A 56829-nucleotide genomic window follows, 5' to 3' on the forward strand; every position below is an offset into this window, starting at 1 on the left:
CTTTTTGAGTTTGGCCAGGACGTTGTTGCTGACTGTGGTGGGTCCGCCGAGAATGATGATTCTTTGTGGTTTTAGTCGGGTGAGTTCTGCTCTGATGGCATCTGGCAGGACGTTGGTGGCTGTGAGGAGAACGGGGCTGCCGTTGGCGCCTGCTGCGGCTGATCCGGAGAGGGCATCGGTGTAGATGGCGCCGCTGGCGATGTAGGCGGTCTTCGTGCCGGGTGTGAATGTTGATTTTGAAACTGCGGCGGAGACAGCGTAGCGGTCCTTGCCATCAATCCTGGCCACTGCTGGTCGGGGAACGACAGCATTGCTTGCTTTCGATGCGGGTGACGCTCCAGCCGGGTTGAAGGCCACGGCTTTCATGATGTACGAGGTTCCGTTGGTCAACCTTGTCAGTGCGCATGAGCCCTTGGCCGCAGCTATAACGCAACTTGCTGCACCGGGGCTTGCTGTCACCTTGATGGATGTGGCCTGGGAACTTCCAACTGGAGCCGAAACTGTCACTTTAGCTCGACGGTCGCCGGCGACAGCCTTCGGAGCAGGAGGGGACAAGGGTTTCTGGAGCAGGTTGATGTTCTCGCCACCGGCAATCAGGTAGCTGCTCCAACCGGTGCCGATGTTCTGGGCGCTGCCGAAGTTTGATTTGCCGGGAACCGGAAGGTAGCTGAGTGCGCCGGACTTCGTTCGGCGGATGAGACCGGCGGAGCCGGAATGGGTAAAGTCACTGTAAACGGAGATGCTGGTGAAGGCGTTCCATCCGGAGCCGATTTTTTTGCGCGGCTCGTTGACAAGCGACCCAGACCCGTTTGAGCGGGAGAGCCGCAGTGCGCCATCCGGGTACTGCCCCAGAACGTCCTGCTTGCCGTCGCCGTCAAAGTCGACCATGGTCAAGTTGATGCCGTTCCATCCCCGGGCGATCAACGCAGGCGACCCGAGACCCTTGCCGGAGGCGTTGGACCATCGGTGCAGATCTCCCGTGGAGCTGCGCGTGAGAATCTGCGGGTACCGGCTGGTGTTGAGCCAGTACCCAAGAGTGACGTGCTTGTTGTCCCATCCGGATGCAGCAAGGGTCGTGGGGGAATTGAACCCGCCGTTTGCCTTGCCCAAGTAGACGGACAGGCTCCCCGACTTTCGCTGAGCCACAAGGTCGAGAACGCCATCGGCATTCCAATCGATAGCCTGAATGGAGCGCATGCCAAGCCAGCCCTGTCCTATCTGTTTTCTGGCACCGAAGGAGCCCGTTCTGGAGGCTGGGTAGTTCCATAGTGCCCCCGCGCTGTCTGCGGCCACCAGATCTGCAGGCGAAGTGATTGAAGGAGTCGGAAGCGGTACAGGATTGCTGCCGGAGCCGGATTTCGCGAACGTCTTCAGGCTTGCCAGGGTGCCGTTCCAAACGTTCGAATCACCGGCAAACGGGCCGTTGTCGCTGTATTGCCAGAAATTCCAGTCTTTCCATCCACCCGGAACCCACGGCGAGGAGGCGCCGTACGCTGCAATGTGGAGTGCTTGGTTGCTGAATTCCTTGGAGTCGGCAGTGCATTCCTGCCACCAGTAGTAATTGGTGTAGATCATGGGCACGCGCCCTGTTTTCGCCATAACCCTGTTGGAGAAGTCCCTGATCCACGTCACCATGGCTGCAGGAGTCTTGTTGTAGCAATTGGCGCCGTAGGGGTTGTTTTCAATGTCCAGCAGCGGCGGCAGTGTTGAGCCGTTGGCTGTCCACTTCCCGCCGTTGTCAACGAAGTGATCTGCTTGGGAAACGGCGGAGGATTGGTCCGGCCGGGCGAAGTGGTAGGCACCATGGAGCATCCCCACAGCCTTGGCTCCGGCCAAGTGCGAGGTGCGGGAGGCATCGACAAAGTTATTGCCCTCGGTAGCCTTGGCATAGACGAAACGGGCACCCTTTGACCATTGGGTGCTCCAGTTGACTTGGCTCTTCGAATGGGTTGCGGCATCTGCCTGCCATCCGCTGACATCCATGCCCTGCACCCCGGCCGGAGAGGCAAGTGGACTAGCAATCTTGGAGCTGCCGGACTTGTCAATGAGTTCGGACATGGCAATCGGTCCACTGGATTCGATGCCAAGCGCCTCTTTTGCGGCGCCCTGGCCCATGAAGGCGCCGGCGCCCACAATGTCCGGGATGATCTCTGATTCCTCGGTTGGCGGTGTTGATTCAGTGGCGGCAATTTCCGGCGCCGGGACAGATGGATCTGCGGCCATTGATGGCGACGTTGCCGGATCTGCGGGACCGGCAGGATCGGCAGGATCCACATCCACTGGCTCGAGCGGCTCAAATTCCTCGGCCGCTGGCACTGGTGCCGGTTCAAGCCCCTCGGCTGTCGGAGCTGTTGTCTGCAGCGGATCTGCCGTCTGCAACTTGGTTTCCGCATGCCCGGGCGCAATGCCCAAGGATGCAACCAAGGACAACGCCAGTACGCCGGCTGCCATCAACTTTCCCGAATATCCAAGCAGAGTACTGGATTGACCATGGGAAAGCGTGGACCGAGACAGTGACATATAGGGACTCCGGGCGTTGGGATAATGGGAAGTTGTTGTCCGCCGTAAGCAACCCAGGACTACAAATTGTGAAAGGCGCGAACTGCAACAGCATACTATCGCTTTGTCTAGTGTGATGAGAGCGACCCGATCGAGGAAATCGCAGGGGAGCTGCAATTCCGGGCCTTGGCCGTGGCCCTATAAGGTGGATTGCATGAAGGTTTTGGTGACCGGCGGCGCCGGCTATATAGGTTCACATACTGTGCTTTGCCTGCTGGAAGCCGGGCACGACGTCGTCGTGCTTGACAATCTGGCGAACTCCTCGGCGGAATCGCTGCAGCGGGTTGAAGAACTTGCCGGCAAGCACCCAACGTTCATCAAGCTTGACTTGCTTGACGCCGCCGGTGTCGACGCCCTGTTTGCACGAGAAGACATTGACGCTGTCATTCACTTTGCCGGTCTCAAGGCTGTTGGCGAATCGGTGGCGGAGCCCCTGCGCTACTACCAAAACAACATCATTGGCACACTGAATCTGCTCGCCTCCATGGACAAGCACGGCGTGCGCACTATCGTGTTCAGTTCTTCCGCGACCGTCTACGGCGCCAGCGAGGAAGTGCCGCTGATTGAAAAGATGCCGTTGGATGCAACCAATCCGTATGGCCGCACCAAGGAGCAGGTCGAGGACATCCTGACCGACTTGGGTGCGGCGGACCCGACGTGGCGCGTTGCGCTGCTGCGGTACTTCAACCCTGTCGGTGCCCACGAATCCGGCCGTATCGGCGAGGACCCCACAGGTGTGCCCAACAACCTGTTGCCTTTCGTGGCCCAAGTTGCCGTTGGCCGCCGTGACAAGGTCATGGTGTTCGGCAACGACTATCCCACTCCCGACGGCACGGGCGTTCGGGACTACATCCACGTGATGGACCTGGCAGCCGGCCACCTGGCTGCACTGGACTACCTGCCCGAGCACCAGGGAGTGTTTCGCTGGAACCTTGGCACAGGCAACGGATCGTCCGTTTTGGAAGTCATCCAGGCCTTTGGCGAAGCCGCAGGCAAGCCTGTGCCATTCGAATTTGCGCCGCGCCGGGCGGGCGATGCAGCCGTGAGCTATGCCGATGCTTCGGCGGCCCTGGCCGACCTTGGCTGGTCTGCCCACCGCAATCTCGCGCAGATGTGTGAAGACCACTGGCGCTGGCAGCGTGAAAACCCCAAGGGCTACACTGCCTGATATTGGAGACGGCTTGATAGTGGGCAAGTTGTGCCATGGGGCAGCAGTGGGCGGCCCCCAACTTTGGTGTTGGGGGCCGTTTTTTTAAGGGCTGGTCACGGCTGCCCAGTCAGGAACTGATGCGGCGCTTAACCGAGCGCAGCAGGCTCTGACCCAGGGTGCTGCTGCCCTCGGCCCATGATGGCACCGGGTAGAGCATGTTTGCTTCGGCCAGTTTGCGCTCCACCAAGGAATCAAGATTCTGGTTCAACGTGTTGGCGGCGGGAGCTGAGGCCTCCCCGCCCACTGACACATGGCTCCAACCCGAGCCCAGATCCTGTACGGACTTGTGCTTGATGTCGTAGTACCCGGCCTTGGCGCCAATCACAGTACCTGTTGCCCCTGCTGCAGCGGCGAGCAGATGAAAATGAAAACGGGTGGTCAGCCATTCCTGGTTGGGAGACAGGGGAAGCCCGTTGGCCCAAATCACTGAGAAAGGGATGAAATTTGCTTCCGGGATCAGGTCTTCGAGTTGGTCGAATGCTGCTCGGTCGACGCCGGGAATGGCTTCGAAATAGTAGACACTTTTACCGGCGTCGACGGCCTTCTGGATATGTTCGCGGGCAAAAGCCACTGCCTTGTCAAAATAGCCATCGTCGACGGTGTCGCTTTGGATGCAAACACAGAGGCTGTTTGCAGCCAGCGAATTCCGGCCAATTTCAGCTGGTGCACCGAGGAATGCATCATCGATTCCTTGCGTCATGCCAAAGGCACTGGTGCTTTCCGCATCCCTGGCGCTGGCATAGTCGAACTTGTGGAACAACGAATCAGCGGCTGTGGTTCCGTCATCCAAAAACGGCATGAGTCCCAAGCCGGTGGCCAACAGTCGGGCCCCCGTCAACTCCCGCACGGCTTGCATGCCGGCAATGAGGCCATAGTGCTGGGGCCACAGGCTGTTCACATATCCACCGCCCAAAAGGTGCAACGAGCCAGCTTGGCGGAGCTGCAGCAGTCCCAGATCGTATCTGGGAGAGCCCAAGTTCTTGACCAGATCGGCGACATGGGTGGACATCTCGGCAGTGGGAAATGCTGCAGCATCGCGCACTGCCCGCCAGAGCGTGTCGGTGACGCGCAATTTGGGATGGAGCTCGGCGAAGAGTGACTGGGCTATTCCGGGCTCGGGACAGTCCAAATAGACTTCTGTTTCGGGGTGGGCCTTGGCGAGGTGCTTTAGCCATGATGCAGCAATAAACTCATCACCAAAATTCGGATTTCCTGATGGGGCAATGAGATATATTGGGCGCATAGTCATCCGAAAAGACTAGCCCACGGCATGTCTTATGTTCGGATGTTTCAACGGGTAGACCAGCCGATATTGTGAGGTTGGGAACATGTCTTGGTGAATTATTCCGAACGCCACGTCCACCGTCAGTCACTGAGTTATCCACAGATGGCATATTGCCTCTGGCGCGTCACGCCCTACCCGGTCTAAGCTCCTGAACACATGGAAGACGAACACCGCAAAGGGGCGGAAGTGGTCTGATTGGATGCATTTGCACTGCTCGAGGATGAAGTCCGGGAACTCATCCGCCGTAAAGGCCTTGACCCGCTCAGGCAGGGTGCCGAAGTGCGGGCACTGGTCGAGGACGCCGTCAATGACTACGGTGAGCGCTCATTGCTGGGCGCAGTGCCAACCCTCGCGGCAGGGGAGGACATCAAGCGGCACGTGTTCAACACGGTGGCCGGTTTCGGTGCACTTCAGCCGCTCCTGGACGACCCCGACATTGAGGAAATCTGGCTCAACGCCCCGAACCAGGTATTTGTGGCCCGACACGGGGAATCGGAGCTGACCGACCTGGTTTTCACGGAACAGCAGGTCCGCGACCTCGTCGAGCGCATGCTCAAGAGTTCGGGTCGCAGGCTCGATTTGAGCAGCCCTTTCGTGGACGCCGCGCTTCCGGACGGCAGTCGACTGCATGTGGTGATCCCGGACATCACCCAAAGTCACTGGGCCGTGAATATCCGCAAGTTCACGGCCCGTGCCAGCCGCCTGGACCACTTGGTCGAGTTGGGTTCGCTCACCCCGCAGGCCGCAAGGTTCCTCGGTGCAGCCGTCAGCAGCGGGCTGAACATCTTGGTTTCAGGCGCCACCCAGGCAGGGAAAACCACGCTGCTCAATTGCTTGGCCGCAGGCATCGGTTCCCGCGAACGTGTGGTGACCGTGGAGGAGATATTTGAGCTCAAGCTGCCGCTGCGCGACGTTGTGGGGCTGCAGTGCCGCCAGCCCAACCTCGAGGGGGCGGGTGAAATTCCCTTGCGGCGCCTTGTCAAGGAGGCACTGAGGATGCGCCCGGACCGCCTCATCGTGGGCGAGGTGCGCGAAGCTGAGAGCCTTGACATGCTCATAGCGCTCAACAGTGGTTTGCCGGGCATGGCGAGCGTCCATGCCAACTCGGCGCATGATGCCGTCGTGAAGATTTGCACGCTGCCGCTGCTGGCCGGCGAAAACATCACCGCAGCGTTCGTCGTGCCCACAGTCGCAGCGTGCATCGACCTGGTGGTCCACTGTGTCAGGTCTCCCAACGGAAAACGCAGCATCGGTCAGATTCTGGGGCTGGGCAGCCGCGTGGAAAACGGCATCATAGAATCGGGATTGGTTTTCAGCACCATCGGCGGACAGTTGACAGCCTCTGAAACGGCCATGCCCGCGCCGGACAAGTTCGCCGCAGCAGGCTACAACGTGGCCTCACTCATGGCGGACTCCTGATGTCGGCCGCAGTGGGACTGCTTGCCGGCATGGGCCTGTTCCTGATCTGGAACGCATGTTGGAGCGAGCCCGCCCGCCGGTCTTCGGGCGGTAAGAGCAGCAGAATTGAACGGCTGTTGCAGCGGGCGGGCGTCCCCCACGTCACCCCGGTCTCCCTGGTGTTCAGCGCTGCCGGGCTGGCCCTGCTCGTGGCCGTTGCGACCCTTGTCGTCACGGGTGCGCCCGCCATTGCACTGTGCTTTGGCTTGTTCAGCGGCTACGTCCCCTTTGCCCTTCTGAACATGCGTGCACGACGCCGGACCGCCGCCATGCGTGAACTCTGGCCTGACGTGGTGGACCACTTGCGCTCAGCCATTCGGGCCGGGCTGTCCCTGCCCGAGGCCCTCGCACAGCTGGGGACCAAGGGGCCGGTGCAGCTGCGGGACCAGTTCCGTGCCTTCGGCGCCGACTACCGGGCCAGCGGCCACTTTGAGGGCGCCTTGCAAAAGCTTAAGGCCGCTTTGGCCGACCCCGTGTCCGACAGGATCGTTGAAGCGCTGCGACTCACCAGGGACGTGGGTGGCTCCGATCTTGGCAAACTGCTCGGCACGCTTTCGGAGTTCCTGCGGGACCACGCCCGTACCCGCAGCGAGCTTGAGGCGCGGCAGTCCTGGACGGTGAACGCTGCACGGCTTGCTGTGGCTGCGCCCTGGATTGTGCTGTTGCTCATGGCCACTCGGCCCGAAGCGATCGGTGCCTACAATTCTCCCGCCGGATGGGCTGTGCTGGGCGGCGGGCTGCTGATCTCCGTTGTTTGCTACCGGATCATGTTGCGCATAGGTGCCCTGCCTGAAGAGATGCGGGTGCTGCAATGATGGGGAACCTTGTTGCTGTGGCCGCCGTCGGACTTGTCCTGGGGACGGGCTTGTGGCTGGTCTTCACAGGGTTGCCGGTGATGCGCAGGCCCAGCTTTGCCCAGCGCGTTGAGCCGCAGCTGCGCTCGGCAGCCAGCCGTTCCAAACTTCTGGATCAGGATGAAACCCCCGCATTGTTCGGGCCGTTGGAAAGGATCTTCCGGCTGGTCCTCTCCGACGCCGTCCACTGGTTGGGCCGGTTCAACATCAGCGTCCACGGCCTGACCGCCCGGCTCGAACAGGCAGGGCGCAGTGAGACCGCCCTGGAATTTCGCGCTGTCCAGCTTCTGTGCGCCGGCGCCGGGCTATTGGCAGGGTTGTTGTTCGCACTGTTCATGCTGTGGCAGGGAAACATCAACGTCATGGGGGCAGTGGCACTCACCTTGGCTCCCATGCTGGGCGGCTACCTGCTGTACGACCACCAGCTTGGGGCCAGGATCCGGCGCAGGCAGAGGCTCATGCTGGCTGAGTTTCCGGCGCTAGCGGAGCTCATGGCCTTGGCCGTGGGGGCAGGGGAGAGTGCTGCCAGCGCGCTGGACAGGGTGGCACGTTCCTCCAACGGGGTGCTATCGGCTGAATTTGGCAAGGTTCTGGCCCAAACCCGCACGGGCACCCCGCTGGTGGAGGCACTGAACGATTTTTCAGTACGGGTCAACGTGGCGGCACTGTCACGTTTCGTCGACGGGATCAGCGTCGCCGTCAATCGGGGCACGCCCTTGGCAGAGGTGCTCCGGGCACAGGCGCAGGACGTGCGCGACGTGGCCAAGCGGGAACTGATGGAGTCCGCAGGCCGCAAGGAAATCGCCATGATGGTCCCGCTGATTTTTGGCGTCCTGCCGCTCACCGTTATTTTTGCCGTCTTCCCCGGCCTGGCCCTGCTGCAGTTTGGCTTTTAGATGCACGCACCCGGGGGTATGAAAACAGATCATCACAGAAACACGCACACCACCACTTGGAGGGAAAGCACCATGGACATCACAAACAAAATGTTGGCACTGGCATTGGGGCTACACATTGCGTTCAAACAACGGTTGGGACAGCTGTGCCAAAGCGCGGAGACACGGTGGCGGGGAAATCTTCCGGGCCTGTTTCCCGGGGTGGCGCTGCGCCCGGCCACGGACAGGAGCAGGGGAGACGTGCCGGGTTGGGTCCTCATTACTTTGATGAGTGCCGTGCTCGTGGCCGGGCTGCTGGCCATAGCCGGCCCCGCCTTGGAGCGGCTGTTCAACCAGGCCATGGAACAAGTCCAACCGTAGGCATCGTGGCAACCATAAAAGGCATTTTGCCCAGGTTCGGTGCCGGTCGACTGCCCGGGCCTGGGTGGGATCGCCGCCTTCCCGGCCGCCTTGCTCGGCACCGTCCCCGCCACCGAGCGGTGCCCGCAGCGGGTGTCCGGGACGCGGGCGCCGCGGTGGTGGATTTTGTTCTGGTTGGAGCGTTGGTGACGGTGATCTTTGTGGCGCTGATCCAGTTGGCATTGGCGCTGCACGTGCGCAATACGGTTGCTGATGCTGCCTCCTCCGCCGCTCGCTACGGGGCGCTGGGGGACAGGACTGCGGCTGACGCCCAAGCCCGAGCCACGATGCTGGTGGCCACGGCACTGGGACCGAACTATGTCCAGGATGTCGCGGCGAGCGTGCAAACGCAGGACGGGTTGGCCGTTATCACGGTGTCCATCCGGGCGCCCCTGCCTGTCCTTGGACTTCTTGGCCCGGCGCGCACCTTGGAGATGACGGGCCATGCTGTCATCACCAAGTAGGAAAAAGTTCGTTGAGTGCGTTCAGGGCCCCGGACTGCGCGGGGAGCCACCGGGGACTGATGCGATCCACGGGGAAGATTTGGATCATGGGCCGGACAACGGGCTGGAGCGAGGCAGCGCCATAGTCGAATTTATCTTCCTTGCAGTGCTGCTCATGGTTCCCGTGGCGTACCTGATCCTGACGGTTGGCCAAGTCCAGGGTGGAGCCTATGCAGTGGTGGGTGCCGCAGACCAAGCGGCCAAGGTGTTCGTTCTGCACAAGGACCTGCCCGCCGCCCAGCAAGCCGCCGAACAAGCTGTCCAGTTGGCTGTTGAAGACATGGGATTTGACGCGGCCAACGCGGAACTCAGCATCAGCTGCGATGGCGGCTGCTTCACCGCCGGTGCCACGGTCAAGGCTCGCGTGGAGCTCCGCGTAGAACTGCCCCTGGTGGCAGCGCTGCCGGGCATCAACGCCACGGCAGCCACTGTCGACGCCACGGCGGCGCAAAAAGTGGGCCGCTTCAAATGAGGATCCACGCTGTGCCGCGACACCGGGCTCCAACTCGCCAAAAGGACCAAGCACGCCAAGAGGACGGCCATGTCATGGTGCTGCTCATCGGCTATGTCCTGCTGGCACTGTTGGTGGTGACGGTGGTGGCCGCAGCAGGAAGCCTTTACCTGGGCCAAAAACGGCTGTTCTCCATCGCCGACAGTGCTGCGCTCGCAGCCGCAGACACCTTTGAGCTCAACGGCGGCAGCACCGGCAGCGACCCTGGAACGTTGCTCACCCGCCACGGTGTCCTTGCCGCAGCCCAGGTCTACTTGGCCGGCATTGAAACCCCCGACTCACTGAGCAACGTTGTCCTTGACCCGTCCACCGGGACGGGGGACGGAAGAACAGCGCATGTGGGCGTGAGCGCCGTCGTGCATCCGGTGTTCATCAACTTTCTCGTGCCCGAAGGGATCCCCATCAGCGTGACAAGCACGGCGCGCGCCAACCTCGTGTTGTGAGGGAACCGAGCCGTTCCGCCGTCATTATGCCCGCGCATGCCGTAGGCTTGAATATCATGGCAGAGATCGACTTTCCCGCAGAACTTCGGGCGCTACGCGCCACCTACACCTCGATTGAGCAAGTATCCGAGGTGGCCAAACTCATGGAAGACATCGAGGACTTGTCGGAACAGGCCGGCTCGCCCAACCTGTGGGATGACCCCGCCGCCGCCCAAAAGGTCACCTCCAAGCTCAGCCATGCCCAGTCCAAACTGGAGAAGCTGCGTACTTTGGAGTCCCGGATCGACGACCTCGAGGTCCTCGTGGAGCTGGCGCAGGAAGAGGGCGACGCCGACTCCCTCGCCGAAGCTGCCAAGGAGCTTCCCGGGCTGCAAAAGTCCTTGGAGGACCTGGAGATCGTGACACTGCTGGCGGGGGAGTACGACGAGCGAGAGGCCGTCATCACCATCCGTTCCGGTGCCGGCGGAGTGGATGCTGCCGACTTCGCCCAGATGCTGCTGCGCATGTACCTGCGCTGGGCCGAACGCAACGGCTACCCGACGTCCGTGCTGGACACGTCCTACGCCGAAGAGGCGGGGCTGAAGTCCGCAACGTTTGAAGTCAAGGCGCCGTACGCTTTTGGCACGCTGAGCGTGGAGGCAGGCACCCACCGCCTGGTGCGCATCAGCCCCTTCGACAACCAGGGCCGCCGCCAGACGTCCTTTGCCGCAGTGGAGGTCATCCCGCTCATCGAGTCCACCGACAGCATTGACATCCCGGACAACGACATCCGGGTTGACGTGTTCCGGTCCTCCGGCCCCGGCGGCCAGTCGGTGAACACCACCGACTCCGCCGTGCGCCTGACCCACCTGCCCACCGGCACGGTGGTGTCGATGCAGAACGAAAAATCGCAGATCCAGAACCGTGCCGCGGCCATGCGCGTGCTGCAGTCGCGGCTGCTGCTTTTGAAAAAGGCCGAGGAAGACGCCACCAAGAAGGCCATGGCCGGGGATGTGAAGGCGTCGTGGGGCGACCAGATGCGTTCCTACGTGCTAAACCCGTATCAAATGGTCAAGGACTTGCGCACCGAGCACGAGGTGGGCAACGCCGCGTCCGTGCTTGACGGGGAGATCGACGACTTTATTGACGCCGGCATTCGCTGGCGTGCAGACCAGCGCAACGCCGCCAAGGAGTAACCACCGGGTTCCCCGGCAGCCAAGGTTGCCGTACACCTGACCATGATTCGTAGTTGGGGGCCCATGTTGTCGCTCCAAATGAAGGGTCACAGGCCGTGCAATGGACCACATTGTGCGGCGATTCGACACAATTGTGCGGCGATTCGACACAATTGTGCTGGAGCCGTTGACAAGCCACGATGGAATGTAGTGTGTTTTGCACGGCAAACGCAGTCCCAGCGCTGATGGGGACTTTCTGCTGGGGGCCGCAGAGGAAGGACACCACTTGGGGCGGAAACTATTTGGGGACATTTCCCCGCTGACATATGCCATTGCGGTAAAACGTCAAGTCCTCCAGCGCACGCTTAACGATTTTTTGAAGCGGACAAGGCTTTCGACAACGCGCGACACACACGATCTCCCTGTCGTTGTGTACAGGCACAATTCCCTGATTCGCCGGAAGCTTGGGGACGTGAACCTCGCCTTGCAGGAAAACAAGGCCGTGAGCTTGGGGTTGGCCGCGCCACACATTGACGGGATCCTGATCCGCCCAGGCGAGACCTTCTCATTCTGGAAGATGGTGGGGCCGTGCACCGTGGCGAAGGGGTATCGGACAGGGCTGACCATCAACAACAACGGACCTGCCTCAGGGGTCGGGGGCGGGCTGTGCCAGTTCACGAATCTGCTGCACTGGATGGTGTTGCACAGTCCGATGGAAATAGTGGAACATCACCATCACGGAGAAATTGACCTGTTTCCCGATTTCAACAGGCAAATCCCTTTTGGCACGGGAACCTCCGTTGTGTACAACTATTTGGACTACCGTGTGCACAATCCCACGGAGAACACTTTCCAGTTCCGCATTGCCGTCACCGATGACCACTTGCGCGGAGAGTTGCGGGCAGTGGAGGCATTGGGCGTCAAGTACCATGTCAAGGAACGCGAGTCGTACTTCCAGGAAGTGGGCAATGAGGTCTACCGGCGGAACACGGTTTATCGCAGCGTCCGGGACAAACGGACCGGGAATGAGACTGCCAATGAACTCGTTGTCCGCAACAACGCCAAGGTTTTGTATGACAGGGCACTGATCAATGCCCCGATTCGCAAGGATCAAGGCACGTTCCCGGCTGTTGACTGACGGTGGTCCGCCCAGGGGAGGGGACTCAGGGGTCCACTGCGTGCCAAACAGGCGGCTTGATTCGTGCGGAAGTGGCCACCCCCGGCCGCAAAGAGACGCCGCACTGGCCAGTTGGCCCCGGTAACACGGATTTTCGGCTTGGTTGCTGCGAGTTGGCCCCGTTCCCAACGCCAGTGCCCGGGGACCGACTCGAGGTGCCCCCGTTCCCGCCGGCCATGGACGGCAGTGGCACCGGCACGGCCACGCAAATGCCAACGCGTGGGGGAAATCCGCGGATTCACAGGAAACCCGGCCCGTCGACACACCGGCACGGAAGCAGCAATCACCGGTCGCTGCGCCTATAGTCGTTAAGCTGGTGGTTTCTTCCCCCGAGCCCCTGCCCGGCCGTCAGCTTCCCGGCGTGATCCGCCGGACGGGCAATGAAAAAGTCATGATTCGTTTTGAAAATGTGAGCATTGCTTACGATCGCAAGTCCCAGCCTGCGCTCGATGACGTTTCCATCGATGTCCAGCGCGGCGAGTTCGTGTTCCTTGTCGGCTCCTCGGGATCAGGGAAGTCAACCATGCTTCGCCTGGTGCTGCGCGAGTACAAGACCCCGCACGGGCAGATTTACGTTGCGGGACAGAATGTGGCCAATGTGCCCAGCTGGCGAGTGCCCAAGTTCCGCCGCGGCATTGGCGTGGTTTTCCAGGACTTCCGCCTCATCCAAACCAAGACTGTTTTTGCCAACGTCGCCTACGCCATGCAGGTCCTGGGCAAGTCCCGTGCCGCCATTCGTGCCGAGGTTCCGCGCGTGCTTGAGCTCGTTGGCCTGGCCGACAAGGGGCGCCGCTTGCCCACCGAGCTCTCCGGCGGTGAGCAGCAGCGCGTCGCCATTGCCCGCGCGATCGTCAACCAGCCGGGCATTCTGTTGGCCGACGAGCCCACCGGAAACCTTGACCCGATCACCAGCGCCGGCATCATGGACATCTTGGACAAGATCAATCAAAACGGCACCACCGTGGTGATGGCCACCCACGACGACGACATCGTCAACACCATGCGCAAGCGTGTCATTGAGCTCCAGCACGGCAAGGTTGTGCGCGACGAGGCCATGGCCCAGTACACCTCCATGATTCCGATCGTTCCGACGGCCGGAGGGCAGTCCGCCGTCGGCCCTGCAGAGAAGCCCGACGCCGAACCCCAGACCCGCCGCCAGCGCGCCGTCAGTGTGGCGGAAGCTGGCGACGGTGCAGCGAGCGAGGGGGAAGCCGGCAACGTGGAGCCAAGCGAGCGGGCAGCAAGCGAGGCCGCGGAAGAGTCCATGCCGCCGCGGCTGGAACGCAGGCGGGCCCGTGAAGCGCCGCTGGGCGGGGAATCGAACACAAGCACCGAGAATTTGATGAATGAGGACCAAAAGTGAGACTTGCTTTCATTATGAGCGAGTTGGGCAGCGGCCTGCGCCGCAACCTGACAATGGTCATTTCGGTGATCCTGGTGACCTTTGTGTCGTTGACGTTTGTTGGTGCCGCCGGGCTGTTGCAGATGCAGATTGGCCAACTCAAGGGTTTTTGGTACGACAAGGTCCAGGTCACCATTTACCTGTGCAACGATGTTCCGGCCAACACCAACTGCATTGCAGGCCCGGTGAACGCGGAGCAAAAGAAGACCATCGAAGGACTCCTGGAATCCGAAGCCGTCAAGCCCTACATCGAGGCGTGGAGCTTTGAAAGCCAGGATGAGGCGTTGGCCCACTTCCAGGAGCAGTTCACCAACTCGGCGATGGTGGATTCCGTCGAAGCCGCCAACCTGCCCTCCTCCTTCCGCATCAAGCTGACGGATCCGGAGAAGTACCAGATCATCAACGAGACGTTCTCGGCCACCCCGGGGGTCGATTCGGTGGTGGATCAACGCACCGTCCTTGAAAAGCTGTTCTCGTGGATGAACATTGCCACGTATGTTGCCGTAAGTGTGGCCGGGCTGATGATCGTCTGCGCAGCCCTGTTGATCGCCACAACCATCAGGCTCTCGGCCCAGTCAAGAACCCGGGAAATTGAAATCATGCGCTTGGTGGGCGCCTCCCGAACAGTGATCCAGCTGCCCTTTGTGCTCGAAGGCGTCATTGCCGCCACCATCGGGGCGCTGCTGGCCTCCGGCGCGGTGTGGGCCATTGTGCAGTTCTTCATGGGCGGGTATTTGGCTGAATCCAATTCCGGAACTCCATTTATTTCCACCTCCGACGCCTTCGTCATTTACCCCGTGTTGGTCTTGTTGGGCGTGGTGCTCGCGGGGGTTGCTTCGGCAGTTTCTTTGCGAAAAAACCTGAAAGTGTAAGCTTGGTAAGGGCCGTGTTGCGCATGGGGCCTCTGTGACTGGTGTTCTCAAGCCGCCTTGGCGGCAAACTTTGAAGGAGTTCTACGGCATGAATTCGAAATCAAGCGGGGGAATTGGATCCGTGAAATCCCCCCGGCTTGGGCAAACCATGCCCGCCGTTCCATCAGCGGCACCGCCCCAGGCGCTCCGTGGGGCCCGTCCGTTGGGCCGCCGCATGACGGCAGTTGTGGCTGCCGCTCTGGCCTTCGGGCTGTTGGGCATTGTGCCGGCCGCCCAGGCAGACGATTTGAACGACAAGGCCACCGCCCTTGAGCAGCAGGCCAACGAGGTGGAGTCATCGCTGGAGTTTGTCGATGCCGGCATCGCCAAGTCGGCCGCCGACCTTGTCATGTTCCAAGGCCAGCTGCCAGGCGCCCAAGCAGCCCTGGTCGATGCCCAAAATCGGGTTAGTTCAGCCACCGGTGAAGTGAATGCCCTTGGTGCCAGGATTGACCTGGCCCAGCAGAGTAAAGACAAGATCACAACCCAAATTGCCGACGACGCCGAGCAGGCCACAGAAACCAAGGCCTTGATCGGACAGATTGCCGCCCAGTCCTACAAAGCCGGCGGGCTGCCGGTAAACCTGACGCTGATTCTCGGTGCCGAATCCACCGGCGACCTTGCCGACTCCATCGACCTGGCCGAACAGGCGCTGCGCAGCCAAACCGCAGCACTGGACAAGTTGACTGCACAGAAGGCCACGAATCAAAATGCGCAAGCGCGCTTGGTCGCCGTGGAAGCGGAGATCAAAGACCTGAAGCAGCAGGCGGATGCTGCGCTTGTCGCCGAACAGGTGGCCCGCGACGCGGCTGCCACGCAAAAAGCCGCGGTGGACAAGCTCGTCAGCGACTCTGCCGCGCTGAACGCGAAGCTTGAGGCTGACAAGCCGAAGATTCAGAAGAAGCTCAAGGCAGTCCAGGTCCAGCAGGATTCCGTGGCCGCACAGATCGCCGAGATCCAGCGCAAGGAACGTGCTGCTGCTGCAGCAGCTGCCAAGGCTGAAGCCGAGCGCGTCGCCCGCGAACAGGCGGCTGCCCAAGCTGCCGCGGATGCTGCCGCCAAAAACAATGCGAACAACAACGGCGGTGGCGGCGGTTACGTTCCCCCTGCGTATGTGCCGCCGCCGTACGTGCCGCCGGCTCCCGGGAACGTTTCCGGCTTTGGTTTGCAGCACCCGTTTGCCGCCAACATTCCTATCACCTCCCCGTTTGTGCGCAATCGCCCCGTGCCTGCCGGAACAGCCGACTTCAACGGCACCGGCTTCTACGACCACACCGGCGTTGACTTTGGTGCCCCCTGCGGCACTCCCGTCTACGCCCCGGCCGATGGCACCGTGACCCTCGCCGGACAGACCAATGTTGTGTTTGGCGGAGGCAATGTGTTGTGGATCAGTCATGGAGTGGTCCAGGGCAATGCGTTGTTGACCGTTTTCTACCACAACTCCTCAGTGTTGGTTTCACAAGGACAGAGCGTCAAGCGCGGACAGCTTGTCGCGTACTCCGGCAGCACCGGAAACTCCACCGGCTGCCACGCCCACTTTGAAACCTGGCTCAACGGCACCCCCGTGGACCCCATGGGCCTGCTCTAATCCCTTGCTAAACTAAGGGCTTGTGTCGTGGAATTTCCCCGGCACAAGCCCTCAGTTTTTCCAGCATCCCGGCAGCAATCATTTTGCTGCCGCGGCAAACAAAAAAGGAGTCGTACCGTGCCCAAAGAAAGTGGCCGGAAAGTGGTGGCCACCAATCGCAAGGCCCGGCATGATTACCACATCATGGACACCTACGAGGCCGGCCTGGTGTTGATGGGCACGGAAGTAAAGTCGCTGCGTGAAGGCCGGGCCTCAGTAGTGGATGGCTTTGCCACCTTCTACAACGACGAGCTTTGGCTTGAAGCCGTCTACATCCCCGAATATCTCAATGGCAGCTGGACGAACCACACCGCACGCCGCCGTCGCAAACTGCTGCTCCACCGCGAAGAGCTGGAGAAGATTGCCAGCAAGACGCGTGAATCGGGGTTCACCATTGTGCCGCTGCAGCTGTACTTCCTGGATGGCCGGGCCAAAGTTGAGATCGCCATTGCCCGAGGCAAGAAGGACTACGACAAGCGCCAGTCCCTCCGCGAGAAGCAAGACAACCGCGAGGCACTGCGCGCCATGCGAGAGAAGAACCGCGGCGGCTAGGACTATTAGGCATAGACAAGGCGCCCTGGCCAGTGGCGAGGCCCGGGCTGGCAGTTGGGTTGGCAAAGGAGGCAGGCTGTGATGGTGCAGAAACGCAGACGCTGGGGGGTGCTCGTGGCCGCCGTTGCGGCAGCCGCCTTGGTGGCCGTGTTCATGGTGGTGCTCGGCAACAACCGCGGCCCGTCGCCCGCGGCAGGACCCGGCAGCTCCGCCCCCGCCACGTCCGGTGCCACCACAGCCTCCCCTTCCCCACCGGCTTCCTCTCCAAGCACGACGTCGGCCCAGCCTCCCAGCGCAAGCCCGGCTCCGGCGTCGTCCGCACCGGGCGGAGGAAAAGGCAGCGACTCGGTGGCAAAGGCCAAGCTGGCAGCGATGACGTTGGAGCAAAAAGTGGGCCAGGTGCTGATGGTGTCCTCGCCGGTGACAGGGGCTGATGCCAACTCGCTGTACGCCCTTGACACCCTGCAAGTGGGCAATGTGTTCATGAAGGGGCGCAGCGAAGCCGGTGTGGCGGGTATTTCCGCCGAGGTGGGCTCGGTTGCCGGACACGTCTCCGTGGCCCGCACAGCCGGGGTGCGGCCGTTTGTGGCAACCGACCAAGAGGGCGGCTTCGTGCAGATCATGCGAGGACCGGGCTTTTCCGAGCTGCCCCAGGCCATTGTGCAGGGACAACTTCCGGTGCCTGCGCTGCTGGCGGATGCCACGGACTGGGGCCAACAATTGGCCGACGCTGGTGTCAACGTCAACCTGGCACCTGTCCTGGACACTGTGCCGAGTGCTGAATTTGCACCGCAGAACGCACCGATCGGCGCCTTTGGCCGGGAGTACGGGTACACACCCGCAGCCGTGTCCAGCCATGGCATCGCCTTTGCCGAAGGAATGGCGGCGGCCGGTGTTGGCGCCACTGTGAAGCACTTCCCGGGGTTGGGGCGCGTTACGGGGAACACGGACGTCTCAGCCGGGGTGGTCGATGACACCACTGTCCGCAACGACCCCTACATTGCACCGTTCCGCGATGCCGTGAAGGCGGGAGTGCCGTGGCTGATGATCTCCAATGCTTCTTACCCGCTGATCGACCCCAACGCCATGGCCCCGTTTTCCCCCGTGATTGTGCACGACATGGTGCGCGGGGACCTCGGCTTCAAGGGCATTGTTGTCAGCGATGACATTTGCGACGCCGTGCAGGTTTCGGCGGTGCCCGTGTCCAAACGCGGTGTGGAGTTCATCGCCGCCGGCGGAACCATGGCGCTGTGCACCAATCAAGCGTTGCTGCCGCAGCTGTATCAGGGGATGGTGGAAGCCGCGCAGAATGACACCGCCTTTGCCAAGCAGGTGGATGCTGCGGCGCTGTTGGTGCTGGTGTCCAAGGCTGCCGGCGGGCTCATCGACTAGGATCCGCCGTCGGGTTTTCCTACGGTGGGGAATAATTACTGCCGCGGATGCGCTAGAATGGACAGACCACGAACAGTTTTCCAACAGGTGGCTGGGCGTGGGTTTGAAAAAACAATAGGGGATGATCGGTTTCGACGGTGTTAGTCGAGACAGGTGAAGCGGGTCGAGGATACAGGGTTATCTCGTTAACGATCTCTGTAAAACAATAAGTGCTGAATCAAATCGCACTGACTTCGCTCTTGCTGCCTAAGCAGTAAGACAGTCCGTCAGCCCGGGAATGCTCTCGTCCCGGATCCTGGCGTCATTTAGAGGGCCACTGCTCTAAGTTCTTGTTGTAGGCGCTTAGGGGACTCTTATACAACTGGGCCTGGCAGCTACTTGTTTGCGAGATAGCTGGGGCCGAGAAAAACCGCTGCAAACTGCACCCGGAGAAGACCTGACAACACAACATCGGACGGGAGTTCAATTCTCCCCATCTCCACATCCCTATTGGGACCCGTTCCCCGCCCTGGCGGCGGGGAACCGGTCCTTTTTTATGCCGTTTTCAGCACTCCACGACGTTGACGGCGAGCCCGCCCATGGCTGTTTCCTTGTACTTGGAACTCATGTCGCGTCCGGTTTCGCGCATCGTGACGATGACTTGATCGAGGGAGACCCTGTGCTGCCCGTCGCCCCACAACGCCATTTTTGCGGCGTTGATGGCCTTGGCCGCGGCAATGGCGTTGCGTTCGATGCACGGAATCTGCACGAGTCCGCCGATGGGATCGCACGTCAGGCCCAGATTGTGCTCCATGGCAATCTCCGCCGCATTTTCCACCTGTTCCGGAGTGCCTCCCATAACCTCCGCAAGTCCGGCAGCCGCCATCGACGACGCCGAACCCACCTCGCCCTGGCACCCCACTTCCGCGCCGGAAATGGAGGCTTGCTCCTTGTACAGCACGCCCACGGCGCCGGCAGCGAGCAGGAACTTGACCACGACGTCGTCCTTTTCCTGCTGCGATGCCGTCGCCATGCCGTCGGTGTAGTGGGTGGCGTAAAACATGACCGCCGGGATGATGCCTGCCGCCCCGTTGGTGGGGGCGGTGACCACCCTGCCGCCGGAGGCATTTTCCTCATTCACGGCCAGGGCCACCAGATTGACCCATTCCTGCCAGAACCGGGGATCCCTGTCGGGGTCCTCTTGCTGCAGGCGTGCATGCCAGCCCGGGGCTCTGCGCCGAACCAACAAGCCCCCGGGCAGCAATCCCGAGCGCTGCAGGCTGGAGTTTTTGCACTCTGCCATGACGTCGCGCAGGTGCAGCAGTCCGCTGCGGATCTCCGCGCTGTTGCGCTGAAGCAGTTCATTGGACAGCATGACCCCGCTGAAATTCTGGCCCGTCGCAGCGCAGTGGGCGAGCAATTCGGCGGACGTGGTGAAGGGGTGGGGAAGGGTGGTCTTGGACGTTTCCAGTTCGGCAACAGCGCTTTCCTCCTCGCCCTCGCGCACAATGAAGCCGCCACCCACGGAAAAGTAGGTGTCCGCGTGGACCGGATTGCCGGCGTCGTCGAGAGCCGTGAACTTCATGCCGTTGCTGTGGCGGGGCAGAATGGTCAGGGGGTGCAGGACGATGTCGTCGACGCCGTAGTCCAGCGCCATGACGCCGCCGAGCAGCAACGGTGAGCCAGCGGAAAAAGCGGCCAGCCTCGATTCCACGTCGACCGGGAGAACTGCCTCGGGTTCCCTGCCTTCCAGCCCCAGCAGGACAGCTGTCATGGTGCCGTGGCCGCGCCCCGTGGCCGCGAGCGAGCCGTAGAGGTCCACCTGTAGCGTTGCCACGCGATCCAACGCTCCGACATCGCCAAGCGCGCGCACGAACGCGGCCGCCGCGCGCATGGGCCCCACTGTGTGCGAACTGGATGGGCCGATCCCCACGGTGAACAGATCAAATACGCCGACACTCATGGCAGGGCCCTTCCAGACAATTACGGTGCAGGATTCTTCGGCGCTTGCCTGCTTCCCCATGTTACCGCGCCACCCGTGGCATCAAGATGCCGAAAGGAGGGTTAAACACTTGAGTGGTGGGTCGGTCACCAGGACCGAACCACCACTCACCCCCAAAGCTCGTGCAAAAACACGTAACAAACTTTGTTCACACAATCATTAGTATGTCAGAAGCTAATGGAATTGTGTACAGATATCGATGCTGGTGCCCGATTGTGACCTACGGGGGCCGGATTGCGTCGGGGATCGGCCTGCGGAAAAAGGACACCCAGACGATGGCAAAGCCTGCAGCGATGAACAAGATCGACCCGAACGAGGCTAGCTTCAGTACGAAGCCATCCGGGGCGGAAAGCAACCTCAGGGGCACGGTGCTGACGACCAGACAGAAACCAACGCAAAGGCTGGCTGCTGCTGCCCGGTCGATGGCCGGTCTGGTGGACAGGGCCGCCGCGGCTGTTGGCAGCACGAGACAAGCAGAGGCATATGCCGGGTAAACACTACCAAACCACATGAAAGCAGCTACCGAGGCCTGCCCACCGAATCCGCTCAATCCTGTACTTGAACCGTTCACATCCGAGAGGAAATAAGTGATTAAAATGCCCAACGAACAAGCCGTGAGGACGCTCAGTCCAATGGGGCCCCGGATGAGCTTGATGGGCAGAGGGGAGCTGTAGGCTGCTGCCACCTTGACAGACACAAGGTAGAACACCGCAAACAGACTCAAACGCAGGACGACGTTGGCAAGGTTCGCCCCGCCCAGGAGAGCGTCAATGGGCAGGTACAGCGCGGGGATGCTCAGCGCAACGCTGATTGAGGTCATTGCGAAAGCCCAAAACAAGCCCCGGTTGCGTCCCTTGAGCAACGAGGGAAAGCGCCAGGCCGTGCAGGCGATGCACGCAGCGAGCGCTATCCACTGCAAATCTGTGATCATCCCAGGTTCTCCCATACGCTTCGCACCGCTGCGGTGTCATCTTCAGAGCGTCGCAAAATTCGACCCAAGGTTTCCAAGCGCTGGGCCGCAAGCGAGACCAGCACACTGTTGGCTGTGTTCGCCAGGGCGTCTTCCCTGGCGCCCGGCGCCCATCCGGCCTCTGCGGGGGAGAGGAAACCTGTGGAGACAAGACCGTTTGTCAGACCAACACCGGCGATCCGGGCGCTCTCGACGGCAAGTTCAGCGGTGAGACGGTTGGCGCTGATTTGCGCCGACAGGTTCTGCGGCGCGATCGCGGCCTGCCTCGAAACCTTTTGCCGCAGGTCCGCGGAGTCCACGGCATCCAGCCACGCGCGGACGGAAGCCCTGTGGGGCACTGGCGACAGGTGCACGCGAATCGGCTCCGCGAGGTTGTCCGCTGCGGCACTTCGGTTCAGGATTTCTTGGAGGAGATCAACGTCTGAAATCTGGCTGAGCAGTTCGGCGGGGCTTGGCGGCTTTATTCCCGCGGCCAAATCGGTGAACTTGGGGAAAACTGTCAGGGAAGTGACCACGGGAAGATCAAGGGAGCGGCTGACAGCAGCCACTGTGGCCACTGAAACCCGCCCGCGCACCAGCTGCTGGGCCAGGGTCGAGCGCTTGATGCCCGCGGCGCGGCACACCGCTGCGTGGCTGGTGGTGCCGGCCACGCTGGAAAGCCACTGCTGGAAGAGCTTTGCCGGGACAGTCACCGCGTGTTTCCTCCTTGCTGCCGGCCGGAGCAACTGTGCCCTTGCCCGCCGGTCCGAATTTCGCCACGCCAACGCGGCTTCGTTGCATACATGCTCGTTGCCTGCCTAAGGATCCTGGGTGTCAACGATACCGCGGAACCGGCTCCCGACGCCGTCGTACTCGCTGCGACGCCAGCCGTCGGGAGGAGCAGGCAGCTCATCGTTCTCGTGGAAGTCGCAAATCACAAAAGTGAATTCCGGCCACCACTTCTTCGGACGGGCAACTTCGAGGAAATCGCAAAGGTAACAGCGCAAGTCAACCCATACAGGGCGCTTGCCGGTGAAGTTTGCCCGGGACTGTGCCAGCCACGCCGGCGGATTGGCGTCGATGGCGGCCACTTCAGCGGCACTCATGCGCGAAGGAATGCCGTTCCGAGCCGCCATTTCGGCCGGAATGTTCAAGGCTTGGGCCACCTGGCGGCGGTTGAGCGAAGAGTGTGGGGAATTGTTGTTTGCCATGTTCCTACAAGGATAGGGTGCCCGGTGGTTCGTGGCGATCCGCAGCACCGGGCCTGGGCTCACAGACCGCCGTGAAGCCACATTCGACAGCGTGAGAATCGCCACATGGGCGGTTGTTTTAGCGTGATGTTTGTAGAATTTTCGCCAGAATACACCAAAGTTGCGACGCGTATCCTATGCTGTGGGAAAACAACACGGAGTTAACAGCGCAATCCCAGCTTTCAGGGGCTATGATGAGGCGCTGAAACACCCAGCCGATACCACGAGCACCTCAGGAGTTTGAAAACCGCATGGCTACGGATTACGACGCACCCCGCAACAAAGACGAAGACCACGAGACAGAGTCGCTTCAGGCGCTGCAGGTCCAGCGTGGCGGTGCCCAGACGGCGCATATTGACGTCGAAGACTCGGACACGGCCGAAGGCACGGACCTCCCCGGCGCAGACCTCTCCAACGAGGAACTCATCATCCAGGTCATTCCGGCCCAGGACGACGAATTCACCTGTGCTTCCTGCTTTCTGGTCCGCCACCGCAGCCAAGTGGCTCGCGAGAAGAACGGACTGTCCTATTGCAAGGACTGCGAAGGCTAAACTGCGCTTAACACGGCAGCACCGTTAAACGGTGCGGCGAAACAATGCGGAGGACTGGGACATGACGGTGGATGTGCGAGAGCTCTTGGACACTTTCGCGGCGCCCGGGGCCAATGCCGCGCAGCTTTTGTGCGACCGGCACCCAGCCGGCGACACGGCCTTCACCGTCATCGCCGCCGATCTGGGCTTCGAAGACATCAGCTACGGCGAATTGCGGGAGAAGTCCATGCAGTTCGCCGCGGCCTTGACCTCGTTGGGAATCCGGCGTGGCGACCACGTTGCAACACTCATGGCCAAGTCGGCAGAGCTTGTCATCGCGCTGCTGGGCATCTGGCGTGTTGGCGCCGTCAATGTGCCGCTGTTCACCGCCTTCGCCCACGACGCCATCGATTTCAGGCTTCACGCCAGCGGTGCGCGTCTTGTCATCGCCGACGCCGACCAGCGCGGGAAGCTGCTCCCTCCCGGCGAAGTTCCCACCGATGCCTCCAGGCCGGTTGTGGTGGCCCGAGGCGAGGCCTTTGGCTACGATCTCTCGCTGGCCGAGATGGTGGCCGGCACCGGTTCCTTCGCCGGCCTTGAGCGTTTCGCAGCCGGGCAGGACGGTGCCGCCGGGCACGACGGCGGATCAGTCGCCGTGGGTGGTGCGGGCCCAATTGTGCAGCTCTTCACCTCCGGAACCACGGGCACTCCCAAGGGTGTCCCGATTCCGTTGCGTGCGGTGGCGTCCTTTGTTGGCTACCACCGCTTTGGCCTGGACGTCCGCGACGACGACGTTTTTTGGAACGTGGCAGATCCGGGGTGGGCCTACGGCCTGTACTTTGCGCTGCTGGCACCCATGGCCGCAGGCAACCGGTCGCTGCTTCTCTCGGCCGGATTCACGCCGGAACTGACATGGGCTGTCATGGAAAAATTTGGCGTGACCAACTTTGCCGCAGCACCCACCGTTTATCGGGCCCTGCGCGCTGGATCGGCTGCCGGAGAAGGGCATCTGCTCCGCCGCGCATCCAGTGCCGGTGAACCGCTGACCCCGGATGTCATCTCTTGGGGCCGCGAGGCCTTGGGGCTGGAAGTCCGGGACCACTACGGCCAAACGGAATTGGGCATGGTCGCCGGCAATGCTTGGTATGAGGGTTTCCAAGAGCCCATCCGGTCCGGTTCGATGGGGCGGCCGCTGCCCGGCTGGAACGTTGACGTGCTGGCCGTTGACAGTGACGAGCCCGCCGCGGAAGGCGAACCCGGGCGTGTTGCCGTGAACGTGCCGAAGAGCCCCTTCATGTGGTTTGAGGCCTACACCGACGCCCCTGAAAAAACCGCCGAACGCTACAGCGCCGACGGCAGTTGGTACATCACAGGCGATGCAGGGCGGCGGGATGCCGAGGGCTACATCTACTTCTCCTCGCGTGATGACGACGTCATCATCATGGCTGGTTACCGGATCGGCCCCTTCGACGTCGAATCCGTCCTTGTCACCCATGCGGCCATTGCCGAAGCCGCCGTCATCGGAACACCGGATGAAATCCGCGGCGAAGTCCTTGAAGCCTTTGTGGTGTTGCGCGATCCCGATGCTGCTTCGGCGGCCTTGGTGACGGAGTTGCAGCAATTGGTCAAGACTGGTTTCGCAGCGCACGCTTATCCGCGCCGGATCCACTTTGTTGCTGAGCTGCCCAAGACACCGAGCGGAAAAGTCCAGCGTTTTGTGCTGCGCAAGGACCGTGCGGCCATGAAAGACCTTGACTAGGAGTATTGGGAAAATAGTGGGACGTCGCAATGTTGCCGGGGCGAAGGCTGCCCGCATTGATCGTGAAACCATCACACCCGTGGTGGACATCGCCACCATGGTTTTGGGTTTTGTGCTCGAAGTTGCCATGCTGGCGGCGTTCCTTTATTGGGGCTTCCAGCAGGCAGCGCCCTGGGACATGGTCCTGGGATTGGGGATTCCCGTGGCAGTGGTGGTGCTGTGGGGTGCGTTTCTGGCCCCGCGCAGCGCACGCCGGCTTCCCGACGCCACCGTGGGTGGGGTCTCGCTGGCACTCTTTCTGGCCGCAGCGGCAGCGCTGGCAGGCGCGGAACTAGCAGGTTTGGCCATTGCTATGGCGCTGCTTTCCCTTGCCCACCTTGCTGCAACACGCTGGGTCCGGGGCTCCAGCCAAAACTGAACCGTGCAGTGTTGAGACCGGCTAGTGCGCGGTGTGCGGACTCATCAGGGAGCCGCCGGTCAGCTCCTGAACCGTGCAGCCCTCATGGTTTCCCGCCGATGCCAGCCACAGCGATGCCGCAACTTCCTCACTCAAAGTCAAGGGGCCGACGTCGTGCGTTGAATCAAGCTGCGTGGAATCAAGCCGTGGTGAATCGAGCAGGGTGATTTCCAGACCGCCGCCAAAAGGCAGTCTGCTGCCGACGCGCAGCTGCGTGTCAACGCCGATGCCAAGTTTTTCAAGGTGGCGGAGCAATTCGGGGTCGTGGTCGCTGATGCGGCTGATACGGCCCGTATGACCGGGGTCGAGCTCGTCGAGTCGGTGAGAGGGGGCCATGTCGATCCGGCCCTGGGCGTCGGGGATCGGGTCGCCGTGGGGGTCCCGCCGGGGATGGCCCAATTTTGCGCTCATGCGTTCGATGAAGTGCTCGGAGACGGCATGCTCAAGTTGTTCGGCCTCGTCGTGGACCTCGTCCCAGGTGTAGCCAAGCTCGTGCACCAGATAGGTTTCCAGCAGCCGGTGCCGACGCACCATGGACAGAGCCAGCGTCAGGCCCTGCTGCGTGAGCCGGATGGGGCTGTAGGGCTGGTGGTCAACCAGGCCCTGGTCCTTGAGCTTGCGCACCATCTCGGAGACGGAGGAATTCGCCACGCCCAGTCGGGTGGCCAGGGCAGTGGACGTGATGGGCTTGTCCTGCCACTCCGTGTAGGCGTAGATGACCTTGACGTAGTCTTCGATGCTGGAAGAGGTGGCTGAGTGTTTCACGCCTCCAAGCCTACCGGTTAGGCCTGCCCCGTGAAGGTCAGCCACAGCAGTAGTGCATTCAAGGCGACGATGAGCACCACGCTGACGAGGGCAGCCATGCGCAGCGGCAGGCCGTCGCGGTGTTCGCCCATCAGTTTTTTGCTGGCCGTTAGGCGCAGGAGTGGGATCAGGGCGAAGGGAATGCCGAAACTCAGCACAATCTGGCTAACGATCAAGGCCCACGTCGGGTCAATCCCCGCCGAGAGCAGGATGATGGCGGGAATGAGGCTGACAAGGCGCCGGAGCTGCAGCGGGATGCGCACCTTTATCAGGCCGTTCATGATGGTGGCCCCGGCATAGGCGCCCACGGAGGTGGAGGCCAGGCCCGAGGCGAGCAGGCCGACGGCGAAGATGACGCCGATCACCGGACCCAAGCTGTTCACGATGGCCGCGTGGGCGCCTTCAATGGAGTCGGTTCCTGCGACCCCGCTCAGCGTCGAGGCGGCCAGCAGGAGCATACCGATGTTGACTACGCCTGCCAAGATGAGCGCCACCACTACGTCAACGCGGGTGGCCTTGATGATCTGCCGGAGCTTCGCAGGGGTGCTGCGGGCGTCGGGGTGGCGGTCCTTTGACAGTTGCGAATGCAGGTAGATGGCGTGCGGCATGACAGTTGCGCCCAACATTCCGGCGGCCAGCATCACGCTTTCGGCCCCCTCGAAGCGGGGGATGAGTCCGCCTGCCACAGCCGCTGGATCAGGCGGACTCAATACCAGCCCGGCCAGGAAACCGACGGTGATGATCACCAGCAAGAAGATGATGGCGGTCTCGAATGTGCGCTGACCGTGGCGGTTTTGCACTGTCAGCAATGCCATCGAGGCCACACCCACAATCAGACCCCCCACCGGGAGCGGCAGGTGGAACAACAAGTTCAGGGCGATGGCCCCGCCCACCACTTCCGCCAGATCCGTGGCCATCGCCACCAGCTCGGCCTGCGCCCAGTAGAGCCGGCGCGTCTTGGTCTTGTAGCGTTCGCCCAAATGTTGCGGTAGCGACTTGCCCGTCACCACCCCAAGTTTGGCCGATTGGTACTGCACCAGCATGGCCATGACATTCGCGGCCACCAAAACCCATACCAGAAGGTAGCCGTATTTCGCCCCGGAAGTGAGGTTGGCGGCAACATTCCCGGGGTCGACGTAGGCGATGGCCGCCACGAAGGCAGGACCCAGCAGAAGGAACAACCGTCCGCGTGACTTGCGTCCGGGCTTTGTTGTGGCGATGTCCAGCACCATGAAACCTTTCGCCTAGCCTGTGCCTTAAATTTAGGGTTACCGAAATCATAGGCACTTTGGGGTGCTGTTGTCGAGCCGGGAAGACCATTTACAACTTGTGCGTGCGCCACGTTTGACTCATGTACGGCAGTTCCATTTCGGTACCGGGACCATGGCCCAAATGCTCGAACAAGTACCACTGCAAATTGCCCATGACCTTGGTACGGATATGCTCGCCAGCCTTGAGATAGTAGCTGCGCGACTTCGCCAGCTCCATGATGTCCGCCGGTGTCATGATCTGTACCCACCGGGTGGTGTGGGCCTGCGCCGAGGCAAATTCCGGGCCGATCTCCGGGTGGAAGTTGGGCTTGAGCACGTCCCCGGCATGCATGATGCGCGCCAGCCGGTGAACCCAGGGCACGGCGACGTCGAGCTGGTTCCAGACAAGCCCCAGGGTTCCGCCGGTGCGCAGTACGCGCGCAAGTTCGGTACTTGCCGCCAGGGGGTCGCACCAGTGCCAGGCCTGGGCTGCCACCACCAAGTCCATGGACGACGACGGCAAGCCACAGTGCTCGGCCGTGCCCACCAGGGTGGTGGCCTGTGGCATGTCCCTGACCAGTTCGGCCAGCATGTCCGCCGAAGGGTCCACGGCCGTCATGCTCCAGCCGCGTCCTGCCAGCAACTGCGTGTACTTCCCAGTCCCGGCGCCTACATCCAGCACGTCGTGGATGGGGCCCGTGGCGGCTTCGGCCAACCAATCCAGGGACTCTGCCGGGTATCCGGGGCGGATGCTGTGATACTGCCCGCCGCCTTCCATAAAGGCCGTGGCCAGGTGCTTGCGCCGCGCAGCGTCGAAGACCGGTCCGCCGATGCCTGCCATGCTGCTCCCTGAAGTCAAGCCAAAAAGTTGTGCTGATGGTGCCGTACAACTTTACCCCGCCCCCTCCCCGACGCTCCAGCACTTTCGGGGCATTTTTTGGAAACGCTCCTTCAGTCACTGCAGGAGCGTTTGCCATTCAACCCCCGAAAGTGCAGGAGCGTCGGAGAGGGTGGAGGCTAGTCTTCGGTGGTGCAGGGGGCGGCCCCGGCGGTGCCGGGCGTGTTCGGCGCCCACTCCGGGTAGCTGCGGTTGTCATTGGCCGGGACCCAGCGTCCAGCGTCCACCACGTAGTCCCACGTCAGGCCTTCGTGCAGCAAATCGGCGATGCCGTCGATCAGGCGTTGGGCGTCTTCGAGCTGCGAGCCAACACCGAAGCTGGCGCGCAGTGAACCCGACGGCAGGCCCAAACGGTTGAGCAACGGGTGGGCGCAGAATTTGCCGTCGCGCACACCCACACCATGCTCGGCTGACAAGTACGCGGCAACCAGTCCGGCGTCGTATCCGGTGACGGAAAAATTGACCACACCAATGCTGCCGCACTCCGGGTAGTCCTGCCCGTCGGTGAACAACGAGTGGACGCTCGCGCCCTCGATGCCGGCGAGGCCGTCAACCAAGTGCCGGCGCAGGAGTTGTTCGTGGTTGTGCCAGTCGTCGGCATCCAGCGCGGCCAAGGCCGAGGCCGCCTTGGCCAGGGTAGCGGCGCCCAGAACGTTGGGGGAGCCGGCCTCGTGGCGGGCCGGGCCTTCGGTCCACAGCACTGATTCGAGTCGGACTTCCTTCACGGCGCCGCCGCCGGCCAGATGCGGGGCACCGGCGTCGAGCCAGTCGGGGCGGCCCACCAACACTCCGGCTCCAAAGGGTGCGTAGAGCTTGTGTCCGGAAAAAGCCAGATAGTCGATCCCGGTTGCGGCCAAGTCGATGCGGCGGTGCGGTGCCAGCTGGGCGGCGTCGACCACAATCCGGGCCCCGTACCTGTGCGCCAAGGCAGCCAGCTCAGCCACGGGCAACACCTCCCCGGTGACGTTGGAAGCGCCCGCGACGGCCAGCAGCAGCACATTTCCTGCCCGCAACTGCGTTTCAACCCGGGCGAGAGTGGAGGCAATGGAGTTCGCGGCCACAACGGAACGGTGCGGCAGTCCCTGCCACGGCAGTAGGTTGGCGTGATGTTCAATGTCCAAGTACAGCACCTCGCCGTGGACGTTTGAGCGGCCCTCCGTGAAGCCGCGCTGCTTCAGGATGCTCTCGACGCAGCCAGCCAGAAGGTTCAGCGAATCGGTGGTGTGGCGGGTGAAAATGACCGTGTCGTCCGTGCGGGCGCCGACAAACTTCGCCACGATCTTGCGGGCGTTTTCGTACACCGAGGTACTGACTTGGGAGGCGAATCCGGCCCCGCGGTGCACACTGGCATAATACGGCAGGATCTCGTTCAGGTGCTCCGCCACCTCGGTGATGGCCGGGGTGGACGCCGCATAGTCAAGGTTGGCGTACCGCACGTGCCCGCCCTGGATCAGTGGCGCGGGGAGATCCTGGCCCACAACGGGCAGAAGCGGGGAATCGGCAAGGGAGGTTTTTTCCAGCAGGGCGTTGCTCATCAGTCATTCCTTCGACGGAAGGACCCTTGGGGTGTGCCAAGAAGTCCGCGCTTGCCAAGACCGCTCCGGCCTGGCCAGGTCGTCACCCGGGGCACCCCACCGCGAAAGGAGGGTTGCCGGCCAGCAAACCGGGGTTTAGCGCTGGCACTCGTGACCTATGCACAAAAGATTAGCCCAAGAATGTCGAGGATGCATTTGTTACGCCGCGCAACGTTGGGTGATTCGTCCGACTCTGTACTTAGGGCCCGGCCTCGGGACTCATGTTGCAGCTGATGCGGGTTGGAGGATACTGCTGAAATTCATACTGCACCTGATGTGGGTTGGCGGCTGCCGCACCCGCAGCTGCTGCTGTATGAGCTGGAAGCCGGGCCGCGCACCCGCAGCTGCTGCTGTATGACCGGGGAAGGCCGGCAAAAAGAACGACGGCGGTGGCCGCCGTCGTTCTTAATGCACTTGTGCTTCTTGTTCCGTCAGCCCAGGAGGTCGTCCCAGCTGGGATTCAGGCGCTGCAAAACTTCGGTGTGGAGGATGGAATTGGTGGCCAGAGCGTTGCCGCCAAAGGGGCCGTCGGCGCCCTCGAGCGAGGTGAACCGCCCGCCTGCTTCGGTGACGATGGGGACCAAGGCGGCCATGTCGTACAGGTTCAGTTCGGGCTCGCAGGCGATGTCCACGCTGCCCTCGGCGACCATGCAGTACGACCAGAAATCTCCATAAGCCCGGGTGCGCCAAACGTCGTCGGTGAGAGAAAGGAACTCATCGCGGTTGCCGCGCTCTGCCCAGCCAATCAGGGAGGAGTAGGAGAGCGAGGCGTCCTTGAGTTCGGCCACGTTGGAGACGCGGATGCGGGTGGCGGCGGCAAGGGACCTGCCCATGTAGGCGCCCGTGCCTTCAGCGGCCCACCAGCGTTTGCCCAAGGCCGGGGCGCTGACCAGGCCCACTACGGGGCGGCCCTCGTCGACCAGCGCAATGAGCGTGGCCCAGACCGGAACCCCGCGGACAAAGTTCTTTGTCCCGTCAATGGGATCGATGATCCAGCGGCGCGAGCCGTGCCCCGAGCTGCCGAACTCCTCGCCCAGCACGGCATCGCGAGGGCGAACCCGGGACAACTGGCCGCGGATGGACTCCTCGGCAGCCTTGTCTGCATCCGTGACTGGGGTCAGGTCCGGCTTCGTTTCAACTGTCAAGTCGAGTGCCTTGAAGCGGGACATGGTTAGTGAATCCACGCTGTCCGCCAAGACATGGGCCAGGCGGAGATCGTCGTTGTATGTCTGGGGTTCTGCGCTCATACAGATCACGCTATCGCGGTTTGGGAAAAACACTTGATGTGACGCAGCCGCGGACTCGCGAGGTTTTCTTAACTTCTACGCAGCACTCGATTCCGGTCGCGCGCTTGAGTGTGTCCACGCCAAGCTCACGGTGGGTTTGGCGTGGAAGTCAAGTGGTTCCGGCCGGGCTGAGCTAGTCGATGATGCCTAGTTCCTTTGCCTCCGCGCGGCCCTCGGTGCGGTCGCTGGTGCCCAGCAGGCGGCGCAACGAGGCAAGACGGGCCGGGCCGGCATTGCCCGCGTGGCCGGCGGCCACGTACGGGTCGAGGCCGCAGTTCACGGCGACGCTGTCATGCTTGCAGCCGCGTTCGCAGCGGTCGGTGCCCGGTTGGAGGTCCGGGAACGCCTGCAGAATCCTGTCGTGGTTCACGTGCGCCAGGCCGAAGGAGCGAATGCCGGGGGTGTCGATGATCCACGATCCCGGTGCCCCGTCCTGCAACTGCAGTGCCAGTGCGGAGGAGGAGGTGTGGCGGCCGCGGCCCGTGACGGCATTGACGCCGCCGGTGGCCCGCTGCGATCCCGTCAAGGCGTTGACCATGGTGGACTTCCCCACGCCCGAATGCCCCACCAGGACGCTGACCTTGCCGTCGAGATAGCTGTGCAGCTGCGCAACGGCACCACCGGCGAGCATGGCGGAATCGCCGTCGTCGCTGCGCGCATCGATGCCCGAGGCGCCGTCGGTGGCCGTACGGCTGATGATGACGCTCATGTCCAAGTGTTCGTAGTTGGCGAGCAGCTCGGCGGGGTCCTTGATGTCCGTCTTGGTGATCAGCAGCAACGGTTCGATGCCGGAGTCGTAGGCGGCCACGAGAGCCCTGTCAATGAAGCCCGTGCGTGGTTCCGGGTTGGCGGCGGCCACCACAATGACAAGCTGGTCGGCGTTGGCCACCACGACGCGCTCCACCGGGTCGGTGTCATCGGCGCTGCGGCGCAACAGTGTCCGGCGCTCCTGGATGCGCACCAGTCGCGCCAACGTGTCGGGCTTGCCCGTCACATCGCCGACCAGTGCCACAAAGTCCCCGGCCACCACGGGGGAGCGGCGCAACTCCCTGGCCCTGGCGGCAATCAGTATCCGTTCAGTGGCCAGGTCTTCATCCACGATGGCCGTGTACCTGCCGCGGTCCACCGTGACAATCCGCCCGATCACGGCATCCTCATGCGCGGGCCTGTCCTTGGTCCGCGGCCGGCTGCCCTTCTTGTTGGCCCTGACGCGAACATCGGATTCGTCCCAGTTGCTGTAGTCCTTTGCCATGCCCCTACGCCCTGGTGTCAACCGCCGCGGTTTGTCCAACCATGGCCGCCCACATGGCAGGGAAATTGGGCATGGTCTTGGCGGTGGTGGCAATGTCTTCAACCTCGACGCCGGGCACTGCCAGTCCGATGATGGCGCCGGCGGTGGCCATGCGGTGGTCGTGGTAGCTGTGGAACACGCCGCCGTGCAGGGGAGCGGGGGTAATGATGAGCCCGTCTTCGGTTTCCTCGGCGTTGCCGCCCAGCGCGTTGATCTCCGCGACCAGGGCAGCCAGGCGGTCGGTTTCATGGCCGCGCAGGTGCGAGATGCCCCGCAGGCGCGACGGCGTTGCCGCCAAAGCGCAGATGGCAGCTGTCGAGGGGGCCAGCTCACTGGTGTCGGAGATGTCCACACCCTTGATTTCGGCACCGCCCGTGACTGTCAAAACACCGTCGTCCAGCGTTACCGTGGCGCCGAATTGTGGCAGGATTTCACGCCATTTGTCGCCCACTTGGGTGGTGTTGGCCGGCCAGTTGGGGATGCGCACGGTGCCACGGGAGGCCAGCGCGGCAGCCAGGAAGGGGCCGGCGTTTGAGAGGTCCTGTTCCAGGACCACGTCAAAGGCCGCCACCGGTCCCGGCTGCACCATCCAGCGGTTGGGGATGGAATCGTCAACCACAACACCCACTGAGCGCAGGATTGCCACCGTCATGGCAATGTGGTCAAGGCTCGGCACCGAATCGCCAATGTGTTCCAGCTGCAAGCCTTGGGCGAAACGCGCACCCACCAGCAGCCAGGCTGAGATGAACTGTGAGGAGCCCCCGGCATCCACGGCCACGCGGCCGCCCTCCACCAATCCTGTTCCGTGGACCGTAAACGGCAGCAGAGCGTCGCCGCCGTCTTCGACACGGACACCCAACGCTTCCAACCCCACCACAATGGGACCCATGGGGCGCACCAAGGCCGCGGGGTCGCCGTCGAACTTCACGGCACCGGCCACCAGCGCGGCAAGCGGCGGCACGAAACGCATGACAGTGCCGGCCAGGCCGCAGTCAACGGCGATGCCGGACGGGCCGGCCGCGAAACCAGCCGGGATGGGCGTAACCAGCAGATCCGGGACCGTGCCGCTGCCGGGCACCTCGGTGATGGTGGCGCCCATGGCCCGCAGTGCCCCGATCATCAGGTCCGCGTCCCGGGACTGCAGCGGCGCGCGGAGCCGGGACACGCCGTCGGCCAGCGCGGCCAGGACAAGATACCTGTTGGTCAGCGATTTGGAGGCCGGAATGGTGACGGTGGCATCCAAGGGTGTTTCGGCAAAAGGCGCGGGCCAATGGGCTGTGGGCATCGGTGGTTACTGTCCTGTCACGTCGTGGGCCAGGGCGCGGACACCCTTGTCTGCGTTCTTCAGCTGCTTCTTGGTGGACTTCTTCCCGGTTTTGATGAGCTTTTCCGCCCGCCATGCCAGGCCGGGGCGTCCTGCCGTGTCCACGGCGGCCAGCAGCGCGCCACCAATGAGGCTGATGTTCTTGCTCAGCTGATTGCGGCGGTGGGCGCGATTTTCCTTCGTGGACGTGTCGGCATTGCGGAACTCCACCACGGTGGTCAGCCCGGCGGTCAGCGCCAAGGCGACGGCGGCGGGGCGGGCAAGATTGCCGGTGGCCAGCAAGAGGCCGGCACCAATCTGCGTTCCTGCCAGCAGGCGCGCCAGCGTCTTCTCGCTCGCCTCAACGGGCAGGGCGGCGCTGAGCGGGCTCAAAACGGGTGCAAGCTGCGCGACAGTCTGGTCTGCGTGGCGCAGGCGGTCGACGCCGGCGAGGACGAACGATGATGCCAACATGGGGCGGGCGAGGGCGCGAACAATGGACAAAGGGGCCTCCTAAGTGGTGCTGCGAACATCCCGTTGACGGTCGGTGCGGCCGCTCGGAAGGCTCATGCTGCCTCCAAGTCTCCCACGACTGCCCGCTGCGATGCAGCAACTGCGGAATATACGACGGCGTTGCCCGGTTTACATGGATAGCGGCAGCTCCAAACGGGGCAGGCCGAAGGACTGCGGATGTGAAGGAAAGGCGGCAATGCAGGCACTGAGCCATCCGGTGGAACAAACACTGCTTTCCCCGGCACCCCTAAAACAAGGTCTGAGCATAGACTCGTCAGTGATGAACACTTCCGAGCCTGAGCAAACCATTGAACCGGCCGACGCGGGGCCCGGCAAGAATCCACCCGCCGTGCGAACCACCGACACGGTCGAGGTCGACGTTGCCAACGAGAGCGTAGAAGCGCGGCGTGCCCGCTTCGAACGCGACGCCATGGTCTATGTTGACCAGCTGTATTCCGCTGCCATGCGCATGGCCCGCAACCCCAGCGACGCCGAAGACCTTGTCCAAGAGGCCTACACGAAGGCTTTCTCGGCCTTCCACCAGTACAAGCCGGGGACAAACCTCAAGGCTTGGCTGTACCGGATCTTGACCAACACGTACATCAACCTGTACCGCAAGCGACAGCGCGAACCCCTGCAGTCCAACGCCGACTCCGTTGAAGACTGGCAACTGGCCCGTGCCGAATCGCACACCTCTCGCGGGTTGCGCTCTGCGGAAGCGGACGCCTTGGACCACTTGCCGGATACGGACGTGAAAAAGGCGTTGCAGGCCATTCCGGAAGAGTTCCGGCTGGCCGTGTACTTTGCCGATGTTGAAGGCTTTGCGTACAAGGAAATTTCAGAAATCATGAACACCCCCATCGGGACAGTCATGTCGCGGCTGCACAGGGGACGGAAACTTTTGCGGGAAATGCTGGCCGATTACGCCGTCGAACGCGGTTACACCAAAGAGGCCGGCCAAATGACGAAAACGGAGAATTAGAAATGGGCGACTGCCAAAGCCTGGGCGACTGCGACGACGAACGCATTCAACGGATATATGAATACCTGGACGGCGCACTTTCATGCGAGGATCTCAACGAGATCAAGGCGCACTTGGATGACTGCACCGACTGCTCGGACGAGTACGACCTGGAGTGCGTCATCCGCTCGGTGGTGAAGCGTTCCTGCAAGGAAGCCGCGCCGGAAACGCTCAAGGCTGCCATCCTTGCCCGCTTGCATGAGGGCAGGACCGCCCAGGTCTGAGCTAGCTTCCGCCCGCATCCGGCCGCAGCGAAATGCTGCTGTACCGGCTTGCCGGGCGACCTGTCACGCGGCGGTGCAGTGATCCGGCGATCAAGTGGGCCTGCACCTTGGCCATTTCGGCCTTTTCGCCACTGAAGAGCTCATCGACGGTGTTGGTCCACAATTGCAGCCACCGGTTGAAATGCTCCAACGTCAGCGGCTCCAGGGCGTGGATGTCGAAATGGACCTGCAGGGCATTCCTGCTGTACAGGCCCGCCTTGAACAACACTGTTTGCCAAAAGTCGGCCATGATGGGCATGTGCTTCGGCAGGTCCATGTGCACCACCGTCGTGAAGATGTGCCCGATCACCTCGTCGGCAAAGGCCCGCGTGTAGAAGGTTTCCACGAGTCTCAGGATGTCTTCGCGGCCGGCAATGTCGCTCCGGTCCCCGCCCGGTGTTGGCGCGGTTGCCGGTTCATAGGGGGTGAGGTTCGACGCCGTTCTGCCGGAGTTCAGGTGCGCGCCGTCCTTCGCGAATCCCATCGTCATTGCGCCACTGCCAGCAGGACAAGGACCCCGGCGATCGGCAGCGCAATGGCCTTCAGCAGTTCCGCCCCGATGTAGGCGATGTGCGTGGGAGTGGATACTTTGGCCTGCACCGCGATGCTCCCGTTGTGCGTCGCCGCTGTGGCTGCGAGTGCCTTGGTGCGCACGCCCATGGCCGGGCGCAGCACCAGCGTTTGGAGGATAAGTGCCGCGATGGGCAGAGCCAGCAGGACGCCGGCAGGGAAACCCACCACGTCCGGCTGCTGGGTCCATGCGCCGAGGATGACTACTGCGAAGCATGCCTCAACCAGGTTCAGCACCTTGAAAACGATCCGCCCGATGCCCACGCCGAGGGCGTGGGTCATGCCGGGGGCACGAAATTTCAGGGGTGTTTCAATGAACGAGATGGCGGTGATCATGCCAAACCACACAAGTGGCAAGGCGACCAGCAAAACGGCGGCGAACATTTCCCAGCTCTCTCTCAGCACGGAAGCGGTGACATTTCCACCCTAGCTTTGAAACAGGATTTCCCGTGTTTAATGCCCTGACTAGTTGCTCACACGGCAGATCGCAGGCATGCAAAGGCCCGCCCTGCCTGGTGGCGGAGCGGGCCTGTGCTTTGTTACGTCAAGACTTAAGTGTTGGGACGCTTACCGTGGTTAGCGCCGCCACGCTTACGATCCCGACGCTTGCGCGAACGCTTGGACATAGCTGACTCCAATCTTCTCAGAGATCTTCAAAATCGATCCTCATCAAGTTTCGCATAAGTGGCGCATTCGCACCTAATGACAGGCCGCTGGCGCTCCGGTGCGGTCCGTGGTTCGAGGCGGGACACAATGCTCGCCCCACCCGTGCTGGTTGAGGCGCCGACGTTCAGGCGGGGGCAACTGGTCCGGCAGACGTCGTCGTGCGTGGCCACCCACAGCACGGGGCAGGCGCGGTGTCGCCGGCCAGACGGAGCTCCGAGACCGAGCCTGGGCCGCACGACCGCGCGGCAGCCGCGAAACAGCTGCTGGGCAACGGCGGATTCGCGGCGCAGACGCGGGCAACGCGGCAGCAGCGGGTGCTAGCTGGCTTCGGGGAGGTCCAACCATTGGTACCAGCCGCGGTGCAACACCAGCCACGCCATGAGGCCGTAGCCGGCCTGTCCCGGTGATCCGGCGTTGGCGGCGACGTCGTTGCGCCATTGCTCGTGGTTTTGCAAGGGGGCAAAGGTGTCCACATAGAAGTGCTTGCGGCGCGTGGTGACGTCGGCAAACGCAGTGTTGAGCTCCGCCAGCTTGCGGTTCAGGACAGGATCCAGCGACGGCGGAGGACCCACCACAAACACCGGGATGTTCAGCTGCGTTGCGCCGTCGAGGATGTTGGCCAAGTTCAACCGGCTCCGGGCCGTGGAGAGTCCGTATTCAATGTCACGCCCGGAGAGGCCAATGACAAGACGGTTCTCGTGAACGTCGTCAAAGCGCCTTCCAGCTTCGTTCAGCCAGCGGCTGGCCAGCGCCTCGGTGCCTTCGCGCGGGCAGGCCAGCACGAACGACTCCAGTGCGACTGAATCGGAGGGCGTCCTGGCCAACACGCGGCCCAGCCAACCCAGTGCGCGGGGATCGCCCACACCTGCGACCAATTCGTCGCCCACAGCTATTATTCGCAGTTCCCGCTTCTCCACGACGCCCTCTTTCCTTTTCACATTCTCCAAATCCAAATAAAACATGCCCGGCCTGTTGGTGCAGGCCGGGCATCCCTCGTATTTTAGTTGCGCTCAAACGCCTGGCGGACCAGCAACGTTTGTTCAACTGCGTGGTTCTTGGCGGAACCCGTTGCGGTGGCGGCCGATGCCGGACGTGAAACCCGGCCCAGTTTCTTCTCCAGCTCCGGCGCCAGGTTCAGGCCCATGAACGGCCACGGACCCTGGTTGGCCGGCTCGTCCTGGGCCCACACGACGTCGGCGTTCGGGTACTTGGCCAGTTCGGCTTTGATCCCCTCCAACGGCAGCGGGTACAGCTGCTCGACGCGGACAATGGCAGCCTTTTTGTCCCCGGCCTTGTCCCGTGCTGCGAGCAAGTCATAGTACAGGCGGCCGGAGACAAGCACCACGCGGTCGACGGCGTTGTTGTCCACAGCTGCATGCTCACCGATGACGGGGCGGAAACCGCCCGAGGTGAAGTCCTCCACCGAGGAAGCAGCAGCCCTAAGGCGCAGCAGTTGCTTTGGGGTGAAAATGATCAACGGCTTGCGCGGGCGGCGGTACGCATGGCGGCGCAACAGATGGAAGTGCGAGGCCGGTGTGGTCGGATTGGCAACAATCAAGTTGTCCTCGGCGCACATCTGCAGGAAGCGCTCAATGCGGGCCGAGGAATGGTCCGGTCCCTGGCCCTCGTATCCGTGCGGCAGCATGAGCACGAGCGAGGAACGCTGGCCCCACTTTTGCTCGGCCGAGGAGACGAACTCGTCGATGACGGTTTGTGCGCCGTTGACGAAGTCGCCAAACTGCGCTTCCCACACGACAAGCGCGTCCGGGCGCTCCACGGAGTAGCCGTACTCGAAGGCCATGGCGGCGTATTCGCTGAGCAGGGAATCGTAGATCCACAGCTTCGCCTGGTCTTCGCTGAGGTCCCGCAGCGGCGTCCAGACGTTGCCGTTGGCGCGGTCGTGGAACACTGCATGGCGTGACACGAAGGTGCCGCGGCGCGTGTCCTGGCCGGCCATGCGGACCGGGACACCTTCCATGAGCAGGGAACCAAAAGCTGCAAGCTCTCCAAAGCCCCAGTCAATGCTGCCTTCGCGGGACATTGTCTCGCGCTTCTCCAGCAACGGCTTGAGCTTGTGGTGGATCTCGAAGGCTTCAGGGACAGCCAAATGGACCGCTCCGATGTGGGCCAGGGTGTCGGCACTGATGGCCGTGACCTGGGGATCGTTCACGCCGGAGTCGTCCTGCTGAGCCATGGGACGCTCAAGGTCGGACACGGCCTGGGAATCCTTGTTGATGATCGGGATCGGGGAGGTCTGCGCCGCATGTGTCTCGGCGAAGACGCGTTCCAGACGTTCCTGGTAGTCGCGCAGCAGCTGCGTGGCTTCGTCTTCGGTGATGTCGCCGCGACCGATCAAGGCCTCGGTGTACAGGCGGCGCACTGAACGCTTGGCCTCGATCAGGTTGTACATCAGGGGCTGCGTCATCGAGGGGTCGTCGCCCTCGTTGTGGCCGCGGCGTCGATAGCAGACCATGTCGATGACAACGTCCTTGCGGAAGCGCTGCTGGAACTGATACGCCAGCTGGGCCGTGCGGACCACTGCTTCCGGGTCGTCGCCGTTGACGTGAAAAATTGGTGCCTGGATCATCTTGGCGACATCGGTGGAGTACACCGATGAACGCGATGAGGAAGGTGCCGTGGTGAAGCCAACCTGGTTGTTGACAACAACGTGGATGGTGCCTCCGGTGCGGTAGCCGGGCAGCTGGGACAGGTTGAGCGTTTCGGCAACCACGCCCTGGCCGGCAAAGGCAGCGTCACCGTGCACCATGATGGGCAACACGGGGAAGTTTTCGCCCTGGTTCAGGCGGTCCTGCTTGGCGCGCACAATACCCTCCAGGACGCCGTCAACGGCTTCCAGGTGCGAGGGGTTGGCCGCCAGGTAGACCTTTGTCTCGTTGCCGGAGTCGGAGGTGAAGGTGCCTTCGGTGCCGAGGTGGTACTTCACATCGCCGGAGCCCTGGACGCTGCGTGAATCCTGGGTTCCCTCAAATTCGCGGAAGACCTGCGCATAGGTCTTGCCGGCGATGTTGGTCAGCACGTTGAGCCGGCCGCGGTGGGCCATGCCGATGGCCACTTCGTCCAGGCCGTCGTCGGCGGCGTCGGAAATGATCGAGTCAAGCAGCGGAATCAGGGACTCGCCGCCTTCAAGGGAGAAGCGCTTCTGGCCGACAAACTTCGTCTGCAGGAACGTTTCAAACGCCTCGGCCGAGTTCAGCTTGGACACAATGCGCAGCTGCTCTTCACGGCTTGGCTTGGAGTAGGGGTGCTCCAGCTCGGTCTGGAACCATTCGCGCTGCTCCGGTTCCTGAATGTGCATGTATTCGATGCCCGTGGTGCGGCAGTAGGCGTCGCGGAGAACGCCGAGGATGTCGCGCAGCAGGAGTTTTTGCTTGCCGCCAAAGCCGCCCGTGGGCCACTCGCGGTCAAGATCCCACAGCGTCAGGCCGTAGGTCAGCACATCAAGGTCGGGGTGCTTGCGCTGGACGTATTCCAACGGATCGGTGTCGGCCATGAGATGGCCGCGTACCCGGTAGGAGTGGATGAGTTGCTGGATGCGGGCGACCTTGTTGACCTGGTCGGCCGGGTCCACCTGGAGGTCGACGCTCCAGCGCACTGGCTCGTAGGGGATGCGCAGCGACTCGAAGATGTCGTCGTAGAAGTTGTCCGCACCCAGCAGCAGCGCGTTGATCCGCTTCAGGAACTCACCGGACCCGGCACCTTGGATGACGCGGTGGTCGTAGGTGCTTGTCAGCGTCAGGATCTTGGAAACGGCGTTGCGGGCAATGATTTTCGCGCTTGCGCCCTGGAACTCGGCCGGGTAGTCAAGGGAACCGACGCCGATGATGGCGGCCTGGCCCTTGGACAGGCGCGGCACCGAGTGCACGGTGCCAATGCCGCCGGGGTTTGTCAGGGAAACGGTGGTCCCGGAGTGGTCGTCCGCCGTGAGCTTGCCAGCGCGGGCCCGCTTGATCAAGTCCTCATAGGTGCGCCAGAACTCGGCGAAGTTCATCGTCTCGGCACGCTTGATGTTCGGCACAATGAGCAGGCGGGAACCATCCGGCTTGGGCATGTCGATGGCGATGCCAAAGTTCACATGCGGGGGCTGGACGGAGACGGGCTTGCCATCGATTTCCTCGTAGTGCACATTCATGGACGGGAACTCGCCGAGCGCCTTGATGACGGCGTAGCCGATCAGGTGCGTGAAGGAAACCTTGCCGCCGCGGGAACGGGCGAGGTTGGAGTTGATGACAACACGGTTGTCAATGAGCAGCTTGGCCGGGATGGCGCGCACGCTGGTGGCGGTGGGCACTTCCAGGCTCGTGACCATGTTGGCGGCAATGGCCTTGGCCGGTCCGCGCAGCACGCTCTTGACGGCTTCGTCCGGAACGGACTTGTCCTTGGCTGTCTTGGGCAGCTGGGCGGGGATGGGCACGGCGCCGGTGCGGGCTGCATCCTTGGCAGGCGCAGGCGGGCGCGAGGAGGCTGGTGACTTGGGGTCCGCAGCCGGACCAGCGGTAGCTGCCGGGGCGACGGCGGGGGCAGCCGACGTCGTGCTTGGGGCAGCAGCGGCAGGAGCCGGAGCAGCGGCAGGAGCCGGAGCCGGAGCCGCAGGGGCGGCCGGGGCGGGAACCGTGGGAATCTGGGCTGTGACGGGGGAGGCGTTGTCGGCAGTGTGGCGGCCATTGCCAGCTGCGTCGTCGGCGGCGAAACCGTTGAAGAGGGGCCACCACTTCTTGTCTACGGAGTTCTTGTCGCCCTTGTAGCGCTCATACAGTTCATCGACGAGCCACTCGTTGCCGCCAAATTCTTCGGGTAGACGGTGGATGGATTGCTCTGGCACGTGTATTACGCCTCTTCCATGAGTTCGTGTTGCCCGCTATGCAAGGTTGCACATGGCGACACCCAACCGGGGCGGGTGCTCGCGACGCGAACTTTGCGCAGCCTATCTGAAAAGTGGTTGGGGTCCAACAACCCCGTCCGCCAGCAAGTCTAGTAAGCAAGTTGGCCTGTAGGCCAATCTATGCTGCGGCGCGCCTGAGGAATCCACAAAAAGGGATGAATTTTGCGGTGAGCGGTGCGACGGGGTGATTAGACTCGAAGCCGGGCGGTCCCGGCGGCGCGCCGCACGGTTGCCAGAGAGTTGATTTTGGGCCATTTCACCTAAGGGAGTGCCATGCGTTTTTTGAACCAAGCAGCCACTGATTTGACGTACTCGGACGTGTTCTTGATTCCATCGCGTTCCACCGTGACCTCGCGCATGGACGTTGACCTCTCAAGCTGCGACGGCACCGGGACCACCATCCCGCTGGTGGTGGCGAACATGACGGCGGTTTCCGGCAAGCGGATGGCTGAGACCGTCGCCAGGCGCGGCGGCATGGCGATTCTGCCCCAGGATGTTCCCCTCGACGTGCTGCGTTCGGTGGTTGACTGGGTCAAACGACGCGACAGCTTGTATGAAACCCCGCTGCTCATGACGGCCGGGGACATTGTCATCGACGCCGTGCACCTGATGAGCAAACGCTCCCACAATGCCGTGGTGGTGGTGGACGGCCAGGATTTCGTGGGCGTGGTGCGCGGGGTCGACTGCGAGGGAGTGGACAGGTTTTCTTCGCTGGCCTCGGTCATGCGCTCGAATGTGTTGACCCTGGATGCGGCGCCTTTTGACGAGATCCGTGCCCAAGCCGATTCCGGCGACCTCGACGCGACCCATGCCAAGGCACTCACCGACGAGGCCCTGCGTCAGGCCTTTGCGGTCCTTGACGCCGCCGGCACCGACTACGCCCCCGTGTTGCGGGCCGGGGAGGTGGTGGGTGTGCTGACCCGCACCGGGGCATTGCGCTCCACCATCTACCAGCCGGCACTGGATGGCGCCGGCCGGCTGCGGGTGGGTGTGGCCGTGGGCGTGAACGGCGATGTTGGCGCGAAAGCTGCCGCGCTGCTGGAAGCCGGAGTGGACACCCTTGTGGTGGACACCGCGCACGGGCACCAGGAAAAGATGCTTGAGGCGCTGCGGACAGTGCGTTCGCTGTCCCCTTCCGTTCCTGTCGCGGCCGGCAACGTTGTCAGTGCGGCGGGCGTGCAGGACCTGGTCGAGGCCGGCGCCGACATCATCAAGGTGGGCGTGGGGCCGGGGGCCATGTGCACCACGCGCATGATGACGGCCGTGGGAAGGCCCCAGTTTTCGGCCGTGTTGGAATGTTCGACGGCGGCCGCCGCGTTGGGCGCCCACGTGTGGGCCGACGGCGGGGTGCGGTATCCGCGCGATGTTGCCTTGGCCTTGGCTGCCGGAGCGAGCCAGGTCATGATCGGCTCCTGGTTTGCCGGCACCTATGAAAGTCCGGGGGATTTGCAGGTGGATGCCGGAGGACGCCAGTACAAGGAGAGCTTTGGCATGGCTTCGGCACGCGCAGTGCAAAACCGGGCCGCAGCGGATGCGGCGTTTGAGCGGGCCCGGAAGGGATTGTTTGAAGAAGGCATTTCCACCTCGAAGATGTACCTTGACCCCTTGCGTCCGGGGGTTGAAGATTTGTTGGACTTGATCACGGCGGGGCTGCGCAGTTCCTTCACGTACGCTGGTGCCTCGACCTTGGCGCAGTTCCGTGAACGCGCCGTGGCCGGAGTGCAGTCCGCTGCCGGATATGAGGAGGGCCGGGCGGTGCCGCAGAGCTGGTAGCGGCTGCGTTTTCAAGGGCAGCGTCAAGGCCAGTGTCAAACGCAGTGTCAAACGCAGTGTCCTGCAAGGGCGGCATGTTCGGTGATGCGCGCCACCTCTTGATATACAAGAAGGTATGACTATCCACGAGTTCGCGACTTTTCCCGACCCTGTAGCATCGGCGGCCGCATCGGTGCCGGGAACGCTGCCAGAGTCCGGCGTGCCAGGGATCATTGTCATGGGCGTCTCCGGGGCCGGCAAAAGCACCATCGGTGCTTTGGTGGCAGACGCCATGAATTTTCCTTTCGTGGATGCCGATTCCCTGCATCCCGTGGCCAATATTCGCAAAATGGCTGCAGGCACACCCCTGAACGACGCCGACCGCCAACCCTGGCTGGAGCTTGTGGGCCACGAACTCTCCGCCGCCAAGTCCCCGGGCATCGTCATTGCCTGCTCGGCACTCAAGCGCCGCTATCGAGACATCATTCGCTCCAAGGCTCCGGGCACGATCTTCCTGCAGCTCGACGGTTCCCTCGAGGTGCTCAGCTCCCGCTTGGAGGGACGCTCGGGACACTTCATGCCCGTTGCCCTGCTGGCATCGCAACTGGCGGCACTGGAACCGGTGGCTGACGATGAACGCGCCGTGGTCATTGACATTTCCGCAGGCATCGGAAAAATCGTCGTCGACGCCGAGGCTGGGATCAGGAGCCTCCTTGGCAGCTGAACCTGACTTGGCAGCTGAACCGGAATGGAAGGCCGGTTCCGTGCCCCTGCACCCCGAGGCGGAACTCAGCGTCGGTCAGGTGGCCGGCCGCAGTGGCGTCAACGTTTCGGCGCTGCATTTCTATGAGCGGCAGGGGCTGATATTCAGCAGCCGCACGGCCGGGAACCAGCGCCGCTACAACCGTTCCGTGCTCCGCCGGGTTGCCGTGATCCGGGCAGCCCAGCGGGCGGGCATTCCGTTGGCCATGATTGCCGAAGTTTTTGCCGAGCTGCCGCGGGAGGGCGTTCCGGACCAGGACGACTGGCGGCGCCTGTCCGCAGTTTGGCAGCATGAATTGGATGCCCGCATCACCGCCTTGGAAAAGCTGCGGGGGAGTCTCGGCGGTTGTATTGGCTGCGGCTGCCTGTCCTTGGCCGAATGCGGATTTGTGAATCCGGATGACCAGGTGGCAGGGGCGGGGCCGGGGGCCCGTGCCTTTGACGATCCAAAACTGTGAGCCCAACACCCATGAGCCCCAAAACTGTGACGTCCGTCATGGTCGCCCAAGTTGACCTCAACTATAGTTGAGGTTCTAGACTATCTGGAGGATCTCGTCGCCCTGGCGGGTCGTGGTGAGAGGATTTTGTGGTTATGACCGTGCAGCTTCAGGAGAGTCGGCTGGCCCGGGATTTCAAGGCGGCCTTCGGTGCCCATCCCGCCGGCGTGTCCATCATCACCGCCGACTCTGCCACCGGTCCCGTTGGAATCACGGCCTCTTCGGTGGCGTCCGTCTCCGCTGAGCCTGCGCTGTTGGCTTTTTCCCTTGCGGCCGGCACCGGATCCGCCGCCGCCCTTGCCAAGGCCGACTCGGTGGTTGTGCACCTGCTGCGCGTCGAAGACTTGGAGCTGGCCAAGAGTTTCGCCAACTCGTCCTCGGAACGCTTCACTGGTTCCATGGCGTGGACCCGTCTGGACACGGGGGAGCCACTGCTGGCGCACACCGGCCACGCATTGCGCTGCAAAGTCCTGAGCCGCACCCCGGCCGGCAGCTCGCTGCTGCTGGCCGCAGAGGTGTTGGAAATTATCGTTGCCGAAACTTGCGGGGAACCCATGGTTTACCACAGCCGGGCCTTCCACCGGCTCGGCGGGCACAGCATCCTGCCCAGCTAGCAGGCTCCCGGCCATTTCCCAGCCGCTGTTCATCTGCGGCACACCTGATTTCCCGAGGTGCCCAAGGCAGGCTGATGTACACTAAAAATCCTATGAAAAGTAAATCTAGGGGCCGGCGCACTGGCTTGCGGAGCATGCAAATGACCTCCTGCAACCTCGTTGCCCATGCCGGCATATCCCGCACCCGTGACAACAGTTCCCCAACCCCCGCAGCGGCCGGCCCCGGCGCCGACCACCCTCCGCCGGCGGCCCAGCCCCAACCCGGGGCAACCATGGTCCCCGGCGCAACCGTGGCGCCGCGTGCAATCGTGACTTCGCACTCCGTGGAACGGTGGGCCGCTTAGTTGGAATGGTTGCTCTTGGCGGCAGGCCTGCTGCTCATCCTTGGCACAGGATTCTTTGTCGCCGTCGAATTTTCGCTTGTGGCCGTGGACCAGACGGCCGTCCAACGCGCCGTCAACGAGGGCGACAAGGGTGCCGTGCCCGTGCTGCACTGCCTTAAAAGCCTCTCCACACAGCTGTCCAGCTGCCAGCTGGGCATCACCTTGACCACCCTCCTGACGGGTTTCTTGATGGAACCATCCCTTGGGGCGCTGCTTGCGGGGCCGTTGGGGTCGCTGGGGGTTCCGGAATCTGCCGTGACTGGCGTGGCCCTCTTCGTGGCCATGGTGGTTGCCACGTTGCTGTCCATGCTGATTGGCGAATTGGTGCCCAAGAACATGGCCATCGCCAAGTCCTTTGAAATAGGTAAAATCGTGGCCCGCCCGCACTTGGTTTTCACCGCCATTTTCAAACCGGCCATCGTTGTGTTGAATGGGTTTTCCAACAAGGTCTTGCATCTCTTTGGCATGGAAGCCAAGGAGGAAATCTCCGGCGCCCGTTCGCCGGCGGAATTGGCCTCCCTTGTGCGCCGCTCGGCGGCCATGGGCACCCTTGCTAAAAACACCGCCACGTTTGTGGCCCGCACCCTGAGCTTTTCCGAGCAGACCGCCGCAGATGTCATGACCCCCCGAATGCGCGTTGAGACCATTGAAAGCACCAAGTCCGTCACCGAGATTGTCGATGTGGCCCGGCGCACCGGCTACTCGCGCTTCCCGGTCATTGGCGAATCCGCCGACCAGATCCTGGGTGTGGTCCACCTGAAGAAAGCTGTTTCCATTCCGTTCCACAAACGCCCCGACATTGAAGTGGGCGCCATCATGACGGACGTTTTGCGCGTCCCTGAAACACTCCACCTCGATGCCCTGATCCTTGAATTGCGCGAAGGCAATCTGCAAATGGCCGTGGTCCAGGACGAATACGGTGGCACGGCCGGGGTGACAACACTTGAAGACCTTGTCGAGGAGATTGTCGGTGAAGTCTCCGATGAGCACGACAGGGCCAAGCCCGGCGTCCTGCTCGCCGCCGACGGGACCTGGTTCATGCCCGGTCTCATGCGTCCGGACGAGGTGACCGAACGCATCGGCCAGCTCAACGTTCCCGACGAGGCCGGCTACGAGACCGTGGGCGGGTTCATGATGGCGGAACTGGGCAGGATCGCAGTGGTCGGCGACACAGTTGCCGTTGAAGGCGGCCTGCTGGTGGTGGACAGGGTGGAACGACGCCGGATCGATCGGATCCGCTTCATCCCGGCACCTTCCGCCGGCGGTCCCGCAACGGACGACACGGCGCAGGCAGGTGGTTCGCTGTGAGCCCGGCGGCTGGAATTGCCTGGCTGGTGGTGCTGTTGCTGGGCAACGCCTTCTTTGTCGCGGCTGAATTTGCCGTCATGACCGCCCGTCGCAGCCAGATTGAGCCCTTGGCCGACGCCGGTTCAAAGCGGGCCAAGATCACCTTGGGCGCCATGGAGAACGTTTCCCTCATGCTCGCCTGTTCCCAGCTGGGCATCACGGTGTGTTCGCTGTTGATCCTGAACGTCTCGGAGCCAGCCATTCACCACCTGTTGGCGCAGCCGCTGCATGCGATCGGTGTGCAGGACAATGTGGCGTCGCCTTTGGCGTTTGTCGTCACGCTGGCACTTGTGACATTCCTGCACGTGACCTTTGGTGAGATGGTGCCCAAAAACATGAGCGTGTCGGCAGCGGACAAGGCGGCCCTGTTGCTCGCCCCGCCGCTGGTGCTCGTTGGCAAGCTGGTGCGCCCCGTCATTGTGTCCTTGAACTGGACTGCCAACCATATTGTGCGGCTGTTTGGCATCAAGCCCACCGACGAAGTTGTCTCCAGCTTCACCCTGCAGGAAGTGCAATCCATCGTGGAGGAGTCAACCCGCAGCGGACTTGTGGACGACCAAACCGGGTTGATCACGGGGGCGCTGGAGTTTTCCTCTCAGACCGCCCACGACGTCATGGTGCCACTCGAGGCCCTTGTGACATTGCCCGCCGACGCCACCCCCGTGGACTTTGAACACAAGGTGGGCAAGACGGGCTTCTCCAGATTTGTCTTTGCCGACGCGGAAGGGGCCCTGCTGGGTTATCTGCACCTGAAGGATGTGCTGCGCATTCCGCTCGAGCGCTATCAAGTGCCGATTGGGGAGGGCCGTGTCCGCTCCATGGTCAACCTGCAGGCAGGCGAGGAAATTGAGGATGTGCTGGCGATTATGCAGCGCACCGGCTCGCACATGGCAAGGGTGATCGACCAGGATGAGCAGACCATGGGCGTTTTGTTCCTTGAGGACGTGATTGAGCGGCTCGTGGGTGAAATTCGCGACGCCACACAAACGCAGATTCAGGAGCGGCGCAAGGCTTGATGCGAACGATTCCCAATATGAGCTATGCTGGTTCTTATTGGTAACAATTCTCATTAGCATGATTTTAAGGAGCCGCATGATTTACCCCCGTCGCACTGTTCTTCTCTTGGGTGCCACCCTGGCCGCCACCCTCTCGCTGGGGGCTTGCGGCGACGGCGGGGGTGCACCGGCCCCCCCGTCCCCGATCGGGGCAATCTCGGTGGTGACCTCCACCAATGTCTATGGCGATATCGCCAAGGCCGTTGGCGGCAGCCACGTCGCAGTGCATGCCATCGTCTCCAATGCAGGGGCTGACCCCCACGGCTATGAAGCCAACGCCCAAGACAAACTGGCCGTGTCCAAGGCACAGATCGGCATCGAAAACGGCGGCGGCTACGACGACTTCTTCGCCCAGCTGGCCAAGGGGCAGCTGGGGCCGGAGCAGATCCTCAACGTCAGCGAGCTCTCCGGCCTGGACACGGGCCCGGACTTCAACGAGCACCTGTGGTATTCGCTGCCCACCATGGCCACTTTGGCCGACGAGCTGGCCACCCGCTTCAGCGCCGCTGCGCCCGCGGAAGCTGCAAGTTTTGAGGCGCAGGCCGCCGCCTTCAAGGAAAAACTGCAGCAGCTCGAGGACAGGGTGCAGCTTGTCAAGGACGCCCACGGAGGCTCCGACATTGCCGTTACCGAACCCGTACCGGTGTACCTGCTGGAGCAGGCCGGGCTTGTCAACAAGACGCCGGAGAAATTCACCGAGGCAGTTGAAAATGGTGCGGATGTCCCTGCCGCAGTCATGACGGACACGCTCTCGCTCATGGCGTCGGGGACCATGGCGCTGCTGGCCAACAACGAGCAGACTGAAAGCCCGCAAACCATCGAGGTCAAGGAAGCCGCGCAAAAAGCCGGGACACCCGTCGTGGACTTTTCCGAAACCCTGCCCGCCGGCACCTCCTACCTGGACTGGATGACCGCCAACGTCGCAGCAGTGGAAAAGGCCCTGGGCGCCTCCGCCCCCAGTGCAGCCGGGACTGCCGATTCCGGCGCGACTGCCAGCGCCGCAGCGCCCGCCAAGTGAGCTCCCCGGCCGTGGTTAGCCTCAAGCGCGCCACGCTCAGTTACGGTTCGCGGACCCTCTGGCAAGACCTCAACCTTGACGTCCAGCCGGGAGAATTCCTGGCCGTGCTGGGCGCCAACGGCAGCGGAAAAACCAGCTTCCTGAAGATCCTGCTCGGCCTGTCCCACCTGAGCTCAGGCACACTGAGCGTCGACGGCGGACCCGCCAAACGCGGCAATCGCGCCATCGGCTACGTACCCCAGCAAAAGAACTTTGCCCCCGACACGGCACTGCGCGCCCGCGACCTCGTGGGCTTGGGCGTTGACGGTGACAAGTGGGGTGTGCGCATCCGCGGAAAGGGATACCGCCGGCGCGTGGACGAACTCCTGGAGCAGGTCGGTGCCACCAGCTACGGACGCATTCCAGTCGGCATGCTCTCGGGCGGTGAACAGCAACGGCTGCGGATTGCCCAAGCCATCGCCGCCAAGCCAAAAGTGCTGCTGTGCGACGAACCGCTGCTTTCCCTCGACCTGTTCCACCAAAGGGCCGTGAGCGCGCTGGTGGGCCGGCAAGCCAAGGCCAACGGAACCGCCGTCGTGTTTGTCACGCATGAAATCAATCCCATTCTGGAGCATGTGGACAGGGTGCTGTACTTGGCTGGCGGGCGGTTCACACTGGGCACGCCGGAGGAAGTCATGCGCACCGAGGTGCTGTCCAAGCTGTACGGGACCCAAGTCGAGGTGCTCACCATGGACGGCAGGCTGGTGGTGGTGGGGCGTCCGGATTCGGTGGTTGACGGACACGGCCCGCACACCGGCGACGCCGGGGACACCAGCGACATGGCGGAGGCCTCGTGAACTGGGCGGACTTTTCCGACGCGGTGCTGAACTTTTCCAACTACGGGGAACTGTTGCCGCTGTTCACCGACACCTTGCTGGCCGGGGCGATCCTGGGCGTGGTGGGCGGGCTGATTGGCACGTTTGTCATGATGCGCGACCTCGCCTTCGCCGTGCATGGCATTGCCGAATTGTCCTTTGCCGGGGCAGCCTTTGCGCTGTTGGTGGGTGCAGATGTGATCATGGGCTCGCTGGTGGGCTCGATCCTGGCGGCGCTGCTGCTGGGGGTCATGGGTGTGCGGGCGCGGGAGCGCAACTCCGTCATTGGCGTCATCATGCCTTTTGGGCTGGGCCTGGGCATCTTGTTCCTGTCGCTCTACCAGGGCCGGTCGGCCAACAAGTTTGGGCTGCTGACGGGCCAGATTGTCTCGGTGGACTCCACCCAGCTCTCGGTTCTGGCCAGCACGGCGCTGGTGGTGGTGGTGGGACTGGTGTTGATCTGGCGGCCACTGACCTTTGCCAGCGCCGACCCGGACATTGCCACGGCCCGCGGGGTGCCGGTGCGGACCCTTTCTTTGGCGTTCATGTTCCTCTTGGGCATTGCCGTTGCGCTTTCCATTCAAGTGGTGGGTGCGCTGCTGGTGTTGGCGCTGCTGATCACCCCGGCTGCGGCGGCCTTGCAAGTAACGGCTGCCCCGCGCGTGGTGGTGTTGTTGAGCGTGGCCTTTGCCATGTTCTCCACCGTGGGCGGCATCATGCTGGCCTTGGGCGGAAGCATTCCGATCAGCCCTTACGTGACAACGTTGTCGTTCGCGATCTACGTGCTGTGCCGGCTCGGCGGGGCGTGGCGTCGGCGCCGGGGCTGGTCCGCGCGCCCGGCCGTGGCTGTCTGAGGCGGTGAAACCCCCACCGCGGGCGGACGTTGGTCTAGCGTGGGGTCATGGACTGGTTGGACGCAAGCTGGGTGAACACCGAATGGTTTGCGGCCGAGGGGAGCTTGGCTGCCCGCTTTGTGCTCCAGCACGGGATCGCGGCCGTGTTTGTCCTCGCCTTCGTTTCAAGTGCGCTGCAGTTCCCGGCCCTGCTGGGGGAGCGTGGCCTGCTGCCGGTGCCCCGCTACCTGCAGCGCGTTTCGCGGCTTCCCGGGCCCAGCGTGTTCCGCCGCCGCTATTCTGACACGATGCTGCGGGTTGTTGCGTGGAGTGGTGCAGCCATTGGCGCCACCGTGGTGCTGGGCTTGCCGCAGCGCGGGCCGCCGTGGTTGCCCATGCTCGCTTTCCTGGCCATGTGGCTGTTGTACATGTCGATCGTGAATGTGGGCCAGGTCTTTTATGGCTTCGGGTGGGAGATCCTGCTGCTCGAGGCAGGCTTTCTGGCTGCTTTCCTTGGCTCAAACCAAAGCACGACGCCGGCCGTCACCCTGTGGTTGTTTTGGTGGCTTGTGTTTCGGCTGGAGTTTGGTGCCGGCATGATCAAGATGCGCGGGGACACGGCCTGGCGCGACCTCACCGCCCTGTATTACCACCACGAAACCCAACCCATGCCCAATCCGTTGAGCTGGTGGTTCCACCACTTGCCCAAGCCGCTGCACAAGGTGGAGGTGCTGGGGAACCACTTTGCCCAGCTGGTGGTGCCCTTCCTGCTGTTTGCCCCGCGGCCGGTGGCCAGCTGGGCTGCCTTGGTTATTGTGCTGACCCAGCTGTGGCTCGTGCTCTCGGGCAACTTTGCCTGGTTGAACGTGCTCACCCTGGTGCTGGCGTGCTCGGCAGTTGGTGATTCGGTGCTGTCCGCAGTGCTTCCAGGGCTGCCCGCAGGGGTTGCCGACCAGGCCACGGTGCCGGCGGGCGAACTGGCCGGTGCTCAGGCGGAAGCCGGCAGCCCGGCCTGGTTTGTGCTGGTGGTGCTGGCCGTCGGTGCGCTCATGCTGGTGCTTGGCTGGTGGCCGCTGCGGAACTTGCTCTCCCGGCGCCAGGCCATGAATGCCAGCTTCAACCGCTGGCGGCTGGGCAATGCCTACGGCGCCTTTGGCAGCATCACGCGTGAGCGCTTCGAGGTGGTGGTGGAAGGCTGGGACGGGCAGCGATGGCTCGAATACGGTTTTCGGGGCAAGCCGGGGGACCCCTCCCGCATGCCGCGGCAGTGGGCCCCGTACCACCTGCGCCTCGACTGGATGATGTGGTTCCTTGCCCTGGGCCAGCCGGGCATGCACTGGTTTGTCCCGTTCCTGCGGCAGCTGCTGGCAGCGGACCCCGCAACGCTGAAGCTGCTGCGGCACGACCCCTTCGCCGGGAGGACACCGGAACAAGTCAGGGCGCGGGTCTTTGCCTACCGTTTCACTTCGTGGCGGCAATGGCGCAGCACAGGCAACTGGTGGGTGCGCGAACCCATGGGGCTGCTGGTGCCGCCGCTGGAATGAGGGAGCGGGCGAAGAACAAGCAGCCTGGCAGGACTATTTGGCGGTTTTCGCTGCCGAGCACTCGGGGCACAGGCCGTATATTTCCACTGTGTGCTGCACCTGCGTGAAACCATTGGCCTTGGCAATGGAGGCAGCCCAGCTCTCCACTTCGGGGGCCTCGAATTCCACCGTTTTCCCGCACTCGCGGCACAACAGGTGGTGGTGATGGCTGGTGGCGGAACAGCGGCGGTACACGGCTTCGCCCTCGCCGTTGCGCAGGGTGTCGAGCTCGCCGTCGTCGGTCATGGAGGCCAGAATCCTGTACGTGGTGGCCAACGACACAGGCGTGCCTTGTTCGTGCAGCAGACGGTGGAGTTCCTGGGTGCTGACAAAGTCGTCCAAAGTGTCCAGCGCGGCGCTGATCGCAAGGCGCTGCTTGGTGACGCGCTGCTCCTTCACCGGTGTACCCGACATTGCCGCACCCACTTTCCTCGTACTGGATCCAATCATCCAGCCTAGCGCACCAGCCATGGGCATGACGGTGCGACCATGGCCGGGGCGGCACTTCCGGCATATGCTGGCACCATGTTGCTGACTAAATTCACCCATTCCTGCGTCCGGCTCGAGCAGGACGGGCGGGTCCTTGTCCTTGACCCGGGCATTCTTTCCGAATCCGCCACAGCTCTTGACGGAGCCGACGCCGTGCTCATCACGCACGAGCACGCCGACCACTACGACCCGGCTGCACTCGCCTTGGCCCTGGCGGATTCGCCGGAATTGACCATTTACGCCCCTGCAGGGGTCGTTCACGACTTGCGCGCGCATGCGCCCGAGCAGGCTGCACGGATTGTGGAGGCGGCTGGCGGGGACAGCTTTGCGGTGGCCGGGTTTGCCGTCCAGTGCTTCGGTGGCCAGCACGCCCTGATCCACCCCAGCATCCCCGTGGTGGCCAATGTGGGATATCTGATCGACGACAACCTCTACCACCCGGGCGATGCCCTGATTGTTCCGCACGGGGTCAGCGTGGGAACGCTGTTGGCTCCTGTCCATGCCCCGTGGTCAAAGGTGTCCGAGGTGGTTGACTTTGTGGTCTCTGTCAGGGCCCCGCACGCCTATCAAATCCACGACGGGCTGCTCAACGAACAAGGCTTGGCGTTCACCGAGTCCCACATCGAACGCATTGGCGGCCAGCACGGGGTCAAATTCCGCCACCTGGATGCCGGGGCATCGGTGGAAATCTAGCCGCGCCACACGCCGGTGGCGAAGAAATCGGCGATCGCCGCCAAGTGCGGGGCCGGATCAAGGCCCTTCTCGGCCAGCCAGGCAGGATTGTAGTAGCTGCCCGCATAGCGCTCGCCGCCGTCGCACATCAATGTCACGATGCTGCCCTTTTCACCATTGGCAACCATCTGCCCCACCAATTGCCACACGCCCCACAGGTTGGTGCCGGTGGAAGGCCCGGCGTGCATGCCCGTCAAAATAGAAAAGTGCATCATGGCGGCCACGGACGCGGCGTCGGGGATTTCCGCCATGGCGTCGATGACGCCGGGGACAAAGCTGGGCTCCACGCGCGGGCGGCCAATGCCCTCAATCCGGGATGAGACGCCCGTGACGGTCGAGGGGTCGTGGTTCTTCCACGCCGGGTAAAATGCGGAACCTTCGGGATCGGCCACCAGCAATTGCGTGGCATGGCCGTGGTAGCGGATGTAGCGCCCGATCGTGGCGGAGGTGCCGCCGGTGCCGGCGCCGACCACCACCCAGGCCGGCTCGGGGAAACGTTCGTGCCCCAGCTGGCTGAAGATCGATTCGGCAATGTTGTTGTTTCCGCGCCAGTCGGTGGCCCGCTCGGCGTAGGTGAACTGGTCCATGTAGTGCCCATTGCACTGTGCGGCAATGTCCGCCGCCGCCGAATACACCTCGTCGGCCTTGTCCACGAAATGGCAGCGCCCGCCAAACTGCTCAATGAGCTCAATCTTTTCCGGGCTGGTGCTGCGCGTCATGACAGCCACAAATTCCAAGCCCAGCAGGTGCGCAAAGTAGGCCTCGGAAACGGCCGTGCTGCCTGAACTGGCCTCCACCACCGTGGTGCCTTCGTTGATCCAGCCGTTGACCAGGGCAAAGAGGAACAGCGAGCGGGCCAGCCGGTGTTTCAGGCTTCCCGTCCTGTGGCACGACTCGTCCTTGACATACAAGTCAACCCCCCACTGCTCCGGCAACTCAACCTTGTACAGGTGGGTGTCCGCCGAGCGGTTGCTTTCCGCCTGGACCTTGCCAATGGCGCTGCGTGTCCAGGACCGGGCTGCTTCTGCGGCGGCGTGGGAGGCGATGGTAGGGGTGGCGGTGCTGGAGACGGCGGTGCTGGCTGCGGAGTTCATATAGCCAAGTGTAGGCTTGCCGCGTCCGGCCGCAGCAGGTGCGACCGGACGTGAATCTGACGATGAAGGAGTCCCCATGACCGTCTTGATGAGCGTCGCCCAGCTCAACGACCGCATGACCAGCGGCGTCCGCACCGTGTTGTTGGATGTGCGCTGGGCGTTGGGGGATCCGCACGGCCGCAAGCACTACTTGGCCGGGCACATCCCCGGTGCCGTCTACGTCGACATGGACACCGAGCTGGCCGCCCATGGAGAGCCGCGGGAAGGCCGGCACCCCCTGCCCACCGAGACCGATTTCGCCGCATCCGTGCGCCGCTGGGGCATCGATGACCAGGACACTGTGGTGGTCTACGACGACGCCGGTGCCACCGCCGCTGCCCGGGCCTGGTGGTTGCTGGGTTACGCAGGCCTTCCGGAAATTTACCTGCTCGACGGCGGACTGGCCGCCTGGCGTGCCGCGCACCTTCCGCTCGCCCAAGGCGAGAAAGAAGGGGTGCCGGGCGACGCCGTCGTGCGTTTCGGTGGAAAAGGGACCATTGACGCCGACGGGGCTGCCGGCTGGGACGGAATTTTGCTCGATGCCCGGGCCGGGGAGCGATACCGTGGCGAGGCCGAGCCGATCGACCCCAGGGCCGGGCACATTCCCGGAGCGGTGAGTGCGCCCACGAGCGAGAATCTGGCCGCGGACAAGACGTTCTTGCCGGCGGATCAGCTGCGGGCGCGCTTTGCCGCCCTGGGCCTGGTCCCGGACACTGCCGCGGCAGTGTATTGCGGCTCGGGGGTGAGCGCCGCACACGAAATTGCGGCGCTCGAGATTGCCGGATTCACTGCTGCCTTGTACCCGGGGTCGTGGTCCGCGTGGTCAAACCAACCGGAACGACCAGTTGAGGTCGGAGCCAACGGCGATATGCTGAATAACATGACTGAAGTAAAGGCCTATGCTGCCACCTCTGCCGCATCCGGATTGACCCCAAGCACCATTGAACGCCGCGAACCCGGTGCCCACGACGTTGAAATCGCCATTGAATTCTGCGGTTTGTGCCACTCCGACGTGCATGCCATCCGTTCCGAGTGGGGACCGGCGAAGTATCCGTTGGTCCCCGGGCACGAAATCGTTGGCACCGTCAGCCGGATTGGCGGGTCCGTGGAAGGCTTCACCGTTGGCCAGCGCGTGGGCGTTGGTTGCATGGTGGACTCCTGCCGGGAATGCGACTCCTGCCTTGAAGGCTTCGAGCAGTACTGCGAGGCGGGCAATATTGGAACCTACGGGGTGGTGGATCGCCGCAACGGAGGGGGCATCACCCAGGGCGGCTACTCGCAAGGCATCGTGGTGGATGAAAACTATGTGCTGACCATCCCCGAGGGCATGGACCCGGCCGCCGCGGCGCCGCTGCTGTGCGCCGGCGTCACCACGTTCTCGCCGCTGAGCTACCTCGATGTGCAGGAAGGTGACAAGGTTGGGGTTGTGGGCCTGGGCGGACTGGGCCACATGGCTGTCAAGATCGCCAAGGCGCTCGGCGCCACTGTCACGGTGTTCACCACCTCGCCCGGGAAGGAGTCGGCGGCCAAGGCGCTCGGAGCCGACGCCGTGGTGGTTTCCTCCGACGCAGCGCAGATGGATGCCGTCAAGGGAACGCTCAATGCCATCCTTGACACCGTTGCCGCCGTGCACAACATCAACGACTACCTGCGCACCCTTGACCGCGACGGCGCCCTGATCCAGCTGGGACTGCCCTCGGCCGCCATGCCGCCGGTGGAGCCGGGTCTGCTGATCCGCAAGCGCCTGGCCTACGGCGGGTCGCTTATTGGTGGCATTGCCGAAACACAGGAAATGCTTGATTTCTGCGCCGAACACGGCATTGCCTCCGACATTGAAATGGTCGCTGCCCCGGACCTGGACCAAGCCTACGACCGCATGGTGGCAGGGGACGTGAAGTACCGTTTTGTGCTTGATGCAAGCACCATCTAACCAACCCGCCGGCATAGTTTTAAGGAGCAATTCTTGAGCACCCTGTTTACCAAGATCATCAACGGCGAGATCCCGGGCCGGTTCATCTGGCAGGACGAGGACTGCGTGTCGTTCCTGACCGTAGGCCCGCTGACGGACGGGCACGCACTGGTGGTGCCGCGCCTGGAAGTGGACAAATGGACGGACGCGGCCCCGGAACTCGTGGCGAAGCTGATGGCCGTGGCCCAGACTATCGGTCGGGGACAGGTA

54 protein-coding genes, 1 other RNA gene, 2 pseudogenes and 1 riboswitch (1 of these 58 cut by a window edge) are annotated in these 56829 nt (G+C 62.9%); of the genes and pseudogenes, 36 read left to right on the top strand and 21 right to left on the bottom strand.

Translation table 11 applies throughout. The features are described from left to right. Positions 1-2451, bottom strand: a 2451-nt coding sequence (locus tag QMG25_RS06975; RefSeq protein ID WP_283458646.1) for a GH25 family lysozyme, incomplete at its 3' end; no start/stop codon positions are given. A 262-nt stretch (positions 2452-2713) separates the two neighbouring features. Here QMG25_RS06975 and galE point away from each other — a divergent pair. Continuing rightward, the gene (gene galE / locus QMG25_RS06980) at positions 2714-3727 is read left to right on the top strand and encodes a UDP-glucose 4-epimerase GalE (RefSeq protein ID WP_283458648.1); all 1014 of its coding nucleotides are present in this window, start codon (positions 2714-2716) and stop codon (positions 3725-3727) included. Positions 3728-3836: 109 nt separating this feature from the next. Here galE and QMG25_RS06985 read toward each other — a convergent pair whose 3' ends face one another. Continuing rightward, positions 3837-5018: a polysaccharide pyruvyl transferase family protein gene (locus QMG25_RS06985; protein ID WP_283458650.1), complete on the bottom strand. Its 1182-nt coding sequence runs from the start codon at positions 5016-5018 to the stop codon at positions 3837-3839. 231 nt (positions 5019-5249) lie between these two features. On the opposite strand from QMG25_RS06985, the gene QMG25_RS06990 reads away from it, so the two are divergent. The 15 genes and pseudogenes from QMG25_RS06990 (at position 5250) to ssrA (ending at position 18817) form a co-directional block, all read left to right on the top strand. After that, a complete protein-coding gene (locus QMG25_RS06990; RefSeq protein WP_283458652.1) occupies positions 5250-6473 on the top strand; it encodes a TadA family conjugal transfer-associated ATPase in 1224 nt (407 codons plus the stop codon). Next, positions 6473-7327 (top strand): type II secretion system F family protein, encoded by an 855-nt coding sequence (locus QMG25_RS06995; RefSeq protein ID WP_283458654.1) that lies wholly within the window; start codon positions 6473-6475, stop codon positions 7325-7327. The genes QMG25_RS06990 and QMG25_RS06995 overlap by 1 nt, the downstream gene beginning before the upstream one ends. Then, a complete protein-coding gene (locus QMG25_RS07000) occupies positions 7324-8262 on the top strand; it encodes a type II secretion system F family protein (protein WP_349307114.1) in 939 nt (312 codons plus the stop codon). Before QMG25_RS06995 ends, QMG25_RS07000 begins: the two co-directional genes overlap by 4 nt. 72 nt (positions 8263-8334) lie before the next feature. Further along, positions 8335-8622, top strand: a complete 288-nt coding sequence (locus tag QMG25_RS07005) for a hypothetical protein (protein ID WP_283459003.1) — start codon at positions 8335-8337, stop codon at positions 8620-8622. Between the two features lie 185 nt (positions 8623-8807). Next, positions 8808-9125, top strand: coding sequence for a TadE/TadG family type IV pilus assembly protein (locus QMG25_RS07010; RefSeq protein WP_502866364.1), 318 nt, complete (start codon positions 8808-8810; stop codon positions 9123-9125). After that, entirely contained in the window at positions 9106-9636 is a 531-nt protein-coding gene (locus QMG25_RS07015; RefSeq protein WP_283458656.1) for a hypothetical protein, read from the top strand. Before QMG25_RS07010 ends, QMG25_RS07015 begins: the two co-directional genes overlap by 20 nt. Further along, positions 9633-10118 (top strand): pilus assembly protein TadG-related protein, encoded by a 486-nt coding sequence (locus QMG25_RS07020; protein ID WP_283458658.1) that lies wholly within the window; start codon positions 9633-9635, stop codon positions 10116-10118. The genes QMG25_RS07015 and QMG25_RS07020 overlap by 4 nt, the downstream gene beginning before the upstream one ends. Before the next feature lie 56 nt (positions 10119-10174). Continuing rightward, entirely contained in the window at positions 10175-11293 is a 1119-nt protein-coding gene (gene prfB / locus QMG25_RS07025) for a peptide chain release factor 2 (protein WP_283458660.1), read from the top strand. Positions 11294-11744: 451 nt separating this feature from the next. Next, positions 11745-12410 (top strand): VanW family protein, encoded by a 666-nt coding sequence (locus QMG25_RS07030; protein WP_283458664.1) that lies wholly within the window; start codon positions 11745-11747, stop codon positions 12408-12410. A gap of 430 nt (positions 12411-12840) precedes the next feature. Further along, positions 12841-13584 (top strand): annotated as a pseudogene (gene ftsE / locus QMG25_RS07035) (cell division ATP-binding protein FtsE); the annotation flags it as partial. A gap of 224 nt (positions 13585-13808) precedes the next feature. Next, on the top strand, positions 13809-14723 hold the full coding sequence (ftsX, locus tag QMG25_RS07040) for a permease-like cell division protein FtsX (protein WP_283458667.1): 915 nt from the start codon (positions 13809-13811) through the stop codon (positions 14721-14723). A 148-nt stretch (positions 14724-14871) separates the two neighbouring features. Next, positions 14872-16350 carry a peptidoglycan DD-metalloendopeptidase family protein gene (locus QMG25_RS07045; protein ID WP_502866367.1) on the top strand — a complete coding sequence of 493 codons (1479 nt, stop codon included), beginning with the start codon at positions 14872-14874 and terminating at the stop codon, positions 16348-16350. A 117-nt stretch (positions 16351-16467) separates the two neighbouring features. Further along, positions 16468-16941 carry an SsrA-binding protein SmpB gene (gene smpB / locus QMG25_RS07050; RefSeq protein WP_283458669.1) on the top strand — a complete coding sequence of 158 codons (474 nt, stop codon included), beginning with the start codon at positions 16468-16470 and terminating at the stop codon, positions 16939-16941. An 81-nt stretch (positions 16942-17022) separates the two neighbouring features. Continuing rightward, positions 17023-18333, top strand: coding sequence for a glycoside hydrolase family 3 N-terminal domain-containing protein (locus QMG25_RS07055; RefSeq protein ID WP_283458979.1), 1311 nt, complete (start codon positions 17023-17025; stop codon positions 18331-18333). 117 nt (positions 18334-18450) lie between these two features. Then, positions 18451-18817, top strand: a transfer-messenger RNA (tmRNA) gene (gene ssrA, locus QMG25_RS07060). Positions 18818-18877: 60 nt separating this feature from the next. Here ssrA and QMG25_RS07065 read toward each other — a convergent pair. The 4 genes from QMG25_RS07065 to QMG25_RS07080 all read right to left on the bottom strand — a co-directional run bounded on the left by QMG25_RS07065 (position 18878) and on the right by QMG25_RS07080 (position 22474). After that, complete coding sequence (locus QMG25_RS07065) at positions 18878-20275, bottom strand: L-serine ammonia-lyase (protein WP_283458671.1); 1398 nt, start codon at positions 20273-20275, stop codon at positions 18878-18880. Between the two features lie 259 nt (positions 20276-20534). Further along, complete coding sequence (locus QMG25_RS07070; RefSeq protein ID WP_283458672.1) at positions 20535-21245, bottom strand: hypothetical protein; 711 nt, start codon at positions 21243-21245, stop codon at positions 20535-20537. Continuing rightward, positions 21242-21976 carry a hypothetical protein gene (locus QMG25_RS07075; RefSeq protein ID WP_283458675.1) on the bottom strand — a complete coding sequence of 245 codons (735 nt, stop codon included), beginning with the start codon at positions 21974-21976 and terminating at the stop codon, positions 21242-21244. Before QMG25_RS07075 ends, QMG25_RS07070 begins: the two co-directional genes overlap by 4 nt. A gap of 105 nt (positions 21977-22081) precedes the next feature. Then, the gene (locus tag QMG25_RS07080) at positions 22082-22474 is read right to left on the bottom strand and encodes a DUF5997 family protein (protein WP_283458678.1); all 393 of its coding nucleotides are present in this window, start codon (positions 22472-22474) and stop codon (positions 22082-22084) included. Positions 22475-22764: 290 nt separating this feature from the next. On the opposite strand from QMG25_RS07080, the gene QMG25_RS07085 reads away from it, so the two are divergent. The 3 genes from QMG25_RS07085 (at position 22765) to QMG25_RS07095 (ending at position 25220) form a co-directional block, all read left to right on the top strand. Further along, complete coding sequence (locus QMG25_RS07085; RefSeq protein ID WP_283458680.1) at positions 22765-23064, top strand: DUF4193 domain-containing protein; 300 nt, start codon at positions 22765-22767, stop codon at positions 23062-23064. Between the two features lie 61 nt (positions 23065-23125). Continuing rightward, the gene (locus QMG25_RS07090) at positions 23126-24802 is read left to right on the top strand and encodes an AMP-binding protein (protein WP_283458682.1); all 1677 of its coding nucleotides are present in this window, start codon (positions 23126-23128) and stop codon (positions 24800-24802) included. 16 nt (positions 24803-24818) lie between these two features. After that, complete coding sequence (locus tag QMG25_RS07095; RefSeq protein ID WP_283458684.1) at positions 24819-25220, top strand: YrdB family protein; 402 nt, start codon at positions 24819-24821, stop codon at positions 25218-25220. Between the two features lie 21 nt (positions 25221-25241). Here the strand turns inward: QMG25_RS07095 and QMG25_RS07100 are convergent, their stop codons facing one another. The 8 genes from QMG25_RS07100 to QMG25_RS07135 all read right to left on the bottom strand — a co-directional run bounded on the left by QMG25_RS07100 (position 25242) and on the right by QMG25_RS07135 (position 34169). Next, positions 25242-26024 carry a metal-dependent transcriptional regulator gene (locus QMG25_RS07100; protein ID WP_283458687.1) on the bottom strand — a complete coding sequence of 261 codons (783 nt, stop codon included), beginning with the start codon at positions 26022-26024 and terminating at the stop codon, positions 25242-25244. Positions 26025-26041: 17 nt separating this feature from the next. Then, positions 26042-27295 carry an Nramp family divalent metal transporter gene (locus QMG25_RS07105; protein WP_283458689.1) on the bottom strand — a complete coding sequence of 418 codons (1254 nt, stop codon included), beginning with the start codon at positions 27293-27295 and terminating at the stop codon, positions 26042-26044. 88 nt (positions 27296-27383) lie between these two features. Further along, positions 27384-28154 carry a class I SAM-dependent methyltransferase gene (locus tag QMG25_RS07110; RefSeq protein WP_283458691.1) on the bottom strand — a complete coding sequence of 257 codons (771 nt, stop codon included), beginning with the start codon at positions 28152-28154 and terminating at the stop codon, positions 27384-27386. Positions 28155-28330: 176 nt separating this feature from the next. Then, positions 28331-29746, bottom strand: coding sequence for an aminotransferase class V-fold PLP-dependent enzyme (locus QMG25_RS07115; protein ID WP_283458693.1), 1416 nt, complete (start codon positions 29744-29746; stop codon positions 28331-28333). A 42-nt stretch (positions 29747-29788) separates the two neighbouring features. Continuing rightward, positions 29789-29902, bottom strand: a riboswitch (SAM riboswitch). 314 nt (positions 29903-30216) lie between these two features. Further along, positions 30217-31032, bottom strand: coding sequence for a histidinol-phosphatase (hisN, locus tag QMG25_RS07120; protein ID WP_283458696.1), 816 nt, complete (start codon positions 31030-31032; stop codon positions 30217-30219). Positions 31033-31204: 172 nt separating this feature from the next. After that, on the bottom strand, positions 31205-32323 hold the full coding sequence (gene rsgA / locus QMG25_RS07125) for a ribosome small subunit-dependent GTPase A (protein ID WP_283458698.1): 1119 nt from the start codon (positions 32321-32323) through the stop codon (positions 31205-31207). A gap of 4 nt (positions 32324-32327) precedes the next feature. After that, positions 32328-33647, bottom strand: a complete 1320-nt coding sequence (gene aroA / locus QMG25_RS07130; RefSeq protein WP_283458700.1) for a 3-phosphoshikimate 1-carboxyvinyltransferase — start codon at positions 33645-33647, stop codon at positions 32328-32330. Between the two features lie 6 nt (positions 33648-33653). Beyond that, a complete protein-coding gene (locus tag QMG25_RS07135; protein WP_283458702.1) occupies positions 33654-34169 on the bottom strand; it encodes a DoxX family protein in 516 nt (171 codons plus the stop codon). Positions 34170-34458: 289 nt separating this feature from the next. Here QMG25_RS07135 and QMG25_RS07140 point away from each other — a divergent pair, with 289 nt between their 5' ends. Both QMG25_RS07140 and rsrA read left to right on the top strand, forming a co-directional pair. Next, a complete protein-coding gene (locus tag QMG25_RS07140; RefSeq protein WP_283458704.1) occupies positions 34459-35160 on the top strand; it encodes a sigma-70 family RNA polymerase sigma factor in 702 nt (233 codons plus the stop codon). Positions 35161-35162: 2 nt separating this feature from the next. Beyond that, on the top strand, positions 35163-35423 hold the full coding sequence (gene rsrA, locus QMG25_RS07145) for a mycothiol system anti-sigma-R factor (protein ID WP_283458705.1): 261 nt from the start codon (positions 35163-35165) through the stop codon (positions 35421-35423). 1 nt (position 35424) lies between these two features. Here rsrA and QMG25_RS07150 read toward each other — a convergent pair whose 3' ends face one another. The 5 genes from QMG25_RS07150 to QMG25_RS07165 form a co-directional block, all read right to left on the bottom strand. Then, positions 35425-35952 carry a group III truncated hemoglobin gene (locus tag QMG25_RS07150; RefSeq protein ID WP_283458707.1) on the bottom strand — a complete coding sequence of 176 codons (528 nt, stop codon included), beginning with the start codon at positions 35950-35952 and terminating at the stop codon, positions 35425-35427. Continuing rightward, entirely contained in the window at positions 35949-36437 is a 489-nt protein-coding gene (locus tag QMG25_RS07155) for a hypothetical protein (RefSeq protein ID WP_283458710.1), read from the bottom strand. Before QMG25_RS07155 ends, QMG25_RS07150 begins: the two co-directional genes overlap by 4 nt. Positions 36438-36583: 146 nt before the next feature. Then, complete coding sequence (locus QMG25_RS20510; protein ID WP_411802843.1) at positions 36584-36658, bottom strand: 50S ribosomal protein bL37; 75 nt, start codon at positions 36656-36658, stop codon at positions 36584-36586. Positions 36659-37015: 357 nt separating this feature from the next. Next, the gene (locus QMG25_RS07160; protein WP_283458981.1) at positions 37016-37615 is read right to left on the bottom strand and encodes a GDSL-type esterase/lipase family protein; all 600 of its coding nucleotides are present in this window, start codon (positions 37613-37615) and stop codon (positions 37016-37018) included. 83 nt (positions 37616-37698) lie between these two features. Beyond that, positions 37699-41538, bottom strand: coding sequence for a multifunctional oxoglutarate decarboxylase/oxoglutarate dehydrogenase thiamine pyrophosphate-binding subunit/dihydrolipoyllysine-residue succinyltransferase subunit (locus QMG25_RS07165; protein WP_283458713.1), 3840 nt, complete (start codon positions 41536-41538; stop codon positions 37699-37701). A gap of 333 nt (positions 41539-41871) precedes the next feature. Here QMG25_RS07165 and guaB1 point away from each other — a divergent pair, with 333 nt between their 5' ends. The 11 genes from guaB1 to QMG25_RS07220 all read left to right on the top strand — a co-directional run bounded on the left by guaB1 (position 41872) and on the right by QMG25_RS07220 (position 52257). Beyond that, positions 41872-43371, top strand: coding sequence for a GMP reductase (gene guaB1 / locus QMG25_RS07170; RefSeq protein WP_283458715.1), 1500 nt, complete (start codon positions 41872-41874; stop codon positions 43369-43371). Positions 43372-43486: 115 nt separating this feature from the next. Next, the gene (locus tag QMG25_RS07175) at positions 43487-44074 is read left to right on the top strand and encodes a gluconokinase (RefSeq protein ID WP_283458717.1); all 588 of its coding nucleotides are present in this window, start codon (positions 43487-43489) and stop codon (positions 44072-44074) included. Then, positions 44064-44570 (top strand): redox-sensitive transcriptional activator SoxR, encoded by a 507-nt coding sequence (gene soxR, locus QMG25_RS07180; protein ID WP_283458719.1) that lies wholly within the window; start codon positions 44064-44066, stop codon positions 44568-44570. The genes QMG25_RS07175 and soxR overlap by 11 nt, the downstream gene beginning before the upstream one ends. Before the next feature lie 134 nt (positions 44571-44704). Continuing rightward, positions 44705-45223, top strand: coding sequence for a flavin reductase family protein (locus QMG25_RS07185; protein ID WP_283458722.1), 519 nt, complete (start codon positions 44705-44707; stop codon positions 45221-45223). Positions 45224-45363: 140 nt separating this feature from the next. Further along, the gene (locus QMG25_RS07190; RefSeq protein ID WP_283458724.1) at positions 45364-45567 is read left to right on the top strand and encodes a hypothetical protein; all 204 of its coding nucleotides are present in this window, start codon (positions 45364-45366) and stop codon (positions 45565-45567) included. Next, positions 45568-46914, top strand: coding sequence for a hemolysin family protein (locus tag QMG25_RS07195; protein WP_283458726.1), 1347 nt, complete (start codon positions 45568-45570; stop codon positions 46912-46914). It abuts the gene before it with no gap. Next, the gene (locus QMG25_RS07200) at positions 46911-47969 is read left to right on the top strand and encodes a hemolysin family protein (RefSeq protein WP_283458728.1); all 1059 of its coding nucleotides are present in this window, start codon (positions 46911-46913) and stop codon (positions 47967-47969) included. Before QMG25_RS07195 ends, QMG25_RS07200 begins: the two co-directional genes overlap by 4 nt. Before the next feature lie 76 nt (positions 47970-48045). Further along, entirely contained in the window at positions 48046-49026 is a 981-nt protein-coding gene (locus QMG25_RS07205; protein WP_283458730.1) for a metal ABC transporter solute-binding protein, Zn/Mn family, read from the top strand. A gap of 11 nt (positions 49027-49037) precedes the next feature. Further along, positions 49038-49862, top strand: a complete 825-nt coding sequence (locus QMG25_RS07210) for a metal ABC transporter ATP-binding protein (protein ID WP_283458732.1) — start codon at positions 49038-49040, stop codon at positions 49860-49862. After that, the gene (locus QMG25_RS07215) at positions 49859-50734 is read left to right on the top strand and encodes a metal ABC transporter permease (RefSeq protein ID WP_283458734.1); all 876 of its coding nucleotides are present in this window, start codon (positions 49859-49861) and stop codon (positions 50732-50734) included. The genes QMG25_RS07210 and QMG25_RS07215 overlap by 4 nt, the downstream gene beginning before the upstream one ends. Before the next feature lie 47 nt (positions 50735-50781). Further along, positions 50782-52257 (top strand): lipase maturation factor family protein, encoded by a 1476-nt coding sequence (locus tag QMG25_RS07220; protein ID WP_283458736.1) that lies wholly within the window; start codon positions 50782-50784, stop codon positions 52255-52257. Positions 52258-52290: 33 nt separating this feature from the next. Here QMG25_RS07220 and QMG25_RS07225 read toward each other — a convergent pair whose 3' ends face one another. Next, the gene (locus QMG25_RS07225) at positions 52291-52710 is read right to left on the bottom strand and encodes a Fur family transcriptional regulator (protein WP_283458737.1); all 420 of its coding nucleotides are present in this window, start codon (positions 52708-52710) and stop codon (positions 52291-52293) included. 111 nt (positions 52711-52821) lie between these two features. Between QMG25_RS07225 and QMG25_RS07230 the strand changes: the two genes are divergently transcribed. Next, positions 52822-53478, top strand: coding sequence for an MBL fold metallo-hydrolase (locus QMG25_RS07230; RefSeq protein WP_283458739.1), 657 nt, complete (start codon positions 52822-52824; stop codon positions 53476-53478). Here QMG25_RS07230 and QMG25_RS07235 read toward each other — a convergent pair. Further along, entirely contained in the window at positions 53475-54611 is a 1137-nt protein-coding gene (locus QMG25_RS07235) for a PLP-dependent cysteine synthase family protein (protein WP_283458741.1), read from the bottom strand. The two genes, QMG25_RS07230 and QMG25_RS07235, sit on opposite strands and share 4 nt — an antisense overlap. Before the next feature lie 115 nt (positions 54612-54726). On the opposite strand from QMG25_RS07235, the pseudogene QMG25_RS07240 reads away from it, so the two are divergent. From QMG25_RS07240 to QMG25_RS07250, 3 genes and pseudogenes are all read left to right on the top strand, one after another. Next, a pseudogene (locus QMG25_RS07240) lies at positions 54727-55467 on the top strand (sulfurtransferase); the annotation flags it as partial. 63 nt (positions 55468-55530) lie between these two features. After that, on the top strand, positions 55531-56580 hold the full coding sequence (locus QMG25_RS07245; protein ID WP_283458984.1) for an NAD(P)-dependent alcohol dehydrogenase: 1050 nt from the start codon (positions 55531-55533) through the stop codon (positions 56578-56580). 33 nt (positions 56581-56613) lie between these two features. Continuing rightward, positions 56614-56829: the 5' portion of an HIT family protein gene (locus QMG25_RS07250; protein ID WP_283458743.1), read on the top strand. The gene runs 213 nt beyond the window's last position; 216 of the gene's 429 nt are visible here — the first part of the coding sequence; it begins with the start codon at positions 56614-56616; the stop codon falls past the right edge of the window.

Origin of the sequence: Arthrobacter sp. H35-D1 (assembly GCF_030063185.1) — a bacterium.
Lineage (GTDB): Bacteria > Actinomycetota > Actinomycetes > Actinomycetales > Micrococcaceae > Specibacter.

What these genes read in the sequence shown, in the direction of transcription:
- galE (WP_283458648.1), top strand. Translation starts at nt 2,714, where the DNA reads ATGAAGGTTTTGGTGACCGGCGGCGCCGGCTATATAGGTTCACATACT.
- QMG25_RS06985 (WP_283458650.1), bottom strand. Translation starts at nt 5,018, where the DNA reads ATGACTATGCGCCCAATATATCTCATTGCCCCATCAGGAAATCCGAAT.
- QMG25_RS06995 (WP_283458654.1), top strand. Translation starts at nt 6,473, where the DNA reads ATGTCGGCCGCAGTGGGACTGCTTGCCGGCATGGGCCTGTTCCTGATC.
- QMG25_RS07000 (WP_349307114.1), top strand. Translation starts at nt 7,324, where the DNA reads ATGATGGGGAACCTTGTTGCTGTGGCCGCCGTCGGACTTGTCCTGGGG.
- QMG25_RS07005 (WP_283459003.1), top strand. Translation starts at nt 8,335, where the DNA reads ATGGACATCACAAACAAAATGTTGGCACTGGCATTGGGGCTACACATT.
- QMG25_RS07015 (WP_283458656.1), top strand. Translation starts at nt 9,106, where the DNA reads ATGCTGTCATCACCAAGTAGGAAAAAGTTCGTTGAGTGCGTTCAGGGC.
- QMG25_RS07020 (WP_283458658.1), top strand. Translation starts at nt 9,633, where the DNA reads ATGAGGATCCACGCTGTGCCGCGACACCGGGCTCCAACTCGCCAAAAG.
- prfB (WP_283458660.1), top strand. Translation starts at nt 10,175, where the DNA reads ATGGCAGAGATCGACTTTCCCGCAGAACTTCGGGCGCTACGCGCCACC.
- QMG25_RS07045 (WP_502866367.1), top strand. Translation starts at nt 14,872, where the DNA reads ATGCCCGCCGTTCCATCAGCGGCACCGCCCCAGGCGCTCCGTGGGGCC.
- QMG25_RS07055 (WP_283458979.1), top strand. Translation starts at nt 17,023, where the DNA reads ATGGTGCAGAAACGCAGACGCTGGGGGGTGCTCGTGGCCGCCGTTGCG.
- QMG25_RS07065 (WP_283458671.1), bottom strand. Translation starts at nt 20,275, where the DNA reads ATGAGTGTCGGCGTATTTGATCTGTTCACCGTGGGGATCGGCCCATCC.
- QMG25_RS07070 (WP_283458672.1), bottom strand. Translation starts at nt 21,245, where the DNA reads ATGATCACAGATTTGCAGTGGATAGCGCTCGCTGCGTGCATCGCCTGC.
- QMG25_RS07080 (WP_283458678.1), bottom strand. Translation starts at nt 22,474, where the DNA reads ATGGCAAACAACAATTCCCCACACTCTTCGCTCAACCGCCGCCAGGTG.
- QMG25_RS07085 (WP_283458680.1), top strand. Translation starts at nt 22,765, where the DNA reads ATGGCTACGGATTACGACGCACCCCGCAACAAAGACGAAGACCACGAG.
- QMG25_RS07090 (WP_283458682.1), top strand. Translation starts at nt 23,126, where the DNA reads ATGACGGTGGATGTGCGAGAGCTCTTGGACACTTTCGCGGCGCCCGGG.
- QMG25_RS07105 (WP_283458689.1), bottom strand. Translation starts at nt 27,295, where the DNA reads ATGGTGCTGGACATCGCCACAACAAAGCCCGGACGCAAGTCACGCGGA.
- QMG25_RS07110 (WP_283458691.1), bottom strand. Translation starts at nt 28,154, where the DNA reads ATGGCAGGCATCGGCGGACCGGTCTTCGACGCTGCGCGGCGCAAGCAC.
- QMG25_RS07115 (WP_283458693.1), bottom strand. Translation starts at nt 29,746, where the DNA reads ATGAGCAACGCCCTGCTGGAAAAAACCTCCCTTGCCGATTCCCCGCTT.
- hisN (WP_283458696.1), bottom strand. Translation starts at nt 31,032, where the DNA reads ATGAGCGCAGAACCCCAGACATACAACGACGATCTCCGCCTGGCCCAT.
- rsgA (WP_283458698.1), bottom strand. Translation starts at nt 32,323, where the DNA reads ATGGCAAAGGACTACAGCAACTGGGACGAATCCGATGTTCGCGTCAGG.
- aroA (WP_283458700.1), bottom strand. Translation starts at nt 33,647, where the DNA reads ATGCCCACAGCCCATTGGCCCGCGCCTTTTGCCGAAACACCCTTGGAT.
- QMG25_RS07140 (WP_283458704.1), top strand. Translation starts at nt 34,459, where the DNA reads ATGAACACTTCCGAGCCTGAGCAAACCATTGAACCGGCCGACGCGGGG.
- rsrA (WP_283458705.1), top strand. Translation starts at nt 35,163, where the DNA reads ATGGGCGACTGCCAAAGCCTGGGCGACTGCGACGACGAACGCATTCAA.
- QMG25_RS07150 (WP_283458707.1), bottom strand. Translation starts at nt 35,952, where the DNA reads ATGACGATGGGATTCGCGAAGGACGGCGCGCACCTGAACTCCGGCAGA.
- guaB1 (WP_283458715.1), top strand. Translation starts at nt 41,872, where the DNA reads ATGCGTTTTTTGAACCAAGCAGCCACTGATTTGACGTACTCGGACGTG.
- QMG25_RS07175 (WP_283458717.1), top strand. Translation starts at nt 43,487, where the DNA reads ATGACTATCCACGAGTTCGCGACTTTTCCCGACCCTGTAGCATCGGCG.
- QMG25_RS07185 (WP_283458722.1), top strand. Translation starts at nt 44,705, where the DNA reads ATGACCGTGCAGCTTCAGGAGAGTCGGCTGGCCCGGGATTTCAAGGCG.
- QMG25_RS07190 (WP_283458724.1), top strand. Translation starts at nt 45,364, where the DNA reads ATGACCTCCTGCAACCTCGTTGCCCATGCCGGCATATCCCGCACCCGT.
- QMG25_RS07205 (WP_283458730.1), top strand. Translation starts at nt 48,046, where the DNA reads ATGATTTACCCCCGTCGCACTGTTCTTCTCTTGGGTGCCACCCTGGCC.
- QMG25_RS07220 (WP_283458736.1), top strand. Translation starts at nt 50,782, where the DNA reads ATGGACTGGTTGGACGCAAGCTGGGTGAACACCGAATGGTTTGCGGCC.
- QMG25_RS07225 (WP_283458737.1), bottom strand. Translation starts at nt 52,710, where the DNA reads ATGTCGGGTACACCGGTGAAGGAGCAGCGCGTCACCAAGCAGCGCCTT.
- QMG25_RS07230 (WP_283458739.1), top strand. Translation starts at nt 52,822, where the DNA reads ATGTTGCTGACTAAATTCACCCATTCCTGCGTCCGGCTCGAGCAGGAC.
- QMG25_RS07235 (WP_283458741.1), bottom strand. Translation starts at nt 54,611, where the DNA reads ATGAACTCCGCAGCCAGCACCGCCGTCTCCAGCACCGCCACCCCTACC.
- QMG25_RS07245 (WP_283458984.1), top strand. Translation starts at nt 55,531, where the DNA reads ATGACTGAAGTAAAGGCCTATGCTGCCACCTCTGCCGCATCCGGATTG.